54 protein-coding genes (2 of these 54 cut by a window edge) are annotated in these 57,671 nt (G+C 55.4%); 23 read left to right on the top strand and 31 right to left on the bottom strand.

Translation table 11 applies throughout. The features are described 5' to 3' along the window. The 3 genes from AC1MDE_RS19040 to AC1MDE_RS19030 form a co-directional block, all read right to left on the bottom strand. Nucleotides 1-251, bottom strand: the 5' end (the start) of a protein-coding gene (locus tag AC1MDE_RS19040) for an RpoE-regulated lipoprotein (RefSeq protein ID WP_479400644.1). Its footprint begins 370 nt before the window's first position; 251 of the gene's 621 nt are visible here — the first part of the coding sequence; its start codon is at nt 249-251; the stop codon falls past the left edge of the window. A gap of 63 nt (nt 252-314) precedes the next feature. Then, a complete protein-coding gene (locus AC1MDE_RS19035) occupies nt 315-773 on the bottom strand; it encodes a DUF2919 domain-containing protein (RefSeq protein WP_480344981.1) in 459 nt (152 codons plus the stop codon). A gap of 7 nt (nt 774-780) precedes the next feature. Next, on the bottom strand, nt 781-1,206 hold the full coding sequence (locus AC1MDE_RS19030) for a GNAT family acetyltransferase (protein ID WP_034825851.1): 426 nt from the start codon (nt 1,204-1,206) through the stop codon (nt 781-783). A 210-nt stretch (nt 1,207-1,416) separates the two neighbouring features. Between AC1MDE_RS19030 and amiA the strand changes: the two genes are divergently transcribed. Next, nucleotides 1,417-2,274 carry an N-acetylmuramoyl-L-alanine amidase AmiA gene (gene amiA, locus AC1MDE_RS19025; protein WP_034825849.1) on the top strand — a complete coding sequence of 286 codons (858 nt, stop codon included), beginning with the start codon at nt 1,417-1,419 and terminating at the stop codon, nt 2,272-2,274. Nucleotides 2,275-2,321: 47 nt separating this feature from the next. Next, nucleotides 2,322-3,242, top strand: a complete 921-nt coding sequence (gene hemF, locus AC1MDE_RS19020) for an oxygen-dependent coproporphyrinogen oxidase (RefSeq protein ID WP_097118566.1) — start codon at nt 2,322-2,324, stop codon at nt 3,240-3,242. Nucleotides 3,243-3,757: 515 nt separating this feature from the next. Here the strand turns inward: hemF and maeB are convergent. Then, nucleotides 3,758-6,037, bottom strand: coding sequence for an NADP-dependent oxaloacetate-decarboxylating malate dehydrogenase (maeB, locus tag AC1MDE_RS19015; protein WP_479402484.1), 2,280 nt, complete (start codon nt 6,035-6,037; stop codon nt 3,758-3,760). A 319-nt stretch (nt 6,038-6,356) separates the two neighbouring features. On the opposite strand from maeB, the gene tal reads away from it, so the two are divergent. The 3 genes from tal to ampH all read left to right on the top strand — a co-directional run bounded on the left by tal (nt 6,357) and on the right by ampH (nt 10,707). Then, nucleotides 6,357-7,307 (top strand): transaldolase, encoded by a 951-nt coding sequence (tal, locus tag AC1MDE_RS19010; protein ID WP_479399157.1) that lies wholly within the window; start codon nt 6,357-6,359, stop codon nt 7,305-7,307. Nucleotides 7,308-7,376: 69 nt separating this feature from the next. Then, a complete protein-coding gene (tkt, locus tag AC1MDE_RS19005; protein WP_058959083.1) occupies nt 7,377-9,386 on the top strand; it encodes a transketolase in 2,010 nt (669 codons plus the stop codon). Between the two features lie 145 nt (nt 9,387-9,531). Beyond that, on the top strand, nt 9,532-10,707 hold the full coding sequence (ampH, locus tag AC1MDE_RS19000) for a D-alanyl-D-alanine-carboxypeptidase/endopeptidase AmpH (RefSeq protein WP_034825840.1): 1,176 nt from the start codon (nt 9,532-9,534) through the stop codon (nt 10,705-10,707). 103 nt (nt 10,708-10,810) lie between these two features. Here the strand turns inward: ampH and AC1MDE_RS18995 are convergent, their stop codons facing one another. After that, nucleotides 10,811-11,869 (bottom strand): DUF1176 domain-containing protein, encoded by a 1,059-nt coding sequence (locus AC1MDE_RS18995; protein ID WP_058959085.1) that lies wholly within the window; start codon nt 11,867-11,869, stop codon nt 10,811-10,813. Between the two features lie 578 nt (nt 11,870-12,447). Between AC1MDE_RS18995 and AC1MDE_RS18990 the strand changes: the two genes are divergently transcribed. From AC1MDE_RS18990 to AC1MDE_RS18955, 8 genes are read left to right on the top strand one after another with little or no spacing between them, the layout of a single operon-like run. Continuing rightward, nucleotides 12,448-13,278, top strand: a complete 831-nt coding sequence (locus tag AC1MDE_RS18990; protein WP_034825836.1) for a DeoR/GlpR family DNA-binding transcription regulator — start codon at nt 12,448-12,450, stop codon at nt 13,276-13,278. A 12-nt stretch (nt 13,279-13,290) separates the two neighbouring features. Continuing rightward, a complete protein-coding gene (locus tag AC1MDE_RS18985; protein ID WP_480344980.1) occupies nt 13,291-14,274 on the top strand; it encodes a substrate-binding domain-containing protein in 984 nt (327 codons plus the stop codon). A 2-nt stretch (nt 14,275-14,276) separates the two neighbouring features. Beyond that, nucleotides 14,277-15,782, top strand: coding sequence for a sugar ABC transporter ATP-binding protein (locus AC1MDE_RS18980; RefSeq protein WP_480344985.1), 1,506 nt, complete (start codon nt 14,277-14,279; stop codon nt 15,780-15,782). Further along, complete coding sequence (locus AC1MDE_RS18975; RefSeq protein WP_034825832.1) at nt 15,775-16,764, top strand: ABC transporter permease; 990 nt, start codon at nt 15,775-15,777, stop codon at nt 16,762-16,764. The genes AC1MDE_RS18980 and AC1MDE_RS18975 overlap by 8 nt, the downstream gene beginning before the upstream one ends. Before the next feature lie 13 nt (nt 16,765-16,777). Then, nucleotides 16,778-17,827 carry an ABC transporter permease gene (locus AC1MDE_RS18970; RefSeq protein ID WP_058959087.1) on the top strand — a complete coding sequence of 350 codons (1,050 nt, stop codon included), beginning with the start codon at nt 16,778-16,780 and terminating at the stop codon, nt 17,825-17,827. Next, nucleotides 17,827-18,519 (top strand): D-allulose 6-phosphate 3-epimerase, encoded by a 693-nt coding sequence (gene alsE / locus AC1MDE_RS18965; protein ID WP_038645526.1) that lies wholly within the window; start codon nt 17,827-17,829, stop codon nt 18,517-18,519. Before AC1MDE_RS18970 ends, alsE begins: the two co-directional genes overlap by 1 nt. Next, nucleotides 18,516-19,409, top strand: coding sequence for an allose kinase (alsK, locus tag AC1MDE_RS18960; RefSeq protein WP_058959088.1), 894 nt, complete (start codon nt 18,516-18,518; stop codon nt 19,407-19,409). The genes alsE and alsK overlap by 4 nt, the downstream gene beginning before the upstream one ends. Then, nucleotides 19,409-20,371, top strand: coding sequence for a ribokinase (locus tag AC1MDE_RS18955; RefSeq protein WP_480344984.1), 963 nt, complete (start codon nt 19,409-19,411; stop codon nt 20,369-20,371). The genes alsK and AC1MDE_RS18955 overlap by 1 nt, the downstream gene beginning before the upstream one ends. Before the next feature lie 44 nt (nt 20,372-20,415). Here the strand turns inward: AC1MDE_RS18955 and nudK are convergent, their stop codons facing one another. The 7 genes from nudK to AC1MDE_RS18920 form a co-directional block, all read right to left on the bottom strand. Then, on the bottom strand, nt 20,416-20,994 hold the full coding sequence (nudK, locus tag AC1MDE_RS18950; RefSeq protein WP_058959090.1) for a GDP-mannose pyrophosphatase NudK: 579 nt from the start codon (nt 20,992-20,994) through the stop codon (nt 20,416-20,418). A 188-nt stretch (nt 20,995-21,182) separates the two neighbouring features. Further along, the gene (gene napC, locus AC1MDE_RS18945; RefSeq protein WP_034825804.1) at nt 21,183-21,767 is read right to left on the bottom strand and encodes a cytochrome c-type protein NapC; all 585 of its coding nucleotides are present in this window, start codon (nt 21,765-21,767) and stop codon (nt 21,183-21,185) included. Between the two features lie 8 nt (nt 21,768-21,775). After that, nucleotides 21,776-22,207, bottom strand: coding sequence for a nitrate reductase cytochrome c-type subunit (gene napB / locus AC1MDE_RS18940; RefSeq protein WP_045814877.1), 432 nt, complete (start codon nt 22,205-22,207; stop codon nt 21,776-21,778). A gap of 11 nt (nt 22,208-22,218) precedes the next feature. Then, nucleotides 22,219-24,705 carry a nitrate reductase catalytic subunit NapA gene (gene napA, locus AC1MDE_RS18935; RefSeq protein WP_058959091.1) on the bottom strand — a complete coding sequence of 829 codons (2,487 nt, stop codon included), beginning with the start codon at nt 24,703-24,705 and terminating at the stop codon, nt 22,219-22,221. Beyond that, on the bottom strand, nt 24,702-24,992 hold the full coding sequence (locus tag AC1MDE_RS18930) for a chaperone NapD (RefSeq protein WP_058959092.1): 291 nt from the start codon (nt 24,990-24,992) through the stop codon (nt 24,702-24,704). The genes napA and AC1MDE_RS18930 overlap by 4 nt, the downstream gene beginning before the upstream one ends. A gap of 162 nt (nt 24,993-25,154) precedes the next feature. Further along, entirely contained in the window at nt 25,155-26,657 is a 1,503-nt protein-coding gene (gene ansP / locus AC1MDE_RS18925; protein ID WP_097118576.1) for an L-asparagine permease, read from the bottom strand. Between the two features lie 278 nt (nt 26,658-26,935). Beyond that, on the bottom strand, nt 26,936-27,208 hold the full coding sequence (locus AC1MDE_RS18920; RefSeq protein ID WP_058959094.1) for a YdgH/BhsA/McbA-like domain containing protein: 273 nt from the start codon (nt 27,206-27,208) through the stop codon (nt 26,936-26,938). Between the two features lie 241 nt (nt 27,209-27,449). Here AC1MDE_RS18920 and narQ point away from each other — a divergent pair, with 241 nt between their 5' ends. The 3 genes from narQ to acrD all read left to right on the top strand — a co-directional run bounded on the left by narQ (nt 27,450) and on the right by acrD (nt 33,124). After that, on the top strand, nt 27,450-29,138 hold the full coding sequence (gene narQ, locus AC1MDE_RS18915; protein WP_479399165.1) for a nitrate/nitrite two-component system sensor histidine kinase NarQ: 1,689 nt from the start codon (nt 27,450-27,452) through the stop codon (nt 29,136-29,138). Nucleotides 29,139-29,179: 41 nt separating this feature from the next. Next, the gene (locus AC1MDE_RS18910; protein ID WP_058959096.1) at nt 29,180-29,812 is read left to right on the top strand and encodes a response regulator; all 633 of its coding nucleotides are present in this window, start codon (nt 29,180-29,182) and stop codon (nt 29,810-29,812) included. 195 nt (nt 29,813-30,007) lie between these two features. Further along, entirely contained in the window at nt 30,008-33,124 is a 3,117-nt protein-coding gene (acrD, locus tag AC1MDE_RS18905; RefSeq protein WP_480344979.1) for a multidrug efflux RND transporter permease AcrD, read from the top strand. Between the two features lie 103 nt (nt 33,125-33,227). Here acrD and ypfM read toward each other — a convergent pair whose 3' ends face one another. After that, nucleotides 33,228-33,290, bottom strand: a complete 63-nt coding sequence (gene ypfM / locus AC1MDE_RS18900; RefSeq protein ID WP_153012248.1) for a protein YpfM — start codon at nt 33,288-33,290, stop codon at nt 33,228-33,230. Nucleotides 33,291-33,694: 404 nt separating this feature from the next. Here ypfM and AC1MDE_RS18895 point away from each other — a divergent pair, with 404 nt between their 5' ends. The 3 genes from AC1MDE_RS18895 to AC1MDE_RS18885 are packed head-to-tail and all read left to right on the top strand — an operon-like array spanning nt 33,695 to nt 35,406. Further along, nucleotides 33,695-34,063, top strand: a complete 369-nt coding sequence (locus AC1MDE_RS18895) for an ArsC family reductase (RefSeq protein WP_479399170.1) — start codon at nt 33,695-33,697, stop codon at nt 34,061-34,063. Nucleotide 34,064: 1 nt separating this feature from the next. Beyond that, nucleotides 34,065-35,192, top strand: coding sequence for a succinyl-diaminopimelate desuccinylase (gene dapE / locus AC1MDE_RS18890; protein ID WP_034825781.1), 1,128 nt, complete (start codon nt 34,065-34,067; stop codon nt 35,190-35,192). A 25-nt stretch (nt 35,193-35,217) separates the two neighbouring features. Then, nucleotides 35,218-35,406: a YpfN family protein gene (locus AC1MDE_RS18885; RefSeq protein WP_034825779.1), complete on the top strand. Its 189-nt coding sequence runs from the start codon at nt 35,218-35,220 to the stop codon at nt 35,404-35,406. Nucleotides 35,407-35,531: 125 nt separating this feature from the next. On the opposite strand, the gene ypfH is transcribed toward AC1MDE_RS18885, so the two are convergent. From ypfH to dapA, 6 genes are all read right to left on the bottom strand, one after another. Then, entirely contained in the window at nt 35,532-36,227 is a 696-nt protein-coding gene (gene ypfH, locus AC1MDE_RS18880; protein ID WP_166936363.1) for an esterase, read from the bottom strand. A gap of 73 nt (nt 36,228-36,300) precedes the next feature. Continuing rightward, on the bottom strand, nt 36,301-38,406 hold the full coding sequence (locus AC1MDE_RS18875) for a tRNA(Met) cytidine acetyltransferase TmcA (RefSeq protein ID WP_479399173.1): 2,106 nt from the start codon (nt 38,404-38,406) through the stop codon (nt 36,301-36,303). After that, nucleotides 38,406-39,269 carry a KPN_02809 family neutral zinc metallopeptidase gene (ypfJ, locus tag AC1MDE_RS18870; protein ID WP_058959102.1) on the bottom strand — a complete coding sequence of 288 codons (864 nt, stop codon included), beginning with the start codon at nt 39,267-39,269 and terminating at the stop codon, nt 38,406-38,408. The genes AC1MDE_RS18875 and ypfJ overlap by 1 nt, the downstream gene beginning before the upstream one ends. Nucleotides 39,270-39,501: 232 nt before the next feature. Further along, nucleotides 39,502-40,215 carry a phosphoribosylaminoimidazolesuccinocarboxamide synthase gene (purC, locus tag AC1MDE_RS18865; RefSeq protein ID WP_034825771.1) on the bottom strand — a complete coding sequence of 238 codons (714 nt, stop codon included), beginning with the start codon at nt 40,213-40,215 and terminating at the stop codon, nt 39,502-39,504. A gap of 144 nt (nt 40,216-40,359) precedes the next feature. Next, nucleotides 40,360-41,391 carry an outer membrane protein assembly factor BamC gene (bamC, locus tag AC1MDE_RS18860; RefSeq protein ID WP_479399175.1) on the bottom strand — a complete coding sequence of 344 codons (1,032 nt, stop codon included), beginning with the start codon at nt 41,389-41,391 and terminating at the stop codon, nt 40,360-40,362. Between the two features lie 14 nt (nt 41,392-41,405). Further along, nucleotides 41,406-42,284: a 4-hydroxy-tetrahydrodipicolinate synthase gene (dapA, locus tag AC1MDE_RS18855; protein ID WP_034825765.1), complete on the bottom strand. Its 879-nt coding sequence runs from the start codon at nt 42,282-42,284 to the stop codon at nt 41,406-41,408. A 110-nt stretch (nt 42,285-42,394) separates the two neighbouring features. Between dapA and AC1MDE_RS18850 the strand changes: the two genes are divergently transcribed. Beyond that, on the top strand, nt 42,395-42,994 hold the full coding sequence (locus AC1MDE_RS18850; protein WP_370523124.1) for a glycine cleavage system transcriptional repressor: 600 nt from the start codon (nt 42,395-42,397) through the stop codon (nt 42,992-42,994). A 140-nt stretch (nt 42,995-43,134) separates the two neighbouring features. Then, on the top strand, nt 43,135-43,602 hold the full coding sequence (gene bcp / locus AC1MDE_RS18845) for a thioredoxin-dependent thiol peroxidase (protein ID WP_034825761.1): 468 nt from the start codon (nt 43,135-43,137) through the stop codon (nt 43,600-43,602). Nucleotides 43,603-43,636: 34 nt separating this feature from the next. Here bcp and AC1MDE_RS18840 read toward each other — a convergent pair whose 3' ends face one another. The 10 genes from AC1MDE_RS18840 to AC1MDE_RS18795 form a co-directional block, all read right to left on the bottom strand. Continuing rightward, entirely contained in the window at nt 43,637-44,704 is a 1,068-nt protein-coding gene (locus AC1MDE_RS18840; protein ID WP_480344978.1) for an AI-2E family transporter, read from the bottom strand. A 136-nt stretch (nt 44,705-44,840) separates the two neighbouring features. After that, nucleotides 44,841-46,433 (bottom strand): sensor domain-containing diguanylate cyclase, encoded by a 1,593-nt coding sequence (locus tag AC1MDE_RS18835; protein WP_058959105.1) that lies wholly within the window; start codon nt 46,431-46,433, stop codon nt 44,841-44,843. 165 nt (nt 46,434-46,598) lie between these two features. Continuing rightward, nucleotides 46,599-47,429: a phosphodiesterase gene (locus tag AC1MDE_RS18830; RefSeq protein ID WP_058959106.1), complete on the bottom strand. Its 831-nt coding sequence runs from the start codon at nt 47,427-47,429 to the stop codon at nt 46,599-46,601. Between the two features lie 11 nt (nt 47,430-47,440). After that, a complete protein-coding gene (locus tag AC1MDE_RS18825) occupies nt 47,441-48,430 on the bottom strand; it encodes an ABC transporter ATP-binding protein (RefSeq protein WP_479399179.1) in 990 nt (329 codons plus the stop codon). Next, nucleotides 48,427-49,239 carry an ABC transporter permease gene (locus AC1MDE_RS18820; protein ID WP_058959108.1) on the bottom strand — a complete coding sequence of 271 codons (813 nt, stop codon included), beginning with the start codon at nt 49,237-49,239 and terminating at the stop codon, nt 48,427-48,429. Before AC1MDE_RS18820 ends, AC1MDE_RS18825 begins: the two co-directional genes overlap by 4 nt. Further along, nucleotides 49,236-50,093, bottom strand: coding sequence for an ABC transporter permease (locus AC1MDE_RS18815; RefSeq protein ID WP_058959109.1), 858 nt, complete (start codon nt 50,091-50,093; stop codon nt 49,236-49,238). The genes AC1MDE_RS18820 and AC1MDE_RS18815 overlap by 4 nt, the downstream gene beginning before the upstream one ends. A gap of 2 nt (nt 50,094-50,095) precedes the next feature. Beyond that, nucleotides 50,096-51,100, bottom strand: coding sequence for an ABC transporter substrate-binding protein (locus AC1MDE_RS18810; RefSeq protein ID WP_236699712.1), 1,005 nt, complete (start codon nt 51,098-51,100; stop codon nt 50,096-50,098). 39 nt (nt 51,101-51,139) lie between these two features. Further along, a complete protein-coding gene (locus AC1MDE_RS18805) occupies nt 51,140-52,135 on the bottom strand; it encodes a substrate-binding domain-containing protein (RefSeq protein ID WP_058959111.1) in 996 nt (331 codons plus the stop codon). Between the two features lie 126 nt (nt 52,136-52,261). Continuing rightward, nucleotides 52,262-52,870, bottom strand: coding sequence for a DsrE family protein (locus tag AC1MDE_RS18800; protein WP_058959112.1), 609 nt, complete (start codon nt 52,868-52,870; stop codon nt 52,262-52,264). A gap of 34 nt (nt 52,871-52,904) precedes the next feature. Next, the gene (locus tag AC1MDE_RS18795; protein WP_058959113.1) at nt 52,905-53,510 is read right to left on the bottom strand and encodes a DsrE family protein; all 606 of its coding nucleotides are present in this window, start codon (nt 53,508-53,510) and stop codon (nt 52,905-52,907) included. Nucleotides 53,511-54,149: 639 nt separating this feature from the next. On the opposite strand from AC1MDE_RS18795, the gene bepA reads away from it, so the two are divergent. After that, nucleotides 54,150-55,613 (top strand): beta-barrel assembly-enhancing protease, encoded by a 1,464-nt coding sequence (bepA, locus tag AC1MDE_RS18790; protein ID WP_058959114.1) that lies wholly within the window; start codon nt 54,150-54,152, stop codon nt 55,611-55,613. A gap of 5 nt (nt 55,614-55,618) precedes the next feature. Beyond that, nucleotides 55,619-55,966: an arsenate reductase (glutaredoxin) gene (gene arsC / locus AC1MDE_RS18785; RefSeq protein ID WP_058959115.1), complete on the top strand. Its 348-nt coding sequence runs from the start codon at nt 55,619-55,621 to the stop codon at nt 55,964-55,966. Here arsC and hda read toward each other — a convergent pair. Both hda and uraA read right to left on the bottom strand, forming a co-directional pair. Continuing rightward, nucleotides 55,963-56,664 (bottom strand): DnaA inactivator Hda, encoded by a 702-nt coding sequence (gene hda, locus AC1MDE_RS18780; RefSeq protein ID WP_202403671.1) that lies wholly within the window; start codon nt 56,662-56,664, stop codon nt 55,963-55,965. The genes arsC and hda overlap by 4 nt on opposite strands. A 93-nt stretch (nt 56,665-56,757) precedes the next feature. Continuing rightward, on the bottom strand, nt 56,758-57,671 hold the 3' portion of the coding sequence (uraA, locus tag AC1MDE_RS18775; RefSeq protein WP_058959116.1) for a uracil permease. It continues 370 nt past the right edge of the window; the window shows 914 of its 1,284 coding nt (coding positions 371-1,284); the start codon falls outside the window, past its right edge; the stop codon is at nt 56,758-56,760.

The raw sequence follows: 57,671 nt of genomic DNA, 5'->3' as shown, positions 1-57,671 counted from the left end.
TAATCATTGTTTAACGCTTTACCGATCGCCGCTTCTGACATCGGGGTGGTGCTGCTTAAGCCTGCCACACCTTGTTCGGTCACGGTTAACGAGCCGCCAAACCAGTTCATTGGATTGAGTGCCGACCAGTGATAACTCAGCGGATTATACCAATGGCTTTCGCTCGCGCTGGAGGCGGTAGAGGAACCTGAACTGGCGCAACCTGCCAGCATCATGGCGCTAACCAGCAGTGCGGGACGAACAACTTTCATGAATGCTCCTTGATCTCTTGTGCCGATTGGCGTGCCTGTTGGAGTCGCAAACCGGCAAAAAGTTTATTCGGTGTGATGTTCCGGCAGAAAACAGTCGCGCAGGCGCTGATGGGTTTGCAGCCAGACCAGCGCCAGCAAGTCAAACAGGGTTAACAACAGCGGCAGCGGGGAATCAGGAAAAGCGCCTTGCCAAAGACCGTAGCCCTGCGACAGCAGGCTGATCAACAACGACACACTTAGCACATGCCGCCAACTCTGCCACAGTCGCGGCCAGCGTTGACGATAGCCGGTCAACAGTAAGCCCATCGCCGCCGGAATGCCCAGCGCCAATCCAATCCAAAAGCTCTGACGATCGGGATAGAACAGCGCCAGCAGATCGTTACCCTGCTGACGAGATGCGCCCGCCATCACCAGCAATAACCAGGTTCGCGCCTGCAATAACAGAATCAGCCAGAAAAGAAACGGCAGCCGTAGCTGCCCTTTTGCATCGTATTCATCTGGCAAATATTTCAGCCCCATCATCGGCGGCTTAATATTCGCGGTCTTCGATTAAACGTTTACCCAGCAACACCGAATCCACAGGCTCGTAATCGAGTTTCTCGTAGAAGGCGAGAACCTGATCATTCTCTTCGCGCACCATCAGATTAATCTTCGGACAGCCACGCGCGATTAACTTTTTCTCCAGGCGATTCATCAGCGCATTAGCAAATCCGCGCCCCTGATAATCGGGATGCACCGCCAGATAGTAGACCGATCCGCGATGGCCATCGTAACCGCCCATCACCGTGCCGACCACTTCGCCGCCGACTTCCGCCACCAGAAAAAGCTCCGGATCGTGGTTCATTTTACGTTCGATATCCAGTTCCGGATCGTTCCACGGACGTAACAGATCGCAACGCTCCCAGAGCGTGATCACTTCTTCAAAATCTTCCTGGCGGAATGAGCGGATTTCCATCGGCGTTACCCTGCTATTAAGCACAATTCGCTGATTATCACGCATTCTTTGTCAGGCGCAACCCTCCCACCGCGCAACGGTGGAAAAAAACGGCTAAATTGCTGTTAGTAACGTGTAATACAAAGTAATGCGCTGAAATGGTTGTGAAGTCGCCGCAAGGCAGTTGTTACGATATAACACTGGGCAGGATTTTCTGTCAGGGACCCCAATATGAGTAAAATTTCACTGCTGAAGCGGCTGACCAATCGCCGCCAGTTGATTCTCTCTGGCCTGGCGCTGGCGGTGCTGTCACCGCGCGCGGTCATGGCGAAAGAAGAGAGCGCCGATTTGCGCGTCAGCAAAGGTCACACGCCGCCGAAGCCGGCCACTAACGGCAAACGCATCGTGATGATCGATCCGGGCCACGGCGGCATTGATTCGGGCGCGGTGGGCGAAGAAGGCTCGGAAGAGAAGCACATCGTACTGGCAATCGCCAACACCGTGCGTACGCTGTTGCAAAATCACCCTAAAGTGGAAGTGCGACTGACGCGAGAAAGCGATCACTTTATCCCGCTGTATCAACGCGTGGAGATCGCGCATCAGCACGGCGCCAACCTGTTTATGTCGATTCATGCCGATGGTTACACCAGCCCGGATGCCAACGGCGCGTCGGTATTCGCCCTGTCGAATCGCGGCGCCAGTAGTGCCATGGCGCGCTATATGTCACAGCGTGAAAACGATGCCGATAAGGTCGGCGGCGCGGAAGTGCAGGAGAAAGATAACTACCTGAACCAGATTCTGTTCGACCTGGTGCAAACGGACACTATCCGCAATAGTCTGACGCTGGGCAAACACGTCCTGGATCAGATTCGCCCGGTGCATCATCTGCACAGCCAGCACACCGAGCAGGCAGCGTTTGCGGTGTTGAAGTCACCTTCAATCCCGTCGGTGCTGGTCGAAACCTCGTTTATTACCAACCCGCGTGAAGAGCAATTGCTGGGCACCACCGCCTTCCGCCAGAAGATCGCCAGCGCGATTGCCGATGGCATCGTCAATTACTTCAACGAGTACGATCGTCGCCAGGCATAGCTTTTTCCTGTGGTAGAATCGCGGCAAATTTCCGGAACGAGTGACTCATGAGCAATCCCGATATTTCCCGCGTCAAAGCGTTTTTATTGACACTACAGGATGAAATTTGCGCCCAGCTGGCCGCTGCCGATGGTACAGCGACCTTCGCCGAAGATGACTGGCAGCGCCCAGGCGGCGGCGGCGGACGCAGCCGCGTTCTGCGCAACGGCGCGGTGTTTGAGCAGGCAGGCGTGAATTTTTCGCACGTGCACGGCGATCAGATGCCCGCCTCTGCCACCGCACATCGCCCTGAACTGGCCGGCCGCAGTTTTGAAGCGATGGGCGTGTCACTCGTCGTCCACCCGGAAAATCCGTACATCCCCACCAGTCATGCCAACGTGCGTTTCTTTATTGCCGAGAAGCCGGGTGCCGATCCCGTATGGTGGTTCGGCGGCGGTTTCGATCTCACGCCCTATTACGGTTTCGAAGAGGATGCGCTGCACTGGCATCAAACCGCGTTTGACCTGTGCCAGCCGTTTGGTGAAGACGTCTATCCGCGCTACAAAAAATGGTGTGACGACTATTTCCACCTCAAGCATCGTAATGAACAGCGCGGCATCGGCGGGCTGTTTTACGATGACCTGAATACGCCAGACTTTGATCACTGCTTCGATTTTATGCAGGCAGTGGGCAAGGGTTATCTGGATGCCTATTTACCGATTGTCGCGAAGCGCAAGGCGCTGCCATGGGGCGATCGCGAACGTCAGTTCCAGCTCTATCGTCGCGGGCGTTATGTCGAATTCAATCTGGTGTGGGATCGCGGCACGCTGTTCGGCCTGCAAACCGGCGGCCGCACCGAATCGATTTTGATGTCGATGCCGCCATTGGTGCGCTGGGAATATGATTATCAAACCGAAGCTGGCACGCCAGAAGCGGCACTCTACAGCGATTTCTTGCCGGTGAAGGATTGGCTGGGATTGGGTGAATAGTTCTCTTGCATAGCAGATGTTAAGGCTGGCAGGTGGATTTGATGGTATGCCTTCTGGGCTGCGGATAACGCTGTTTGGGATCGCTTGTTGGATCTAAAGTTAGCGCTGTCTGGGGCCGCTTGGGGGCTGGCGGTCCCAGCCTGCTGTTAAACTTCATTACGTGCTGTTGAAAAGAGTACAACCTTTCCGGCATAGAGCCTCCCTTCAACAAAACTAACCGAAGCGCTCACGCATTTTGCCGAAAAGGGCACAAATGTTGATGGCCTTAGCCCCTCTGCTGCTGCAAGGGCTATCCGCAGCGCTGAGGCTTTTACGTTGGGCCAGGAGATCCACGCAGGGATGCGTGGATCAGTTCGGGGCCGACCAGGGATGGTCGATCCCCGAACGGTCCGTCGGCACGACGTGGAAGCCGAGGGCACCGCGTTAGCGGCGCGAGGACTGCCCGGCAGCAGCAGAGGGGCTAAGGCCCGCACCAACACCCTCCCTGGCCTTTAGCCCTTAACCACGTCATCACCTCACAACGGCTCGGTCTGCGCCTCCACTACCGCTAACGCCACCATATTCACAATGCGCCGAACCGATGCAATCCGCGTCAATACATGCACCGGCTTGCTGATCCCCATCAACACCGGCCCCACCGTCACGCCTTCCGAGCACGACACACGCAACAGGTTATAACTAATACGCGCCGCTTCCACGTTCGGCATAATCAGCAAATTAGCCGTGCCTTTCAGCGGACTGTCGGGCATCAGTTCACGGCGGATACTCTCCACCAACGCCGCATCGCCGTGCATCTCACCGTCGATCTCCAGTTCCGGCGCACGGCTTTGAATCAGCGCCAACGCCTCGCGCATTTTACGCGCCCCCGGCGCATTAGACGTGCCAAAGCTGGAGTGCGACAGCAGCGCCACGCGCGGTTCAATACCAAAGCGACGCACCGTTTCGGCCGCCAGCAATGTGATATCCGCCAACTGTTCCGCACTGGGATCTTCATTCACATAGGTATCTGCAATAAAAGTGTTACCGCTTGGCAGCAGCAGCGCGTTCATTGCCCCAGCGACCTTCACGTCGTCGCGGAAACCAAACACCTTCTCCACCACATCGTAATGCTCGCGGTAATCGCCAATGGTGCCGCAAATCAACGCATCGGCTTCGCCACGATGCACCATGATCGCACCGATCAAGGTCGGATTGCCGATCACCGCGCGCTGAGCGGTTTCAGGCGTCACACCGCGCCGTTTCATGATCTGGTAATACTCGTTCCAGTACTCTTTAAAGCGCGGGTCGGACTCGTTATTGACGATCTCAAAATCCTTGCCCGCTTCAATCTTCAATCCTTGCTTCTGGATACGCATCGCAATCACATTTGGGCGACCAATCAGAATCGGCTTCGCCAGCCCCAGCGACACCAGCTCTTGCGTCGCATGCAGCACCCGCACCTCCTCTCCTTCGGCCATCACCACGCGTTTCGGATCTTTGCGTGCCTGCGAGAAAATCGGCTTCATAAACAGGTTGGTTTTATACACAAACTCGGTGAGCTGCTCACGATAGGCATCGAAATCGGCGATCGGCCGCGTCGCCACGCCGGATTCCATCGCCGCTTGCGCCACAGCAGGCGCGATCTGCACAATCAAACGCGGATCGAACGGTTTCGGGATCAGATATTCCGGTCCAAAACTCAAATCCTGATCGTCGTAAGCTGATGCCACCACATCGCTCTGCTCGGCCTGTGCCAGCGCTGCAATCGCATGCACCGCCGCCAGTTTCATCTCTTCGTTAATTGCCGTGGCACCCACATCCAGCGCCCCGCGGAAAATAAACGGGAAACAGAGCACGTTGTTCACCTGATTAGGGAAATCCGAGCGTCCGGTGCAGATAATCGCATCCGGCCGTACCTCTTTGGCCAGCGGCGGCATGATCTCCGGTTCGGGATTGGCGAGCGCCAGAATGAGTGGATTGGGTGCCATTTTCTTCACCATCTCTGGCGTCATCGCTTTCGGACCCGAGCAGCCAAGGAAGATGTCCGCACCGGCAATCACCTCATCCAGCGTACGCGCGCCTTTATCTTCTATGGCGTACTCGGCTTTGGTCGGCGTCATATTGGGTTCACGATCGCGGTAAATCACCCCTTTGGAATCACACACCACAATGTTGTGCTTCTGCATGCCGAGCGCCACCAGCAAATTCAGGCAGGCAATGGCTGATGCGCCCGCCCCAGACACCACCAGCCGCACATCTGAGATGGCCTTTTTCACGATGGTCAAACCGTTTAGCACCGCCGCAGTACAGATAATCGCGGTCCCGTGCTGATCATCGTGAAACACCGGAATCTTCATGCGCTCACGCAATTTCTGCTCAATGTAAAAGCACTCAGGCGCTTTGATATCTTCAAGGTTGATGCCGCCAAAGGTCGGCTCCAGCGCGGCAATCACCTCAATCAACTTATCCGGGTCCAGCTCATCCACTTCGATATCGAACACATCAATGCCGGCGAATTTCTTGAACAATACTCCTTTGCCTTCCATCACCGGCTTACCGGCCAGCGCACCGATATTGCCGAGACCGAGCACTGCCGTACCGTTCGAAATCACCGCCACCAGATTGCCGCGTGCGGTGTATTTGTGCGCCGCCAACGGATCGGCAGCAATCTCGAGGCAAGGTGCCGCCACACCCGGCGAATAGGCCAGCGCTAAATCACGCTGCGTCGCCAGCGGTTTGGTGGGGGAAACCTGAATTTTTCCGGGAGTGGGATATTGGTGGAAATCGAGCGCGCTTTGCTTGAGTTGATCGTCCATTTGGCATCCTTTGGCACGGCTGAAAAACCACCAGTATAGGAATCTGCGGCACAAAAGAGGGTGAAGGCGCTCAAAGAACGAGGGCACAGATTGCCACGGCTTCGCCTGCGGCTTTGGCGCAGCCTGCTATTCTTAATGTTGGCAAAACACGTAGCTGAACCGATCAGGCACCCCCTTCCGTGACAGATGCCCTTCAGCGCCACAATCAGAGAAAACGCATTTTCTTCGTGCAACGTCTGTAGCACTGTGTTGAGCCACGACTCAACAGGAAAGGGCACGACCCGTTTGCCCACATTATTGCTAATCAAGGAGTTAAGCGATGAACCAGCTAGATGCATTGAAACAGTTCACCACCGTGGTGGCGGACAGCGGCGACATCGAATCTATTCGCCATTACCATCCGGAAGACGCAACAACTAACCCCTCTTTAATTCTGAAAGCCTCCGGTCTTGACGCTTACAAACATCTGATTGATGACGCCATCGACTATGCGAAAAAACAGGGCGGCAGCAAAGAGACGCAAATCATCAACGCCAGTGACAAAGTGGCGATTAATCTCGGTATGGAAATTCTGAAAAGCGTACCGGGCCGTGTTTCGACCGAAGTGGATGCGCGCCTCTCCTTCGATCGTGGCATGTGTGTCACCAAAGCGGAGAAACTGGTACGGATGTATGAAGAGAACGGCATTGATCGTTCGCGCATCCTGATCAAACTGGCCTCAACCTGGGAAGGGATCAAAGCCGCTGAAGAACTGGAGAAGAACGGTATCCAGTGTAACCTGACGCTGCTGTTCTCCTTTGCGCAGGCGCGTGCCTGCGCTGAAGCGGGCGTGTTCCTGATCTCCCCGTTTGTCGGCCGTATTTATGACTGGTACAACTCACGCAAACCGCTCGACCCGTACGTGGTGGATGAAGATCCTGGCGTGAAATCCGTGCGTCGTATCTACGATTACTACAAGAAGCATCGTTATAGCACCGTGATCATGGGTGCCAGCTTCCGTAAAGTGGAGCAGATTCAGGCGCTGGCCGGTTGTGACCGCCTGACCATCTCCCCTAACCTGCTGGAAGAGCTGGCGAACAGCGATGCGCCACTGGAGCGCAAACTGGAACCTTCAACCGAAGGTTTCCACCAGCCTGCATCGCTCTCCGAAGCGGAGTTCCGCTGGGAACATAACCAGGATCCAATGGCGGTGGAAAAACTGTCTGACGGCATCCGTCAATTCGCCATTGACCAGCAGAAGCTGGAAGATGTGCTGGCTTCTCGCCTGTAAATCACCACTCTTTTCATGTCGGACGGGCGTCTGCCCGTCCTCATTTGCCCAATCATAAGGGAGAACCCTATGTCTTCACGCAAAGAGTTGGCTAACGCGATTCGTGCTTTAAGTATGGATGCGGTACAAAAAGCAAATTCCGGTCACCCCGGTATGCCAATGGGGATGGCGGATATCGCCGAAGTGCTGTGGCGCGATGTCCTCAAACATAACCCTAACAACCCGGCCTGGGCCGACCGCGACCGCTTTATCCTCTCCAATGGCCACGGTTCGATGCTGCTTTATAGCCTGCTGCACCTCACCGGTTATGACCTGCCGATGGAAGAGTTGAAAAATTTCCGCCAGCTGCATTCGAAAACGCCGGGCCACCCAGAAATTGGCTACACACCAGGCGTGGAAACCACCACCGGTCCACTGGGACAAGGTTTAGCCAATGCGGTGGGCATGGCGATTGCTGAGCGTACGCTTGCGGCACAGTTTAACCGTCCTGGGCACGATATCGTCGATCACCACACTTATGTCTTCATGGGTGATGGCTGTCTGATGGAAGGGATTTCCCATGAGGTCAGCTCGCTGGCGGGAACGCTGGGTCTCGGCAAACTGATTGGTTTCTACGATCACAACGGCATCTCGATTGATGGTGAAACCGAAGGCTGGTTCACCGATGACACCCATAAACGCTTCGAAGCCTATAACTGGCACGTGGTCGGCAGTGCGGAAGGTATTGATGGTCACGATCCTGAAGCGATTGCGGCGGCGATTAAAGAAGCGCAGAGTGTCACCGACAAGCCTTCGCTGATCATCTGCCGTACCGTGATTGGCTTTGGCTCGCCAAACAAAGCCGGTAAAGAAGAGTCACATGGCGCCGCGCTGGGCGAGCAGGAAGTGGCGTTGACCCGCCAAAAACTCGGCTGGCACCATCCGGCGTTTGAAATCCCGAAAGAGATTTATCAGCAGTGGGATGCCAAAGAAGCCGGCAGCCAGCGTGAGAAAGCCTGGGATGAGAAATTTGCGGCCTATAAGTCTGCACATCCGGACCTTGCCGCCGAGTTCAGCCGTCGTCTGGATGGCGGTATGCCCGCACAATGGAGTGAGGCGACTCAGGCGTTTGTTGATGAGTTGCAGGCCAATCCGCAAAAAATCGCCAGCCGTAAAGCGTCGCAAAACACGCTGGAAGTCTACGGCAAGCTGCTGCCCGAATTGCTGGGCGGCTCTGCTGACCTCGCGCCGAGTAACCTCACCATCTGGTCGGGTTCGAAATCGATTAAAGAAGATATCGCCGGTAACTACATCCACTACGGCGTGCGCGAATTTGGTATGACGGCAATTGGCAACGGTATTGCCCATCACGGCGGCTTTATTCCCTATACTGCCACCTTCCTGATGTTTGTTGAGTACGCGCGTAATGCGGTGCGCATGGCGGCGCTGATGAAAGCGCGTCAGGTGCTGGTGTATACCCATGACTCGATTGGTCTGGGCGAAGATGGCCCAACGCACCAGCCGGTGGAACAGCTCGCCAGCCTGCGCGTAACGCCGAATATGAGCGTCTGGCGTCCGTGCGATCAGGTGGAAACCGCTGTAGCGTGGAAAGCCGCTGTTGAGCGCCATCATGGCCCGACCGCGCTGATTCTATCGCGCCAAAATCTGCTGCAGCCCGAACGCAGCAAAGCACAGGTAGCGGATATCGCCAAAGGGGGCTATGTGCTGCAGGATTGCGCGGGCACGCCAGAAGCGATCATCATCGCCACCGGTTCTGAGATTGAAATCGCGCTGGGCGCGGCGGATAAACTCGGTGCCAGCGGCCACAAGGTGCGCGTGGTGTCTCTGCCCTGCACCGACGTGTTCGACAAGCAGGATGCAGCCTACCGCGAATCGGTGCTGCCCTCCGGCGTAAAAGCGCGCGTGGCGGTAGAAGCAGGTATCGCCGATTACTGGTTCAAGTATGTCGGCCTGGATGGCGCGATTGTCGGCATGACCACCTTCGGTGAGTCTGCACCGGCAGGCAAGCTGTTCCCGGAATTTGGCTTTACGGTGGAAAATATCGTGAGCCATACCGAAGCATTACTCAAGCCGCACTAATCGATCCGGCCCTGCGTCTTTTGACGTAAGGGCCGTTTTTTGATCACAGCCTGATACAGAAAAAAATCCTCCCTTCCCTCTTCACGCCTCGCACAAACTGATTACTATAAGCTTTCCTCCGAATCCTGTTGCGGACGCTTTCCCGTTGAAAAAACGTACTCCTTTTTTACTGGCCTTAATGGTTTCAGTGCTTCCATTAAAAAGCATGGCGCAGACGGTAGCCGATCCGCTGCTGGCCTCGCAGATCGTTGATCGTTATGCCGAGCATATCTTCTATGGCAGCGGCGCAACCGGCATGGCGCTGGTGGCGATTGATGGCAATCAGCGCGTATTTGCCAGCTTTGGCGATACCAGCCCTGGCAATAACGTGCGCCCTCAGCTCGATTCCGTGATTCGCATCGCCTCGCTGAGCAAATTGATGACCAGCGAAGTGATGGTCAAAATGGCGGAACGCGGACAGATTCGCCTTGATGACCCGTTGAGCAAGTATGCTCCGGCTGGCGCACGCGTCCCGAATTACAACGGTCAGCCGATTCGCCTGATCAACCTCGCGACTCATACCGGCAGCCTGCCGCGTGAGCAGCCGGGCGGCAAACCGCATCGTCCCGTGTTTGTCTGGCCAACCAAAGCCGATCGCTGGCAGTGGCTGCAGGGTGCGCAATTGAAAGCCACGCCGGGAACACAAGCCTCCTATTCCAACCTCGGCTTTGACCTGCTGAGTGATGCACTGTCGAAAGCGGCAGGCACGCCTTATCCCGCCCTGCTGCAACAGCTGGTGACGCGTCCGCTGGGAATGAAAGACACCACCTTTACGCCATCCCCCGATCAGTGCCAGCGCCTGATGATCCCTGAGAAAGGGGCCAGCCCGTGCAATAACACCCTGGCGGCAATTGGCAGCGGTGGCGTGTATTCAACGCCGGATGATATGGGCCGCTGGATGCAGCAGTTTCTGAACTCGGCGGTAAATCACCGCACGCCACAGGTTGATCGTCTGCAAACGCTGATCTATCGCCGTGACCAGTTGACCAAAGTTGAAGGTATGGATGTGCCCGGCCGTGCCGATGCGTTAGGCATGGGTTGGGTGTATATGGGGCCAAAAGAGGGTCGCCCAGGGATTATCGAGAAAACCGGCGGCGGCGGCGGCTTTATTACTTACATGGCGATGGTGCCACAGAATAACGTCGGAGTATTTGTGGTGGTGACGCGTTCACCGCTGTCACGCTTCACACCGATGAGCGATGGCGTGAATAATCTGTTGGCGGAGTTGGTGGGCAATCAAAATGGCTCACCGATGATGATCAATGCCATACCTTCCCCCTAGATAGTTCGTGATGCAGAAAGGCGGCAATTGAATGAATCCCCAGGAGCTTACATCAGTAAGTGACTGGGGTGAATGAAAACAGCCAACGCATCTGCAGTGCGAATTATGACGGGGGCTGGCTGACCCACAGCGTGGGCCATTTATCACTGCTATGCCATGCGTCACAGGTTTTCTCTTCAGCATACTCTGCCAGCACAAAGTCATTTCCGTCGAACTGCCAACGCGTGGCGACACCACAATCTCCCAGACCGCGGCCTTTACTGAAGGTGTAAAGCAAACCGCTGCTGGCATCGAATTCAGCGTTCACCAACTCCATCTGATTGTCACTGCGTCCGGGTGGCGTGAATGGCAAGGTCAACGTCAGCCCGCGAGCAACGTAAGGCTGGCTACGCGTCACCTCAAAGGCCAAATCAATCACGTTATAGGCACCGGCTTCACAACTGATCAAAAGCAGCGCTTTGGTGTCGGTGAGCGGCGCTACACTCACTTCACGTCTCAGCGGATCGAGCGAACAGTTGTCGGTGTTAACCCGCCAGGTACCGTAATCAATTAACCCGCTGGTTTCTTCCTGAGTTAACGGCGCTGGCTGCGGTAAGCGAGCGGGCAGTTGCGGTACCTGCGGCACTGGGAGAACGTCCGATGGCGCGCGATCGCCCCGCTTCACCCAGGCGCTGGCACCATTTACCCGCCCCTGAACATCATCCATCAACAATAGCGCCGCTTTCATGCCGCTGAGTGGGATAGTGGCTTTCGCCTGATAGGTCAGTTGCAGAGTATGGGCATCCAGCGTTTGCGCCAGAAATTCGTCGATGGCGATGGCATTACTGGTGGCGAGATGGTGTGGCTCCACGCTCCAATGTTTGAGGTCTGGCGTCAGGCGACGTTGATCCAGCAGCAAATTTTCCTTCAGCGGTCCGCCGGGCAGCTCTCCGCTGTACGCGCTGCCGTAATCAATACGCAGCAGCGGGCGATCGTTAACGCCAGCGCCACGTGAAAGGGTCATCACTAATCCGTTGTCCCCCGGAAAGCTGCGTGCCACGCAAAAAGCCGCGTTGTTACAGGTGAGCTGCCAGTCAGAAAATGACTTTTGCAGTGGCTCAGCCTGAACGCACGCGACAAACACAAAGGGCAATAAAAGCAGCGACTTCATCCAATAAGACATCAAAAAAAAGGTCCCCAAATTCCCTGAAAAGAAATCATAGCGTAACGACAACGTGGTCAGCGGGCCGAAACTGTGAGCTGGCCCTAAAAGCGGTACTAACTGCTGAAAAAGCCGTCGCCTGAGGGCGATCTAAGGCTGGAGAAGCAAGAATTCCATCATCCATTTCGACTGATTTCCGCTCAATCGGATTCGTCGGACTGTGGAGTGATGATTATCTGAAAGCGTGCTCATGGCTCAAACATCTGTTTGATCGACGTCATACCCTCAGAGGCGGTTTAGCTAAAAACAATTTAGCTCACATCACAAATCGGTCAAATACACATAAACGGTCATACTCGGTCATGATAAGGTGTTTTCATACGGTAATAATTGTTTGCTACCGATCCCCCGATTTAGCGCTAACACGCGTGTTTATGTGAATCAGATCTCTATTACATGAAAAATAGATATCTCATTTACATAAAAATTTAACCCATATCACTCTAACGTCGCCGGGCATTTTGACCACTGCGGACTCGTGCGCAGTCCACATTTTCCCGCTGCGGTATCCAGTACTTTATAGCCATCGGAGGGAAGTCATGTTGCCGATTGAAAGACAGCAGCGAATTATTGACGAACTAAATTTAAATGGTCGGGTTATTGTCGCTGAATTAGTCACGTTGTGTCAGGTTTCGCAAGAAACCATTCGTCGTGATTTAACTCAGCTGGAGAAACGTGGGCTGTTGCAACGTAGCCACGGCGGTGCAGTACCAGCAAAACGACAAGCCGCTAACATTCAGGGGAATACGAGGGGTGTTAACGAGTATGAATTATCTTTCCGCCAGCGTATGAATGAACATGTAGATGCAAAGATGGCGATAGCCAAACGTGCACTCGATTTCATCAGCCCCGGCGATTGTATATTACTCGACAGTAGCACCACTTGCTGGTATTTGGCGCGACAGCTACCGGATATTGAATTAACGGTATTAACCAACTCTATCAGAATAGTGCAAACCCTTGCGGCGCGCGGCAGTATCCGCACCATCTGTCTGGGGGGAGAATATTCTGACCGTTATGAAGATTTCCACGGTGTTGTCGCTGAACAGCCTTTACGGGAATTTCAGATCAATAAGATCTTTTTTTCCTGTAGCAGTTTAGGCAATGACGGTTATTTACGTGAAGGTAACGAAAACAACGCACATTTAAAACAACAGATGTTACTGGCAGCAGAAAGAAAACATCTGCTGCTGGATGCCAGTAAATTCCTGCGGCCCTCATTCGCGCGTATTTGTCATTATCGCGATGTGGACTTTCTCATCACTGACCAATTAAAAGACAAAGAGCTGGAACAAGAATTAGCCTGGAACGGCGTCAATATTATTGATTGCTCACAGCGCAACAATTCAATGCAGCTTATAAAAAATTAATCCGGAGTCTTTATGAAAAAACATCTTATCGCCTGTTCTCTGCTTGCTCTGTTTGCCGCTAACGGCGCGCACGCTGCTGACAAATTACGCATGGGCATCGTGGTGAAAATTGGCGGTATTCCATGGTTCAACGCCATGGAAGCGGGCATCAAAAGTGAAGCGGCGAAACGCGGCATTGATGCATGGATGGTAGGCCCAACCGCCGCCGACCCTGCCCTGCAGGTGCGTGCGATTGAAGATTTGATTGCGCAGAAAGTCGACATCATCGGCGTAGTGCCGAATGACCCGAAAGTGCTGGAGCCGGTGCTGAAACGTGCACGTGAAGCCGGCATTCAGGTGATCACCCACGAATCACCGGATCAGAAAGGCGCGAACTGGGACTTCGAACTGGTGGATGCCCCGACACACGGCATCAACCATATGAAAGCACTGGCGAAATGCATGCATGAAGAGGGCAAATACGCCATGTACGTCGGCAGCCTGACTGTGCCACTGCATCAACAGTGGACCGATGCCGCGCTGAACTACCAGAAAGAGCACTATCCAAAAATGCAGATGGTGACCGACAAGTTCGGCGTCGGCGAATCGCTGGATGACTCTATCCGTACCACTAACGAACTGATGTCCAAGTACCCGGATCTGAAAGGCATTATGGCGTTCGGTTCACAGGGCCCAATCGGTGCCGGTCGTGCAGTGATGAACCGCAACAAGATTGATCAGGTGTGCGTGATTGGTGCCTTCAGCCCAGGCCAGGGTGCTTCGCTGGTGCAGCGTGGCGCGATCAAAGGCGGCTACATCTGGAACCCGCAAACCGCTGGCGAAGTGTTCGTACGTATCGCCGACATGATGCAGAAGAAAGAGCCGATCACCGACGGTATGACCATCGACGGTCTGGGCAAAGTGAAAGTTGACGAGGCGACCCACACCATCCTCGGTAACAACACCGAAAGCCTGGATAAAGAAAACCTGCCAAAACTGGTGAAAATGGGGCTGTAATGATGAAAGAGGTGATCCCACAGACGTTAATTGCGCTCGACAACCTGTCGAAAACATTTGGTGGCAACCGCGCACTGAGCGATATCTCGCTGAGCTTACTGGCGGGCGAAGTGCACTGCCTGGCTGGCACCAACGGCTGTGGCAAGAGCACCTTAATTAAAGTCATTTCCGGGGTACACGCCCCGGACAGTGGCAGCCGCATTACCCTGGGTGATGGCCCAACCTTCCCGCGTCTGACCACCCGTCAGGCGCGTGATTTCGGTATCCAGGTGATTTATCAGGATCTGTCGTTGTTCCCAAATTTGAGCGTGGCCGAGAACATCGCCTTTGAGCACAACCTCAATGGCCTGCTCGGCTGGCACCGCAAGGCGAAGCTGCGTGAAACGGCAGCGCGTATTATTGAAGAGCTAAAGTTCGATCTCGATCTGGATGAGAAAGTCTCGGCGCTGTCGATTGCTGCACGTCAGCAGGTGGCGATTTGCCGTGCACTGGTCGCCGATGCGCGCCTGGTGATCATGGACGAACCGACGGCTTCTCTGACCCGCACCGAAGTAAACCAACTGCTGCGCACTGTGCGCTACCTGAAAGACAAAAACATCTGCGTGGTGTTCGTCAGCCACCGTCTGGATGAAGTATTAGAGATTTCGGATCGCGTCACCGTGATCCGTGACGGACGCAAGATGGGCTGCTGGCCCGCTAAAGAGATGACGCCACATCATCTGACTGAACTGATGACCGGGCTGAAGCTCGATTATCAACTCAAAGCACCAACGCGCAATGCCGACCGCGCCATTCTCGAAGTCGAGAATCTGACGCGCGCCGGTCAATATCACGACGTCAATTTTAAGCTGTATCAGGGCGAAGTACTCGGTCTGTGCGGCCTGCTCGGCTCCGGTCGTACCGAACTGGCGCTGTCGCTGTTTGGCATGACCAAACCTGACAGCGGCAAAATCTGGCTCGACAGCAAGCCAGTGCGCTTCCGGGGCCATGAAGATGCCATCAAAGCCGGTATCGGTTATGTCTCCGAAGACCGCTTAACCCTCGGTCTGGTGCAGCAGCAATCGGTGGCCGACAACATGGTGCTGCCGATCCTCGACAAACTGCAAAACCGTTTTCACATCATCGACGAATACCGCAAGAACAAGCTGATCCTGCAATGGATTCTACAGCTCGGTGTGCGCGTGGCCGATCCCAATCTGGCGATCTCTACCCTCTCCGGCGGCAACCAGCAAAAGATCGTGCTGGCGAAATGGGTGCTGACCCAGCCGCGCATTTTGATTCTGGACTCGCCGACCGTGGGCGTGGATGTCGGCGCTAAAGCCAGCATCTATCAGTTGATCCACGAGCTGGCGAAAGAGGGTCTGTCGATCATTCTGATTTCCGATGAAGTGCCAGAGGTTTGGTACAACTGCGACCGCATTCTGCACTTCCGTGATGGCACCGTTCATGCCGAATACCAACCCGATACCGTTGAGCAAGAACAGCTGGCGGAGGTGATCAATGCCTGATTTTTCTCGTTTACGCCCGCACTCCAGTCAAGGCTGGCTGGCGTGGGTGCTGCTGGCTTTCATCCTGTTTTTCTCGGTGGCCAGCGACCAGTTCCTCTCCGTGCAAAACCTGCTGGACCTGGCAGAAAGCTACGCGGTGACCGGCATCTTTGCCCTCGGCCTGTTTGTGGTGCTGGTGACCGGCGGCATCGATATCTCCTTCGCCGCGGTGGCGTCGGTGGTGCAATACCTGATCGCTTCGCTGTTTGTGCAGTTCCAGTTTGATAACGCGGCGCTGAGCATCCTGCTGGCGATTGTCTGCGGCACCACCTTTGGCGTGATTAACGCCCTGCTGATTACCTCGCTGCGCGTGGTGTCGATCATCATCACCATCAGTATGCAGTCGCTGCTGTTTGGTCTGCTGATGTGGGTGACCGGCGGTAAGAGCCTTTATTCCCTGCCGGACTGGTGGATCACGCTGCGCAGCGTGCTGCCCTTCACCTGGCAAGGCAACAGTTTCCAGATTGGTTTGCCGCTGATCACCATGCTGGTGATTGCCGGACTGACCGCGCTGCTGCTCAACAAAACCAACCTCGGCCGCCAGCTGTATGCGGTGGGCGGCGATGCGGAATCCGCACGTCGTATCGGGATTCGCGTCGGTCTGATTCACGTTTTCGCTTACGGCTGGCTCGGTGCGATGGCGGCGATTGGCGGCCTGGTGCAGGTGTATCGCATGGGTGAAGTGGTGCCGAATGCGCTGGTCGGCGGCGAGCTGGATGTGCTGGCGGCCACGGTGCTCGGCGGTGCCAGCCTGATGGGCGGCAAAGGCACAGTGAGCGGCACACTGATGGGCGTGTTCCTGATCGCCATCCTGAAGAACGGCCTCAACCTGATTGGCGTCTCCAACTACTTTATGAACATCGTGGTAGGCGGCGTGATCATGGTGGCGATTGCCGTCACTCACTACAAAAAACGTAAAGAAACTGACGTCAGTTTCGTCTGACAGGAGCATTCACATGAAATCACTCTCTGCTCTGCGTCCGGACGGCACCAATATTGGCCTGATGCTGCTGATTGCGCTGGCGCTGGCAATCTTCACCTTCATGCTGCCGGGCCGCTTTATGACCGACTCGACCTTTATGAGTATGGCGTTCCAGCTGCCGGAACTGGGCTTGCTAACGCTGGCAATGTTTATCGCCATCCTCAGCGGCGGCCTGAACCTGGCGATTATCGCTACCGCTAACCTGACCGCACTGTTTATCGCCTGGACGCTGATGAGCGCCCTGCCCGCCGATGCCGGCACCGGTCAGCAACTGCTGTGGCTGTTTATCGCCATCGTCGGCGCAATGCTGATTGCTGCCTTTATCGGTGTCATCACCGGTGTGATGGTGACGCGAATTGGTGCTCACCCGATTCTGGTGACGCTGGCAACCATGATGACGCTGAACGGCATCGGCATCTGGCTAACCAAAGGTGCCGCTGTCAGCGGCATGCCATCGGTGGTGCAGGCACTCGGTTCCAACACGCTGTTGGGTATGCCGCTGCCACTGTGGGTGTTCCTGATTGCCGCTGCGCTGCTGGCGCTGTTCCTGGGTAAAACCCGCGCCGGTAAATGCATCTACATGGGCGGCAGCAACATTAATGCCACCTGGTTCAGCGGCATCAACACGCATCGCATGGTGGTACTGGTGTACGTCATCTCCAGCCTGCTGTGCGTGTTAGCCGGATTGATCATGATGGCGCGCTTTAACTCAGCGCGTATGGGCTACGGCGATGCGTATCTGCTGCTGACCGTGCTGGCAATTATTCTCGGCGGCACCGACCCGAACGGTGGCTTCGGCCGCGTCACGGGGGTGGTACTGGCGCTGATTGCCCTGCAAGTGCTCTCTACCGGTTTCAATCTGATGAACATCAGCCAGCACGTAAGCCTGGCGATGTGGGGCGCAGTGCTGATTGTGGTGTTGGCCTTCAAACAATTCAAAGCCCGTTTTAATGAACATCGTGCCGTCAAGCTGAGCAAGCTCGCTGCGGCCCTTAATCCTCTGACCGAAAAAAAGGAAGTCTAATGCGTATTCAAGTCTCCCCGTCGTTGATGTGTATGAATCTGATGGAGATCAAGCACCAGCTGGAAGTGCTGGACTCCCGCGCAGACTTCCTCCATATCGATATCATGGACGGTCACTACGTTAAGAACATCACGCTGTCGCCGTTCTTTATTGAGCAGATTCGTCCACACACCAAAGTGGCGCTGGATGTGCATTTGATGGTGGAACACCCGACCGACTTCATTGAAGTGATTGCCAAAGCGGGTGCCGACTACATCTGCCCACATGCAGAAACCATCAACCGCGATGCGTTCCGCGTGATCAACCTGATTCGCAGCTTTGGCAAGAAAGTCGGCGTGGTGCTGAACCCGGCCACACCAGTATCGTTTATCCATCACTATATTCATCTGCTGGACAAAATCACCGTGATGACCGTGGATCCTGGCTATGCCGGACAGCCATTCATCCCGGAAATGGTCGCCAAAGTGCAGGAACTGAAAGCCCTGAAGCAGCAGCATGGCCACAAATATCTGATTGAGATCGATGGTTCCTGCAACACTCGCACTTACAACACGCTGGTTGGAGCAGGTGCAGAAGTGCTGATTGTCGGTACCTCGGGCCTGTTTAACATCCATGACGATCTGGCAACGGCCTGGGACATGATGCGTGACAGCATTGATGAAGCTCAGGGCCTGGCGAAGGTATCCGCATGATTCCACGCTGGCTGGGCATCGACATTGGCGGCACCGGCACACGTCTGCAGCTGATGGAAGAGGGACGCATCTGGTCCAGCTTCCGCAAGGTGCCGACGGCCAGCTGGGCGCAGCAGCCCGACGCATTGACGGCACTCGGGCAGTTAATCAGTGAAACACTGGAGCAGCAACCGGTGAGCGGCGTGATGCTGGGATTGCCGGGCATTCTCAGCCGCGATCGTCAGCAGGTGATTTCGCTGCCGTTTATTCAGGCGCTGGATCATCAGCCTGTGGCGGCGATCCTCACCGAGCGTCTTGGCGTGCCAGTGGCGATGGATAAAGATGTTAACCATCTGATGATGTGGGATTTAATGCAGCTGGAACAGTTGCCGGATAACGCGGTAGGTTTGTATCCCGGTACCGGTATGGGCAACAGCTTGTGGATAAATGGTCGCTTTTACCACGGCCAGCACGGCGGCGCGGGTGAATTGGGCCATGTGCCGATTGCCGGTAACGATCTACCCTGCCCGTGCGGCAACCGGGGTTGTGCGGAGACGGTGACTTCGGGCCATTGGTTGAGTCACTGGGCTAAGGCTCACGTGCCGAATACCGATATGTCGGCGCTGTTTACGCAACATGGCGACCATCCGGAGTTGCAGGCATTTGTTTATCGTTTGGCGCAGCTGATTGCCACCGAAATGAACATCCTCGATCCCGAATACCTGATTCTGGGGGGCGGAGTGCTGGCGATGGCGGACTTCCCGCTGGCGCAGTTACGCAGTCAGATTCAGCAGCATCTGCGTCCACCGGCCACGCGTGACAATTTGAAGATCGTGTTTAGTCAATCCACCGATCACACCGGCTGTCGCGGTGCCTGTTTAGCCGCCGAACGCCTGTTCAGGAGTGCATGATGAAAGGAAAAGTGTGTGTGTTTGGCTCGTTCAACCTCGACGTCGTCGCGGTGATGAACCGCTTCCCGTTGCCTGGTGAATCACTGACTGCCCATAACAGCATGATGGGACCGGGCGGCAAAGGCGCAAACCAGGCCACGGCGGCGCTGCGTGCCGGGGCGCGCGTGCACTATATCGGCAAGGTCGGTAATGATGATTTTGGCACTTTCGCCCGTCGTCACCTCGAAAAAACCGGCTTTGATGCGATTACGCTGTTTACCTGTAAAGAGAAGCCTACCGGCAACGCACTGATTTATGTGGCCGGGGATGATGCTGAAAACATGATTTCGGTGTTCCCAGGCGCGAACACCACGGTGACGGCGGCGGAAGTGTCGCGCTGTCAGCCTACGGTAGCCGCAGCGGATATCTTGTTGGTGCAGCTAGAGAACAACCTGAATGCCATTCAGCGCATGATTGATAATGCGCGTGCGGGTGGCACCTTTGTGATTTTAAACCCGGCGCCGTGGCAAAAAGTGAGTGATGCACTGCTGGCGAAGGTGGATTTACTGACGCCCAATAGCACCGAAGCGATGCAGATTACCGGCGTAAAGGTGACGGATTTTGCCAGTGCGCAGAAAGCCGCAGAAGTGATGCACCGCAAAGGCGCGCGTCAGGTGATTATTACCCTGGGGATGGCGGGCGCCCTGTTGTCCAATGCGGAACAGCAGCCGCTGCGCATTCCGCTGTTCCCGGCACAACCGCTGGATACCACCGGCGCGGGCGATGCGTTTAACGGTGCGCTGGCAGCGCGTTTAGCTTCGGGAGATGAACTGCCACAGGCGGCTCTGTTCGCTTCGGCGTTTGCTTCGTTGTGTGTGGAGCGTTCTGGTGCGGCCAACTCTATGCCGTCGTACGCCGAAGCGCTGGCGCGTATGCAGGCCCATCCGGAGTGCGTGCCAGAGCCGTTGGAAGTGATGGCCTGAATGACTGCGGGCGGCCATGAAAGTCGCCCTTAGTGATGCACCGGTTAGGCTTTTAACCAACCCGCAATTTGCGCGTGTTGCAGCAGCATAATCGCTTTACCATCGAGGATGCGACCGTCTTTCACCATCGCCAGCGCTTGCGGGAAAGGCAACTCCAGCACGGTAATCTCTTCATCTTCCACGCCACCACCGGCGTTGGCGCGCATTGCATCGCTATACTCTGCCGCGAAGAAATGGACGATTTCGGTCACGCCACCCGGTGACATGTAGGCTTCAAACAGCTTCTCGACCTTGCCGACTTCATAGCCGGTCTCTTCGATGGCTTCTTTGCGGATACAATCTTCTGGCGAATCGTTATCAAGCAGCCCTGCGCAGGTCTCAATCAATTCACCGCTGGCATTACCGTTAACGTAAGTCGCAATGCGGAACTGACGAATCAGCAGCACGGTGTTCTTGTCGCGGTTATAAAGCAGGATGGTGGCGCCATTGCCGCGGTCATAGACTTCGCGTTTGTGGCGCACGACTTCGCCGTTGCTGCGGGTCAGTTCGTAGGTGAAGTTACGCAGGATAAAGTAATTATCTGACAGTAACTTATCTTTAATGATGTTGATCTTTAACGACATGGCCGCTCCACCGCTTAATGAGGGAGCCTGAGATAATAGGCGCTAGCGGCGGGGAAAACTATCTGAATTCGTGCGGTCAGTGTGCAATGAAGGACGAAAACGGTCGCGCAATACATTGCGCCGCTACGGCAAGGTGCAGAGAGAAGTAGCGGCGCGATTTATCGCGCGAATGGATGGCAATGCAAAAATCAAAAACCGTTCTTCTGCTCGCTCATATCCGGCAGGTGATGCGCAATTCCTTTGTGGCAATCAATACAGGTTTGCCCATCCTCCACCGCTTTGCTGTGCATTTTTGCTGCCACCGTCTTCTGCGCGGTGAAATCCATATACTCGAAGTTGTGGCAGTTTCGGCACTCCTGCGAATTATTGTTCTTCATCCTGCGCCACTCATTCTGTGCCAGCTCGATACGCGTCTCTTCAAACTTCTGCGGTGTGTCGATCAGGCCGAAGATCTTGGCGTACACCTCTTTGCTGGCTTGCAATTTGCGCAGCATTTTCGGACCCCATTCGTGCGGCACATGGCAATCCGGGCAGGTTGCACGCACACCGCTGCGGTTGTTGTAGTGCACCGTCTGCATATACTCCTGATACACGTTGTTGCGCATCTCATGGCAGCCAATGCAGAACTGCTCGCGGTTGGTCATCTCCATTGCGGTATTAAAACCGCCCCAGAAAATAATCCCACCGGCAAAACCCAAAATCAGCAGCGTGCCGAGTGCTAAGCGGCTGGGGCGTCGCCACCAGCGCCAGATGCGTAATAATCTCTGTTTCATTGATAACCTCACTGCCCAAAGCCGTTAGCCGGTTTAAAGGTGTTCTCCACCACCGGTTTGGCATCGGTTTGCGGGACGTGGCACTGCAAACAGAAGTAGCGACGCGGCGATACCGTGCTGCTCACCAGGCCATCACGATCGGTAAAGTGTGTTGGGCTCACGCGCGGTGCGCCGGTGGTCAGATAGCTCTGCGTGCCGTGGCACTGCAGGCAGCGGTTGACGTTTTTCGTCACCTGGTAGCCATCGACGCTGTGCGGGATCACCGGCGGCTGATTCACGTAGTTCAGCGGTTTGCGGCTCTGCTCTTTAGGCTGATGGATCGTGCCCTGCTGCGTGGCCGTGACTTCCGGAGATTGTGTGAGATCCACGCCATGACCCGCGTAAACCACGCCGCCCAGCGTCAGGGCGGCAACGGTGATAAGAGTAAATAAGGGTTTCATTGCATCCTGCCTTAAATTTTGACCAGCTTAACGGCGCATTTTTTGTAATCGGTCTGCTTCGATAGCGGATCGGTGGCATCCAGCGTGACGTTGTTGGCCAGCACGCCAGCATCAAAGAACGGCATAAACACCAGCCCTTTTGGCGGTTGATTACGTCCGCGCGTTTCGACAGTCGCCACGGTTTCACCCCGACGTGATACCACGCGGACCTTCTCGCCACGGCGGAAACCGCGATCTTTGGCGTCCAGCGGATGGATATACAGCAGCGCCTGCGGCACGGCACGATGCAGCTCCGGCACGCGACGCGTCATGGTGCCGGTGTGCCAGTGTTCCAGCACGCGGCCGGTACAGAACCACATATCGTACTCGGCGTCCGGTGCTTCAGCGGGTGGCTCATACGGCAGGGCAAAAATGGTGGCTTTGCCATCTGGCTTGCCATAGAAACGCACGCCCTCGCCCGCTTTGACGTAGCTGTCAAAGCCTTCGCGGTAGCGCCAGCGCGTCTCTTTGCCATTCACCACCGGCCAGCGCAATCCGCGCGCTTCATGATAGGCATCGAATGGCGCCAGATCGTGACCGTGTCCGCGACCAAAGCTGGCATACTCTTCAAACAGGCCTTTTTGGATGTAGAAGCCAAAATCGCGCGCCTCGTCGTTCAGTCGATCGTCGGCCACTTCGCTCAACGGGAATTGATTAACCTGGCCGTTGGCGTACAGCACGTCATACAAGGTTTTATCCCGCAGCTCTGGCTGTTGGGCAATCAACGCTTCCGGCCAGACTTCCGCCACGCGGAAACGCTTAGCGAAATTCACCATCTGCCACAGATCCGATTTGGCTTCACCCGGTGCTTTCACCTGTTGATGCCAGAACTGGGTACGACGCTCGGCGTTGCCGTAAGCGCCCTCTTTCTCCACCCACATTGCCGTCGGCAGGATCAAGTCCGCACACAAAGCACTGACGGTGGGATAAGGATCGGACACCACGATAAAGTTGCGTGCATCACGCCAGCCCGGCATGCGCTCCTGTGTCAGGTTCGGTCCCGCCTGCATGTTGTTGTTACACATCACCCAGTAGGCATTGAGCTTGCCGTCTTTCAGCGCGCGATCCTGAGCGACCGCATGCAGGCCGATTTTGGCGGGAATGGTGCCTTGCGGCAGCTTCCATAGTTTTTCGGCCGTCGCACGGTGCTTATCGTTATTCACCACCATGTCTGCGGGCAGGCGATGCGAGAAGGTACCGACTTCACGTGCGGTTCCGCACGCGGAGGGTTGCCCGGTGAGCGAGAAGGGACCGGTGCCGGGGCGCGAGATTTTTCCGGTCAGCAGATGGATGTTGTAGCACAGGTTATTGGCCCACACGCCGCGCGTATGCTGGTTAAAGCCCATGGTCCAGTAGGAGACCACATTAACATTCGGGTCGGCATACAATTCGGCCAGCGCAATCAGTTGGTCCTGCTCGACGCCGCTCATCTCACTGGCTTTTTCCACCGTGTACTCGGCAACGAATTTGGCGTACTCGTCGAAGCTGATCGGCGTAGATTCGCCGCTATCCGGGTTTTTCGCTGAAGCCTGACGCGGATCGCTTGGGCGCAATCCATAGCCGATATCCGTGACGCCTTTACGCAGCGTCACGTGATTCTGCAGGAAGGTTTTATCGACTTTGTTGTTCTGAATAATGTAGTTGGCAATAAAGTTGAGAATCGCCAAATCGCTCTGCGGCGTAAACACCATGCCGTTATCAGCCAGTTCGAAACTACGATGGCGATAGGTTGAGAGCACCGCGACTTTGACATTGTCATCGCTCAGGCGACGGGCGGTCAGGCGTGACCAGAGAATCGGATGCATCTCGGCCATGTTCGAGCCCCACAGCACAAAGGCATCGGCCACTTCGATGTCATCGTAGCAGCCCATCGGTTCATCCATGCCGAAGGTACGCATAAAGCCCACCACCGCCGAGGCCATGCAGTGGCGCGCGTTAGGATCGAGATTGTTGGTGCGGAAACCGGCTTTCATCAATTTAGAGGCGGCATACCCTTCCCATACCGTCCATTGACCGGAACCGAACATGCCAATGGATTCAGGCCCGTTGGCTTTTAGCGCCGCTTTGAACTTCTGTTCCATGATGTCGAAAGCCTGATCCCAACTCACCGGGGTAAACTCACCTTCTTTGTCGTAGTGGCCATCGGTCATGCGCAGCAACGGCTGCGTCAGGCGGTCTTTCCCGTACATGATCTTGGGCAGGAAATAACCTTTGATGCAGTTCAACCCACGGTTTACTTCCGCCTGCGGATCGCCCTGTGAGGCCACCACGCGTCCCTCTTGCGTGCCCACCAGCACGCCACAACCGGTGCCACAAAAACGACACGGCGCCTTTTCCCAGCGGATCGGGGCGCCCAGTGCGGTCACGGCTTTGGTGACGCTGGGAATCGTAAGTCCTGCGGCCACTGCCGCCGCTGCGGCCGCATTGGCCTTCATAAATTCTCGACGACTGACTTTCATGATGCTTCCTTGTGACGATATTCCGTTTCGTCTTGCTGGTGATACACCAGAGAAACGGCCAATACATGCGGGATATTGCGGGTGGCTTCGATGTTATTCAGCAAGGCGCGACTATCAGCAGCACCCAGGGTCACGGCCAGCGTGCCGCGTGCGCTGTCTTCGGCGGCGATTTCGCAATCAGAAAGCAACAGCAATCCCTGCTTTACCGCCGGGATGGCGTGAGATCGCGCCTGGATGACCAGACCGCATACGTGCCAACTGCTTTCAGGGAGAATGGAGTGCGTCATGCGCTCACCTCGTTTAGCCAGCTTGAGATGAGGCGTAAAATACCCTGAGCTTTTGCAGGGCTATATCACCCGAAAGGTGTATATCCCGATGTGGGATCAAGGGAAGGACAATTGAAATGAAAACGGGGGCCAAAAGGCCCCCGTTGATGAGAATGGCTGCGATTAACGCGAGCTATCTTCCGCCAGCTTAGCTGCCCCATCATCCTGTTCGTCATGATGATGGTCGTGCTCTTTCATGGCTTCCGCATGCACGCGTTTGCGCACACCGAACCAGCCCAGCACCAGTACCACGGCAATCAGCGGGATGGATGCAATAGTGTAGGTACCGTTTGGATAATCAAACGCCATCAACACCAGCACGCTCACCAGGAACAGCAGCGTCAGCCATGAGGTGAACGGTGCCCACGGCAGCTTGAAACTAACGTCTTCCGCTTTACCTTCTTTAATCGCTTTGCGCAGACGCATCTGGCACACCACGATAAAGCCCCAGGAAGAGATGATGCCCAGTGAAGCCACGTTCAGTACGATCTCAAACACCTGCGATGGCACATAGTAGTTGAGCACCACACCGACCACGTACACCGCGATGGTAACGAGGATACCGGCGAACGGCACCTGCTGTTTGCTCATCTTCGACATGAACTGTGGCGCAGAACCGCCCATCGACATGGAGCGCAGAATACGACCGGTGGAGTACAAGCCCGAGTTGAGGCTCGACAACGCTGCGCTCAGCACCACGATGTTCATCACGCTACCAATGTAAGGCACGCCCAGTTTGGAGAAGAAGGTCACAAACGGACTTTGCCCCGCCTGATAGGCGTTCCATGGCAGCAGCAGTACCAGCAGCACCACCGAACCGACGTAGAAGAGACCAATACGCCAGATCACGCTGTTGATGGCTTTAGGCAGCATGGTTTTCGGGTCTTTACACTCCCCGGCCGCGGTGCCCACCAACTCAATCGAGGCGAAGGCAAACACCACACCTTGCACTAACACCAGCGCCGGCAGCAAGCCGTGCGGGAAGAAACCGCCGTTGTCCGTGATCAGATGGAAGCCGGTAGTATTGCCGTCCAGCGGTTTACCGCTGCCCAGGAACACCACACCGACGATCAGGAACACCACGATCGCCAGCACTTTCACCAATGCGAACCAGAACTCCATTTCGGCGAACCACTTCACGCCGATCATGTTCATGGTACCGACAATCGCCAGTGCGCCAAGGGCAAATACCCACTGCGGCACATCACCAAACGCGCCCCAGTAGTGCATATACAACGCAACTGCGGTGATATCCACGATACCGGTCATCGCCCAGTTAACGAAGTACATCCAGCCTGCCACGTATGACGCTTTTTCCCCGAGGAATTCACGTGCATAAGAAACAAAGCTGCCGCTTGATGGGCGGTGTAATACCAGTTCGCCCAACGCACGAAGGATAAAGAAGGAGAAGATACCGCACACCAGATAAACCAGTGCCAGAGCAGGACCAGCCATCTGCAAGCGCGCGCCTGCACCAAGGAACAGGCCGGTACCGATGGCACCGCCAATGGCGATCATTTGTACCTGACGGTTACCCATTGCTTTGTGGTAACCGCTGTCGTGGGAATTGAGCCAGCGTCTTTTCGCAGCGCGTTGTTCGGCTGCGGTTTTTTTAGTTGAATTCATAGCTTTCCTGTTTGTCCTGACCATCAATCATCGCCTGACCAATCGTTTGCGTGCGGCGGTGCGAAATGGGGTAAAACCCGCTACCGATACGGCGGAACGATGTCGCGCGGTGAGCCGGGAATTTACGGCGATGAATCCTACCCGTTCTGCATGAACGAAGCAAAAAATACCGTTTGGTTGCACGAGTTGATTTGTAAGAATCGGTCGCGGTGCACAAAAAAACCGGCCAGTGAATGGCCGGTAAAGGGGTGGCTACAGGGAAATACTACGGGAGGGGATTAACGATAAATCTCTGCGGTGCCGCTCCACAGGCTGGAGTCGCCTGGGTTTTGCACGCCAATTACGCGGTAATGGCTGGCGCCCATATCTTCCGCTTTCTGCGACAGCTGGCGGGTTGCATCATCGATGGAACCGCGAACGCCGCTGATGGAAACGGTACCGCTGCTTTGCAGGTTTTCCGCCTGCTCAGCACTTAAGGGTTGCGCGGCGAAGGCCGTGAAACTTGCGGTGGCAAGCAGTGCAGCAGTCAGAATGGCAATCGGTGTCTTCATCATTTGCTCCTGTTGTCGTCCGTTCATAAAAGTGATTACGCTGCAAATTATCAGCGAAGTAATGAAAAGCAGGCACAGCAGGCCGTAAAGCCGTTCAATAATTCGCCAGCTAACGAGATGCAATCCAGGGAAAGGTAAAGAGAAGTGGATTTCTCTGCTAAAAGTAACCTGATGTGACGATTCCGGCTCGCTGTCTGCCTGACGCTGCCTTATAATCCCACGCTCTTATAAGGGTTTTATTGTGATAGTGAAACGTCCTGTTACCCGCACCATGGCCCGTGCCCTGAGCGCGATTGTGTTGTTATCGCTGCTCACCACCGGCCTGGCGCTGTTAACGCTCTCCAGCAGTTTGCGTGATGCCGAAGCGGTGAATGTCGCCGGCTCACTGCGCATGCAAATGTACCGCCTTGCCTGGGATACCACGCGCGATCCGCAGCAGTTGACGCAGCACATCCAAATCTATCAGCAAACCCTCAGCTCACCGGCTCTGCAGCATCTGGAACGCCCATGGGTGCCGCAAGAAGTGGCCAGTCGCTATCGCTATCTGCGCGACAGCTGGCCGCAGTTACAGCTAACGCTTCAGCCCGAGCGCGCGCAGATCTATCAGCAACGCGTTGCCAGTTACGTGAGTGAGATTGATCGCTTTGTGCTGGCACTGCAACATTACGCCGAATTGAAAATGCATCTGGTGGCGGCCAGCAGCCTGTTTGGCTTTCTGGCGATTGTGGCACTGGCGCTGTGGACCATCCGTTTTATTCGTCGCAACGTGGTGCGCCCGCTGGATTCACTGGTTACTGCCAGCCAATACGTTGAGCAGGCGAATTTCAGCTTTCCCCCGTTATCGGTTTCCCAGCCCACCGAATTGGGCGTGCTGGCACAAGCTTTTACTCACATGGCTGAACGTCTGCACTCGCACTATCGCCTGCTCGAGCTGGCGGTGCGCAATAAAACGGAAGATCTGACGCAAGCCAACCGCACGTTGAAATTACTCTATGAATGCTCACAGGTCCTCACCAGCAGCCCACTGAACCCAGAGTTGTTCCAGGGATTACTGCGACTGGTGCAACGTCGTGAAGCGTTGACCGTATTGAGCATCACCAGCGACGGCATTGATTTTCAGGCCGGCGTGGCAGAGGACGGTCTCGAATGGCATCGTTTGCCGCTGCAACAAGAAGATCAGTCACTCGGCGAACTGTGCTGGCAAACACGGCGAGCGCCTCCTGCCGATGAACTGATGCAAAGCCTGGCCAACATGCTGGCGCGTTCGTTATGGATTTGGCAGACGCAAAAACAGTACCAGCAGATGCTATTAATAGAAGAGCGATCCACCATCGCGCGTGAACTGCATGATTCGCTGGCGCAGTCGCTCTCCTTCCTGCGCATCCAGCTCACGTTGTTGCGCCGCAATGTCGATCACACCCAGCCCCAGGCACAATCGATTATTGCCGAGTTTGATCGCGCCCTGGCCGAGGCCTATCAGCAACTGCGCGAGTTACTGACGACCTTTCGTCTGACTATCGAACAGGCAGATTTAGTGCAGGCGATGCAGGCAATGATCGCCCCGTTGCAGGAACAGTCTCACGCCGCGATCGCCTTCGATTACCAATCGGGCCTGCAAACGCTGGATGCGCAACAGCAGGTGCATGTGCTGCAGATTGCACGTGAAGCCCTGCTGAACGCCATTCGTCACGCACAGGCGCAGCAAATCCATATTTTTTATCAGCGCGATGAAGACGCATTCCATTTGCTGACGATTGAAGATGACGGTTGCGGCATCCGTAGCCTGGAAGAACCTCCAGGCCATTACGGTCTGACGATAATGGCGGAGCGCGCTGCCCGGCTTTCTGGCAGCTTACTGATTACTCCGCAGACGCGTGGCACGCGCGTTACGCTGCGTTTCCCACCGCGACCGGCACACCGGCTGGCTTAACGCGATACACTTATGTTAAATGGACTTTGACTGGAGAATTTATGGCCCCCTCTTCCCTGACTATTATGATCGTTGACGATCATCCGCTGATGCGTCGTGGCATCCGCCAACTGCTTGCACTGGAACCACGTCTGGAAGTGGTGGCCGAAGCCAACAACGGTACAGAAGCGCTGGCTGAAGCACGTCGCCTCTCGCCCGATGTGATATTGCTCGATCTGAACATGAAAGGCATGTCGGGTTTAGATACCCTTAAAGCCCTGCGCCATGAAGGGATCGCTTCGCGCATTTTGGTACTGACCGTTTCCGACGCACGCAATGATATTTACGCCATGGTCGATGCCGGCGCTGATGGCTATTTGCTAAAAGACAGTGAGCCGGAATTATTGCTGGCGCAGGTCATGCGCGGTGCAATGGGTGAGAATGTGTTTAGTGAAGTGGTGGCAGAATATCTGGCAACGCGCCAGCCGAGCGCCAATCCTTTCAAACAACTCACCGAGCGTGAACTGGATGTATTGCAGGAAGTGGCGCGCGGGTTATCTAATAAAGAGATTGCCGCCACCTTGCATATTTCCGAAGAAACGGTAAAAGTGCACATCCGCAATCTGCTGCGTAAACTGGACGTTCGTTCACGCGTCGCCGCCACGGTACTCTGGCTCGAGAGCCGCAATGTGTAGCAGCGCACAGAAAACCAGCACGACATTTACACTTTCTCCATAATTTATCCACGATTCTCTAATTTGCGCCGCGTACAGTAGGCAGCAGCAGGAGTTTTCGGGATAGCACCTTGCACTCCGCCGACGTGAAGCCGACTGCGCTTCACGTTTTACATAATAAAAGTAAAAAATACGCAGCTGAGGAGTGTCGGTTCCATGTCGAATTTTTTTATCGACCGCCCCATTTTTGCCTGGGTTTTGGCTATTTTGCTTTGTCTTTGCGGCACACTAGCGATCATCTCCCTGCCCATTGAGCAGTATCCCGATCTCGCACCGCCTAACGTGCGTATTACTGCCAATTATCCCGGTGCCTCTGCGGAAACGCTGGAGAACACCGTTACCCAGGTTATCGAACAGAACATGACCGGTATCGATAACCTAATGTATATGTCCTCTAACAGCAGTAACACGGGTCAGGCGCAAATCACCCTCACCTTTACCGCTGGCACCAATCCTGATGAAGCCCGCCAGCAGGTACAAAACCAGCTGCAATCCGCACTGCGTAAATTACCCGCCGCCGTTCAATCTCAGGGCGTCACGGTGAATAAAACCGGTGACAGCAATATCCTGATGATTGCGTTTGTCTCTACCGACGGAAGTATGGACAAACAGGATATTTCAGATTATGTCGCCAGTAACATTCAGGATCCGCTGAGCCGCATCGATGGTGTGGGTCAGGTTGATGCCTATGGTTCGCAATACGCGATGCGTATCTGGCTCGATCCTAACAAGCTGATTGCCTATGCGCTGACCACCGATGACGTGGTGACGGCGATTGAATCGCAGAACACCCAGGTGGCGGTCGGCCAGGTTGGCGGCTTGCCATCGGTGGATAAACAAGCGCTCAATGCCACCGTCAATGCTCAGTCGATGTTGCAAACCCCAGAGCAGTTCAAAGCCATCACGCTGAAAACCAACAGTGACGGCTCGGTGGTAACACTGGGCGATGTGGCTGACGTGGCGATGGGGGCGGAAAAATACGACTTCCTCAGCCGCTACAACGGTCAGGCGGCGTCCGGTCTCGGTATTAAGCTGGCGTCCGGTGCCAACGAAATGAACACCGATAAGCTGGTGCGTGCACGTGTGGAAGAGTTGTCGCACTACTTCCCGCACGGGCTGGAAGCCAAAATCGCCTACGAAACTACGCCGTTTGTGAAAGCCTCGATCACCGACGTGGTGAAAACGCTGCTGGAAGCTATTCTGCTGGTGTTCCTGGTGATGTATCTGTTCCTGCAGAACTTTCGCGCCACGCTGATTCCGACCATTGCCGTACCGGTGGTGCTGCTCGGCACCTTCGCGGTGCTGTATGCCTGCGGATTCAGTATCAACACGCTCACCATGTTCGCCATGGTGCTCGCCATCGGCCTGCTGGTGGATGACGCCATCGTGGTGGTGGAGAACGTTGAACGCATCATGAGTGAGGAAGGACTTTCACCGCGCGCCGCCACGCGAAAATCGATGGGACAGATCCAGGGGGCGCTGGTGGGCATTGCGCTGGTGCTGTCGGCGGTATTCGTACCGATGGCCTTCTTCGGCGGCACCGTGGGCGCTATCTATCGCCAGTTTTCGATCACCATCGTGTCGGCGATGGTGTTGTCGGTGTTGGTGGCGATGATTCTGACGCCAGCCCTGTGCTCGACGCTGCTCAAACCCCTTGAACAAGGCCATCATCATGGACGTCGCGGCTTCTTTGGCTGGTTTAACCGCAACTTTAATGCCAGCGCGGAACGCTACGAACGCGGAGTTGCGCGTATCTTGATGAAGGGCGGGCGCTGGCTGGTGCTCTATCTCGGCACCATCGGCGTAATGGCGTTTCTGTTTATCAAGCTGCCGACCTCGTTCCTGCCGCTGGAAGACCGGGGCGTATTCCTGACGCAGGTGCAGCTGCCGCCGGGCGCGACCTTGCAGCAGACCTCCAACGTGGTGGCGAAAGTTGAAAACTATTACATGACCGCCGAGAAAGACAACGTGCTGTCGGTGTTCTCAACCATCGGTGCCGGTCCGGGTGGTAACGGCCAAAACGTGGCGCGCCTGTTTGTACGCCTGAAAAACTGGGAAGAGCGTCCAGGCAGCGATCGTACCTCTTTCGCCATCATCGATCGCGCCACCAAAGCCTTTCACAAGATCAAAGAAGGCCGCGTGATCGCCAGCAGCCCACCGGCGATTACCGGCATGGGCAGCTCATCGGGCTTTGATATGGAGCTGCAGGATCACGGCGGCATTGGTCATACCCAGTTGATGGCGATGCGTGACAAGCTACTGGAGTTGGCCGACAGCAATCCGGCCCTGTCTCGCGTGCGTCACAACGGCCTGGATGACAGCCCGCAGCTGCAAATTGATGTCGATCAGCGCAAAGCCCAGGCGCTGGGCGTTTCGCTCGACACCATCAATGACACGCTGACCACCGCATGGGGCTCAACCTATGTGAATGACTTCCTCGATCGTGGCCGCGTGAAAAAGGTGTATGTGCAGGCCGGTGCGGAGTTCCGCATGCTGCCAGGCGATATCAACAAATGGTACGTTCGCAACAGTAGCGGCACTATGGTGCCCTTCTCCGCCTTCGCCACCAGCCGTTGGGAAACCGGTTCGCCGCGTCTGGAACGTTACAACGGCTACTCTTCACTGGAGATCGTCGGCGAGGCCGCCAATGGCGTCAGTAGCGGCACCGCGATGGATGTGATGGAGAAACTGGTGGGGCAACTGCCGTTAGGCGTTGGCTTCCAGTGGACCGGAGCCTCTTATCAGGAACGTATCTCCGGTTCACAGGCACCTGCGCTGTATGCGATTTCGCTGCTGGTGGTGTTCCTGTGTCTGGCCGCGCTGTATGAGAGTTGGTCGATTCCGTTCTCCGTGATGCTGGTGGTGCCGCTCGGCGTGGTCGGTGCGCTGGTGGCAACCTGGATGCGCGGACTCGAGAACGACGTGTACTTCCAGGTTGGCTTGCTCACCGTGATTGGCTTGTCGGCGAAGAACGCCATCCTGATCGTGGAATTCGCCAATGAGATCAACAGCAAAGGACGCGAGCTGATGGAGGCGACGCTGGAGGCTTCACGTCAGCGTCTGCGCCCGATTCTGATGACGTCGCTGGCCTTTATCTTCGGCGTGCTGCCGATGGCGATCAGCAGCGGGGCGGGTTCCGGCAGCCAGCATGCGGTCGGAACGGGCGTCATGGGCGGCATGATCTCCGCGACGATATTAGCGATTTTCTTTGTACCGCTGTTCTTTGTGCTGGTGCGTCGTCGCTTCCCATTGAAAGATAAGCCACACGATTAAAACCCAAAGATAAAAAAAGCCGCTATGGAGACATAGCGGCTTTATTGCTTTGTGTGGTTAGAATTACAGCAAGTTGGGAATACCCTGCTTTTCTCGTCGCGAATTACTTAGTACGTAACATCGCTTCGATGAATTCTTTCCAGTTTCCCATTTCGGTGTCGACCATCGTACCCTCTCTTATTGTAGGGGTGATTCTACGCCGATTTTTTCTACAGGTGAATACGTTTCCACCACTTGTCACCATCGGTAAAAGCGCACAAAAGCGTCATTTTGCTGAAATTGCGTACTGACGCACATTTCAGCAAACCATTCACTCCACAGGAAAAAATCACCTGCGTTATCAGGTAGCATATTTTTATACTTAGGATAATTCTTAGTTGCCTGATGATGCCGCGAGCGACTATTTGAGACGTGAATGAAAACGTTTACTGGACCTAATTAATAGAATTGATAACGCAGAAATTATCATTAAAAAACAAATAAAACGCAGCACCATATGGCTCAGAGGTCACAGCCAGCAGAGCGCTATGATAAACTCGCGCTTTATTTTTTACAGGATGGGAACAGGCGATGACAGCGCAGTGGGTGATGTACGGAATTAAAAATTGCGACACCATAAAAAAAGCACGCAACTATTTAGCAGAATCCGGCACCGACTATCGTTTTCACGATTATCGCGTGAATGGCATCGATGATGCGCTGCTGCAATCGTTTATCGACCAGCTTGGCTATGAAGTGCTGCTGAATACGCGCGGTACCACCTGGCGCAACCTGCCAGAAGCGGAGCGTGCAGCGGTGACTGATGCGGCCAGCGCGAAAGCGGTGATGCTCGCCCAGCCTGCCATTATCAAACGTCCGGTATTGTCTGCGCCAAATGGCGACTTGCTGGTCGGTTTTAAAGATTCCCTTTATCACGCGTTTATCCAGGAGAAGTCATAACATGTTCTGTCCGGTCATTGAGCTGGCTCAGCAGCTTATTCGTCGCCCGTCACTGAGTCCGGATGATGCCGGTTGTCAGGCGCTGTTAGTGGCGCGTCTGGAAGCGATTGGCTTTACGGTCGAACAGATGCACATCGGCGATACGCTGAACTTCTGGGCCACACGTGGTCAGGGCGAAACCCTGGCGTTTGCCGGTCACACCGACGTGGTGCCGCCGGGTGATGCCAATCGCTGGATCAGCCCGCCGTTTGAGCCTTCGATTCGTGATGGCATGCTGTTTGGTCGTGGTGCCGCGGACATGAAAGGTTCGCTGGCGGCGATGGTAGTGGCCGCAGAACGTTTTGTCGCCGCTAATCCGCAACATAAAGGACGTCTGGCATTTCTGATCACTTCCGATGAAGAAGCCAGCGCGGTTAACGGCACGGTGAAAGTGGTTGAGCGTTTAATGGCGCGCAACGAGCGCATGGATTACTGCCTGGTGGGCGAGCCTTCCAGTACCGAAATCGTTGGCGATGTGGTGAAAAACGGTCGTCGCGGTTCGATGACCGCCAATCTCACCATTCACGGTGTGCAGGGCCATGTCGCCTATCCGCATCTGGCCGATAACCCGGTGCATCGCGCGATGCCAGCCCTGAATGAGCTGGTGGCCACCGAATGGGATCAGGGCAACGAATTCTTCCCACCCACCAGCATGCAGATTGCCAATGTGCAGGCCGGCACCGGTAGCAATAACGTGATCCCCGGTGAATTCTTCGTGCAGTTCAACTTCCGCTTCAGCACCGAACTCACCGATCAGATGATCAAAGAGCGCGTGGCCGCCCTGCTGGATCGCCATCAGCTGCGGTACACGCTGGAGTGGAATGTTTCCGGCCAGCCGTTCCTGACCTCACGCGGCAAACTGGTTGATGCCGTGGTAAATGCTGTCGCGCACTATAATGAAATTAAGCCACAGTTACTGACCACAGGCGGCACCTCAGACGGACGCTTTATCGCGCGGATGGGGGCGCAGGTTGTGGAGCTGGGCCCGGTGAATGCCACCATTCATAAAATCAATGAGTGCGTGAAAGCGTCAGATCTGCAGATGTTGAGTCGAATGTACCAGCGCATCATGGAACAGCTGATCGCCTAAGTAAGCACGCTAAAGGAGCAATGGGATGGAATTCTTTAAAGAGTACTGGTGGATCTTAGTGATCCTGCTGATGGTCGGTATTTTAATGAACGTTTATAAAGACTTAAAACGTATCGATCACAAAAAGTTTATGGATAATAAACCGGATTTACCACCGCATCGCGACTTTAACGATAAATGGGACGATGACGACGACTGGCCGAAGAAAAAATAATTGCGGTTAATCTCCTCCCTGTAAACGTAGCGGCGTGATGCGCCGCGCATCTGATAGCGAAGTCGCTACAGAATTGCGCGATTAATCTCGCCGTTACGTTAAGAGCAACCCTCGCTGTTCAACCATCACATCATCATGATGACATCATCATCGCCCGGTTTAGCCCCGCTGAGCGCCTCGTCGAAGTAGCGACGCGGAATGGTATAACGCAGATGATTCAACGCCAGTTGCATGCTGCGATCATCAATGGCATGCGGCAAATCGTCCACCACATCCAGCGTCACATCCCCACCCAGTGCGGTTAACCGTTGCATTGCGGCTTCGGCATGCTCCAGCGGGATCTGATCATCATAATCACCGTGGATCAGATGAATGGTATTACGAGAGCTGACGCGCTCCGGCAGCGTGCTGTAACGACCGCTAAACACAATCGCGCGTCCTGCCAGATCGGCATGGGCTTTGACGCCTTCCAGTACCATGGTGCCGCCCTGCGAAAAGCCAACCAGCGCGGTAGCTTCCGGCCGGACACCCGATGCCTGCTGCCAGTGACGCACCGATTCCACAAACATCGGCATCACGGCATTCACGCCCTGCTGTTCCGAGCGGTCATGCGCGGGAATATCCGCAAACCATTGGCGACCCTGCGGCTCACTAGCCGGATAGGGCGCCCCCACTGAGACAACGAACGCCTCCGGAAACGCTTTGGCGAACCAGTTGCCGACTTGCGCCATCGAATCAGGATTGTCATTCACGCCGTGATACAGCAAAAATAGCTGCGCAGCGTGTGTCGGTTGCTGAACAATTACATATCGTAGTGCCATAAGATCCTCCTCAAATCACTATACGCCGCTGAGGCGGGAGTGATATTGGGAAAATTTGAACGAGATAATGGATTTATTGCAACGATGCCAACTGCTGCTGCCACTGTTCCGCCCGGCGGGTATTGCACTGAATTAACGCCTCAGCCGTCTCCTGGCGTAAGCGTTGCACCAAAGCTTTACGACCACTGAGCCCCGCTTGCTGCGCTACAGCACTCAGCGCTTGTTTTTGCACAAGTATGGCTTCAAGCAGAGGTTGCGAAGAGGCTCGCACCAGGCGCTGCAAAGCGGCATAGCTCGCTTCATACGGCCGTTGCGCCCAGGCAAATCCTGCCAGCAGCGGCCAGTCATCCTCGCTCAGTGTCTGAGAGTGATCGGTCGTCTTGAAGGGAACATCAATAATGTCACGCAACCACACCGCGTCACGCGCAAATCGCTGTGCCGCCTGCTGCTGCAGTTGTTCTCCGGCGGGCGTTAAGGCAAGTATCGCCATCGCCGCATAGCAACCGCTGCTGGCTTCACGCTGTGAGCCGATGCGCACCAGGGTAAAGCCACAGCGCTGCCAGAACTGCCACAGCGTTTCGGTATAGCCAAAACTCACGGAAAGGAAATCGCAGCCATCTGCCTGCTGTTGTGCCGCGGCAACAAGCGCGCTGCCAATGCCGCGCTGCCGTTGTGCGGCTAACACGGCGATGCGGCTGATGCGCTGCGAGCGTAAGGTGGCGGCTTCTGCAAATCCCGCATGTGCAGCCAGCGACTGAGCGACCAGGTTGCCGCGAGGACGGCGCACCCCCGCCCAGACGGCATCAGCCAGCGATTTGTCTAATCCCCCCTCTTCCACCAGCCACAGAGCGCCGACAATATTTTCTGGTGTTCCTGCCAGCCAGAAACGCATGCCGGGCGCATCCAGCATGCGCCGCAGGTCAATGGGAGAAGTGCGATAATGGGCGCTCGCCAGCAGACGGTAGCCCGCTTCCAGTGCTCCTTGCTCTGGCGTGGCGGGGAAAATCGTTATTTCGCCGTCCAGTTCGCTTTCTATCGCATCCTCAAACAACAGCGCCTGGCTTAGCCACTGCTCCAGCGGATCGTGCGCTGACCAGCGCAGTGGTTCATCAAGCTGGAAATAACGCACCTGTGGCAGGGTGGCGCAGAAGCGCAGCATAAAGCCGCGCCCGGTGCCTTCGTAACCCTGCACGGTGGTGATCATCAGCACACGGGGGAAACGCTGCACTAGCTGCTGCAACAACGGTGCTGGAATCGCGGCCGCTTCATCAACGATCAGCCATTGCACTGACGGCTCAGCATCCATCGCGAGAATGGCATCCGGCGCCATAAAATGAAAATGTTCACCGGCAAACGCTGCCAGCACCTCAGTGGAAACTTTGGCCGGTGCCGTCACCAGGCAGTGCTGATTATGCTTCGCCAGCATCCCGGCCAGCGCCGATTTGCCACGTCCACGTGCAGCCGTGATCACCGCCACGCCGGAGGGCATCTTAAGCAGCTGTTGCAGGATCCGCGCCTGCTGCTGTGGAGCCTGGCAATGCCAATCGGGTAAGTCCAGTAAGGCAGGAGTACGCGCAGGCTGGTGTGGGTGCTGTAATTCGGGTGCGCGCTCAGGTTGATGCTGATGCAGTAATTCAGATGCGCGCTCAGGTTGATGCTGATGCAGTAATCCGGATGCGCGCGCAGGCTGGTGTTGCTGCAGCAATTCAGGTGCGCGCTCATGCTCATGCTGATGCAGCAATATGACCTGCGGATCCTGCTCAATCAGCTGCTGCAGATGGTGAATGAAATGAGGCGTGGCGATCGGTTCGCCGACATCGGCCCAGCGCAGGCTATCGCAATCCGCTTGCGTGGCCCAGTCTCGCCACGGCGGCGTCAGTAGCAACAACCAGCTCCCCGCACGCAACGTGCCAGCCAACGCCGCAAAGGCCTCTGCATGGAAACCGCTGCGCGCATCGAAAATCGCATGCTGGAATTCACGCCCTAATAGCGTGCGCAGTGCAGCGGGTGCGACGCGTTGGGGGAAATCATCGCTGTCGCTGAGCGTCAGCCAGTCGCCGGACAGCGCTGCACGCCACTCAACTGCCTGCTGCAACGCCCAACCGGCTTCACCGGAGACAACACACAGGCGGCGAATGCCCGCTCGCTGCATCGCGGCGGTGATATCAACTAACGACATCAATTGGCGGCGAAGGTGTTGCAGTCGCCGGGATTGCCGCTGTCAAAACCGCGTTTGAACCAGGTATAGCGCTGTTGTGAAGTGCCGTGTGTGAAGCTATCCGGCACCACGCGGCCCTGGCTTTTCTGCTGCAATCGGTCATCACCAATCGCTTCTGCGGTATCCAGCGCTTTCTTGAGGTCGCCCACTTCCAGCATATTTTGCTGCTGCACATAATGGCCCCACACGCCGGCAAAGCAGTCTGCCTGCAACTCCATTTTCACCGACAGCTGATTGGCCTGTGTCTGAGTGGCACCCTGCTGCATCTGACGCACTTTAGGCTCGATGCCCAGCAGCTTCTGGATGTGGTGGCCGACTTCATGGGCAATCACATAGCCCTGCGCAAAGTCACCCCCCGCACCCAGCTTGGTTTTCATATCATCGTAAAACGACAGATCGATATAGACGGTTTGATCCGCCGGACAGTAAAACGGCCCCATCGCCGACTGGCCAGTGCCGCAGCTGGTTGAGGTGTAGTTGCGGTACATCACCAGCTTAGGTGGCACATACTGTTTGCCCATTTTCTGGAACAACGTGCCCCAGGTCTCTTCGGTAGTGGCGAGAATCACCTTAGTGAATTTGGCATCCTCATTATCCTGCGCAGAGTTCACCGGGCGCTGTTGCTGTTGTGTCACCGGCGTGCCGCCTTCCAGCAGCGCGGTGAGGTCGTAACCGTAATAACCCGCCACGGCCACCACAATCAGCAGAATGATGCCGCCCTTGCCGCGTGGAATGCGGATTTGCCGACCGCCGCCGCCCAATCCGGGTGAATCATTGCGACGATCTTCTACATTGTCGCTTTCACGACGACCTTGCCAGCGCATGGCTCGCTCCTGTTAAAAGGTTTTGCATGATTTTAGTTGGCGGCATCACTAATCACCAGCGTTGCGGCGCTAGCGTCGCGAGATTGAGAGAAAGGAGGCGTATTAAATAACGTGCAGGCAGGGTAGAAACAGAAAAGGCCGCCAACGATGACGACCTTTCATTTATGACGACTATGACGACACCCTGTTTACCGTGCGCTGGAATGCGCACCGAAAAGGCATCGCTGAAGACTTAATCCAGTTTCACACCCAGGCGGTGCGCCACTTCTTCATACGCTTCAATCAGGCCACCGAGGCTCTGACGGAAACGGTCTTTGTCCATTTTGTCCATGGTCTCTTTGTCCCACAGACGCGCGCCGTCTGGCGAGAACTCATCGCCCAACGTCACTTCACCATTGAACAGACCGAACTCCAGTTTGAAGTCGACCAGGATCAAACCGGCGTCATCAAACAGTTTGCTTAGTACGTCGTTGGCTTTGAAAGTCAGTTCCTGCATGCGCGCCAGATTGGCTTTGCTGACCCAGCCAAAGGTCTCGCAGTAGGATTCGTTGACCATCGGGTCGTGTTTGGCGTCATCTTTCAGGAAGAGATCAAACAGCGGTGGATTGAGCAACATGCCCTCTTCCACGCCCAGACGTTTTACCAGCGATCCTGCCGCACGGTTGCGCACTACGCACTCCACCGGCACCATCTCCAGCTTTTTGACCAGCGCTTCGTTATCCGACAGCAGCGCTTCCATCTGGGTCGGAATGCCCGCTTCCTGCAATTTGGTCATAATGAAATGGTTGAACTTGTTGTTCACCATTCCTTTGCGATCAAATTGCTCGATTCGTGCACCGTCTCCTGCTGACGTATCGTTGCGGAATTCAAGTACCAGCAGATCCGGATTATCGGTGCTGTATACGGTTTTCGCTTTACCGCGATACAACTCAGCTCGCTTTTGCATCTCATTAACTCCAAACATGAAAGAACCCGTGTTCAGCGGTGTTTCACCGCGCGATGACTGCCTGACGCAATCGTTTACTTCGCCGGGCGCTATTATGCCAAATCCAAAACAAAAAGGCCGGAGAATCTCCGGCCCTTTGGCAATTTATTTGTTCAGTGCGCCCTGGAACACCGCCACCAGCGCGTCATTCTGCGCCTGAGTGAGCACATGGCCCTTAGGATCAATGAACTGCAGACTGCTGCGGTTATCCAGATCGCCAACCTGCAATTTGTAATCGCCGTTTGGCAGCTCAGGATCTTTCGCACCAATCGCGTCGAACGCGCTGCTGCCTGGCTGTTTGTAGGTCACTTTCAGACTACCCTGCGCGCGGTTGTCATCGGTCACTTCCATGCCCACACGCTTCAGCGCCGCTGGCAGACGCTGCCAGGTGACGTTAAACGGTGAACGCAGCACCAGCAGTGGCAGACCGGTATCATCTGCGCCGCTCTGGACATCAATCTGCCCGGTCGCGCGGCCCGCAGCGGCATCAGCACTGGCGGTGTCGATCTTATCCAGACCGGTACTGATGTCGTTCAACATCTGGCCGGTGTAGCGTTGGATCTGTGCCGGAGCCGTCACCGTCTCACCTTTCTGCTGCAATTCCAGCAGACGGACTGTCAACACCTGCTGATAGCTCTGGTTTTGTACGCTGATCTGATAACGACCACGATACTGGTTATCTTCATCCGCACGGTTCCACTGCACCCAATCGGTGGTCAGCTGCTGCCCAGCATCATCACGCTGTGCAATCGGGAACTTGTAGGACTGGATCACATTCACCACCTGTGACCAGATCGAGCCACGGCTGCTCTCAACCGCCAGCACACCGGTATTACCAGTGAACTGTGCACGCGTGCCGTTCAGCAGCGCCAGAGGTTGAGCCGGAGGACGAATATCCAGTTCTTTACCTACTGCACCCTTCGCAACAGTGTGCGGCACATCGTAATCGCCATTCTGCAGAGGCAGAATCATCCCCGCCGGGGCTTTTAAATCATGCAGTTCAGGCGCCTGCAGGTAAGATTCATCACCGCTGACCTGGCGCTTATAACGCTGATCGCTGGAACAAGCTGTTAGCAGCATCAGGGTGGACAGGCCCACCACGGTTGCCAGCGTCGAGCGCTTAACTGAATAACTCATTGATTCTCCCTAATTTATCGCAGACCCGCTTTAATCAGCGCCTGAGCCGTTTTCGCCTGACCAGCTTCGGTCAGTGGCGTCATCGGCAAGCGCAGCGTGTCATCCGCGATTAATCCTAGCTGTTTCGCTGCCCATTTAACCGGGATTGGATTGGGTTCACAGAAAAGCGTCTGGTGCAGGTGCATCAGACGCTGATTCAGGCGACGCGCTTCGGCAAAATTACCCTGTTGCGCCAGCGCACAGAGTTCAACCATTTCACGCGCTGCAATGTTGGCTGTAACCGAGATTACGCCTTTGCCGCCCAGTTGCATGGAGTCCAAAGCTGTCGCGTCATCGCCGCTGACAATAATGAACTCATCATTAACCAGCTCTTGGATCTGAGAAATACGCGATAAGTTCCCGGTGGCCTCTTTGATTCCGATAATATTTTTAATTTCGGCCAGGCGAGCCACGGTTTCTGGCAGCATGTCGCAGCCCGTACGTGATGGTACGTTATACAACATCTGTGGCAGATCGGTGCTTTCGGCAATCGCTTTGAAGTGCTGGAACAGACCTTCCTGAGTTGGACGGTTGTAGTAAGGCGTCACGGTCAGACAACCCACCACACCGGTGCCGGTAAAGCGCTTCGTGAGAGAGATACCTTCAGCAGTGGCATTGGCGCCGGTACCGGCAATCACCGGGATACGGCCATCCGCCAGCTCCAGGGTCTGCATCACCACATCGCCATGTTCTTCATGGCTGAGGGTAGCGGATTCGCCGGTGGTGCCAACAGAAACAATCGCCGCGGTGCCGCTGGCAACATGATAATCAATCAGTTTTTTCAAACTCTCGCGGCAGACATTACCTTTTTCATTCATTGGCGTAATGAGCGCAACAATACTTCCGGTGAACATGGGCTATCCCCTCGACAAACAAGTGCCTCATGTTACGTTTTACCTCGAAAGAAAAGCAAGCGAGCCAAGCCATTCCTACCCTTGTCAGCAGTTTTTTTTATGTTTACCTTATGGTTATTAGCGAACGTACAGGAAATGCCATTTTGTCGCAGTCACAGCCTCACCATCTGGTGATCACCGCATTGGGCGTTGATCGTCCGGGTATCGTCAATACCATCACTCGCCACGTCAGTAGCTGCGGCTGTAATATTGAAGACAGTCGTCTGGCGATGCTGGGCGATGAGTTCACCTTCATCATGTTGCTTTCGGGGAGCTGGAACGCGATAACCTTGATTGAATCCACGCTGCCGATGAAAGGGGCTGAGCTGGAACTGTTGATTGTGATGAAGCGCACTAATGCGCGCGTCACCCCACCGATGCCTGCCACGGTATGGGTGCAGGTGGAAGTGCCGGATTCTCCCCATCTCATTGAGCGCTTCACCGATCTGTTCGATAAACATCAGATGAACATTGCCGAATTGGTGTCGCGTATTACCCCGGCACAGGAAGGTGTCCCACCGACACTGTATATTCAGATGACGGCACACAGCCCGGATAATCAGGCCAGCGCACCGTTTGAACAGGCCTTCAACAATCTGTGTGAAGAACTGCATGCACAAGGCTCAATTCGTCTTTATAGTGTCACCGACGATGCCAACAACACCCTGTAAGCTAACGCCGGATTATTTCTCCACACACTCTGCCCTGCGGCATACCGTGTAGTGAAATAACCCAGAGGGTGGCACCCGCTGGTGCTTTTTGCCGCGAGGGTGTATTACCCACAGCATGAAGAAAAAAATGGAGAGTTGTGATGAATCCACTGAAAGCCGGTGATACCGCACCGAAATTTAGCTTGCCCGATCAGGACGGCGAACAAGTAAATTTGGCCGACTTCCAGGGACAGCGCGTTCTGGTCTATTTCTACCCGAAGGCCATGACGCCGGGTTGCACCGTTCAGGCCTGTGGTCTGCGCGACAACATGGATGCGTTGAAAACCGTGGGCGTGGAAGTGCTGGGCATCAGCACCGATAAGCCTGAAAAACTGTCACGTTTCGCCGAAAAAGAGGTGCTGAACTTCACCCTTTTATCTGATGAAGACCACCAGGTCTGCCAGGAATTCGGTGTCTGGGGTGAGAAAACCTTTATGGGTAAAACCTATGACGGTATCCACCGCATCAGTTTCCTGATCGACGGCAACGGCAAAGTTGAGAAAGTCTTCGATGACTTCAAAACGTCGAACCACCACGACATCGTGCTGGATTATCTGAAGTCGGCATAAAATAAAACGGGTGCACAATGTGCACCCGTTTTATTTACCCCTGCTGATGCTCCAGCGTGGTTTCCGGCCAGGCGCGCACCACGGCCTTGATTAACGTGGCCAGCGGAATGGCAAAGAACACGCCCCAAAAGCCCCACATACCACCAAAAATCACCACCGAAAGAATGATCACCAGCAGATGCAGGTTGACCGCCTCTGAAAACAGAATCGGCACCAGCACATTGCCATCCAGCGCCTGCACCACCAGATAAACGATAAACATCGTCCAGAAATCGGTGCCTAAGCCCCACTGGAACAGACCGACGCCAATCACCGGAATGGTGACCACCATCGCGCCGATGTAGGGAATTAGCACGGAAATCCCGACCAGCACCGCCAGCAGCAACGCATAGTTGAGCCCTAAGACCAGGAAGGCAATCCAGGTGACAAACCCTACCGCGACCATCTCCAGCACTTTGCCACGAATGTAGTTGGTGATTTGCTGATTCATCTCCTGCCACACTACGCCCGCCAACCCGCGATTGCGCGGCAGAACGCGACGCACAGCATTGAGCATCTGCTCTTTATCTTTCAGCAGGAAGAACACCATCAGCGGCACCAGCACCAGATAGATCATCAGCGTCATCAACCCGACTAGCGAGGCCAGTGAGTACTTCACCAATGACTCCCCCAACCCGGTCAGGCGGCTACGCAGATTCTCCACGATGATATCGATGATGCCCGCATCCACCAGCGCCGGAAAACGCTTCGGCAACCCGGCGGCATAGACATAGAGTTTGTTGAGCATATTCGGCAGGTCACGCAGCAAATTGATGCCCTGCTGCCAGGCCACTGGCGCAACAATCAGCACCATCACCAGCAAAATACCGGCAAAAACAATCAGCACCATGCTGGTGGCGCAGGTGCGGCTGCATCCCAGGCGCTGTAATCGAACGGTTGGCCACTCCAGCAGATAAGCCAGCACCAGCGCGACCAGCAACGGTGCTAATAATCCACTGAAGAAAAACAGGATACAGAACGCCATCAACAGGATTACCAGCAGGCCAATTGCCTGCGGATCGCTAAACCGACGTTTGTACCATTGGAAAAGCAGAGCCAGCATTTCACTTCCTTGACGCCAAAAACGGGATGACGATTGTACAGAAATTTGCAGTCGATGCCCGGTTCAGATGAACCTGTGCCGGGCACATGTTTGGTGCGGAATGAGAGAGCCGCCGTTAGCAGCGGCTATGTGAAGATTAGCGGGTAATGCTGCTCACCAGCGCGTCCTGACCGGCAATCATTACGCAGTTACGTCCGGCATTTTTCGCCTGATAGAGTGCGGCATCCGCCTGTTTCAAGCTCACATCTTGCGGCTGGTTATCGGCCTCCCAATGTGCGATGCCCACTGAAAGCGTGATATGCCCAACATGGTCAATCCAGCTCTCGGCGATGCTGGTACGCACGCGCTCGGCAATCACCCGCGCTTCTTCCGTCGAGGTGGCTGGCAACAGCATCAGAAATTCCTCGCCGCCATTACGGCACACCACGTCGGTCTGGCGCGCACTGTTACGCAGGGTACGCGCCACCTGTTTGATCACTTCGTCACCCACATCATGGCCGAAGTTGTCATTCACCCGCTTGAAATGGTCGATATCCAGCGCCAGCACCGCAAAAGGCTGACGCATGGTTTCGAAGTAATCCAGCACCGCACTCAGGCCACGGCGGTTAAGCAAACTGGTCATCGGATCGGTTTGTACTTCCGATTTCAGCCGACCGATTTTGTCCTGTACCAGTCCGATCCCGGTGAGCAAGGCGCGCTTCACCTGTGCGGCTTCGAAGTACCAGGCACGAATACCGCCAATTTCACCCGAGACGCCCTGGGTGTCCATCTGACTGGCTTTACGCGCCAGTTGCCACAGCGGCAAGGCAATCAGACGGGCGAAGATCACCGCCATCAGTAAGGTCAGCAACGCAAACGGCACCGAGTTTTTCAGCACTTTCAGCAGCAAACCCGAGAGCGGTTGCAGGGTGACGTCGGTTGGTTTGAGCGCCACCACCATCCAGCCGGTGGTCGGCACAATGGCGTAACCCGCCAGTTTCGGCGTGTCTTCTTCTTTGACCTGCACCTCGCCATTGGTGCTCTCATTGCGTTGACGCTCGCTGACGATCTCTGGCGCGGTTTTACCAATCAGCTGGCTATTCTGGTGATAAAGCACCTGATTGTTGCGATCCAATACATACACGCGCGTGCCATCCCGGTAGAACTGCTCACCGAGTAAGGCATTGAGGATACTTTTCTTCTTCAGATAGATAGTGCCGCCGACATAGCCAAGATAGCGCCCTTCGTTGCTCCAGATTGGCCAGGAGACAAACACAATCAGATTGTTGGCAGCAGAGATGGTGGGTTTGCTCACCATCGGTTGGCGCTGTGCCAGCGCTTCCCGCGAAGCCTGGCTGGTGAGCTGCATGCCTTTAAGCATCAGTGACTCAGGCGAAATCGCTTTCACTATCCCATTGGTGTCGACCACCGCAACGGAGTTGAAGCTATTGGTTTGCTCACGCAGACGATTCACTTCCTGCTGCGCCAGTTCTGGATTATCAAAATCCTTGCCCAACTGCGTCGCGCTGTAGTGCAGCTGCGACTGTGCCAGCTGGAAAAAGACTTCCGTGGTGGCAGCCAGTTTGGTGGCATAAGCGCGATTGGCTTCGAGCGTGCTCTCGATCAGCACCATACGCTGCACACGCCAGGTGGCGTACAAGGTATTGGCGAGCGTAATGACGATACTGGTGATCGCCAGCAACGCGATCAGCGTACGCAGGTCAGTTTTTGGCCGGATGCGCATCAGCATGACGCAACCGTCCTGGTGTGAAAATTCATCATTCGCGTGCCTGACAATATAGTTATAGTTGGACTAGCTACCCCTGGTGAGGGAACCGCCAATTGTACACCTGCAAACCAGATTGAGCACGAACCATCCTGTCAGACACGCGCAATTATTCAGCAAACGTTGGCGCTAATCGATGAGACCATTCGCATCATAGAACGGCCACGGGCCCGGATAATCGCCGATAGCGCACTGGTGTGTCGTCATACCTTGCTGTGGGTGCCAGCGATGTAGCAGGAAACCCGGCGGCTCCAGCACGAAATTCGCCGGACCATTTTCAGACAAATCAAAGGCCACCTGATGCGACACGCCTGGCGCCACGCAGGCTAACGTACCGGCGAAGCGCGCCTGTACCGAACGATGCAAATGACCGCTCAACACGCGTTCCACCTGCGGATGCTGGCGGATAATCGCCGCCAGCGCATCGGGATTACGCAGGGGTTGCTTATCCATATGGCCGATACCGGAAACCAACGGTGGATGGTGCAACATCACCAGCGTAGGCAATTGTGGCTCACGTGCCAGCTGTTCTTCCAGCCATTCCAACTGCGCTTGATCCACATAGCCCCACGGCTGCTGCGGCACGCTGGAGTCCAGCGCCAGCAGCTGCACCCCTTTCACCCGCGCCTGCCAGTTGAGGGTTTCGCCACCTTGCAGATAGTGGTGATCCGGGAATGCCGCGCGTAGCTGCTGGCGATCGTCGTGATTGCCCGCCATCAGCATGTAAGGCAGTTGCAAACGTCGCAGCGCCGTTCGCAGCGTTTGATACTCTTCTGCGTTGCCGAAATCCACCAGATCGCCGGTGATCACCACCATGTCCGGGCGCGGCGTCAAACGATTCAGGGTGTCGATAACACGCAGCAGCGCCGCCTGGGTATCCACTTTTTTATACGACAGGCGACCGTTCGCCTTGATATGTAAATCACTTATTTGCGCAATCAGCGTCAATGCTTCAGACACGATTTTCTTCCTCAGGATGCAGAAAATTGCAGGGCGGCGTCTTGCGCCAGCGTCCAGCTCACCGGTTGTCCGGCATGCCAGGCTTCACGCGCATGGCGATCGACCTGAATCGGCATGGCAAGGCCGATATCGATCATCAGCCGCTGCGACGCGCCTAAAAAGGTGCTGGCAAGGATAAAGCCCTGGCGTGCGTAGCGATTATCATCGGCGAGTAGCACATCTTCCGGACGACAGAAGCACTGAGGATTGCCGCGCTTATCCACATCGACGCAGTTAATCGCCCCGACAAAATCGGCGACAAACTTCGAAGCGGGATGCTGATAGATATTTTGTGGCGTATCGATCTGCACCAGACGCCCCTGCTCCATCACCGCGATGCGATCGCCGAGCGCCATGGCTTCTTGCTGATCGTGCGTGACGTACACGGCGGTGATCGCCAGCTTCTTCAATAAGGTGCCGATTTCCAGGCGCAGGCGATCGCGCAGACGTGCATCCAGCGCCGCCAGCGGCTCATCAAACAGCAGCACTTTGGGTCTGGCTGCCAGCGCACGCGCCAGTGCAACACGCTGCTTCTGTCCACCGGATAACTTATCAATGCTGCGCTGTGACAGCGCGCTGAGATCCACCAGTTCCAGCATCTCCTGCACGCGCGCTTCACGCTCGGCACGCGCCACGCCCTGCACTTTCAAGCCGTAAGCCACGTTCTCGGCGACGTTAAGATTGGGAAACAGCGCATAGTTCTGGAACACCATGCCAACGTTGCGTTTCTCAATCGGCAACGCGGTAACGTTACGATCGTCGAACCACAACTCGCCGCCCGCATCACAGCGCTCAAGCCCGCTGATGATGCGCAAGGTGGTGGTTTTTCCGCAGCCAGAAGGCCCGAGCAACACCAGGGTTTCCCCGGGATTCACGGTCAGATCGAGCGGATGCAATGCCAGTTGGTGATTGAAGTGACGTGAACAACCGCGCAGCGTCACGGTAACGGCCGCAGGATTCATGCCGCCTCCTTGTTTTGGCGCGATACCGCGCGGTTAAGCCAGTGATTCACCGCATTCAGCATCAGCAGTAGCGGCAAAATCATCAGAATGAAAATCAGCGTATAAGCGGAACCCACTTCCAGTCGCATCGAGGCGTAACTGTCCGCGAGGCCGACCGGCAGGGTTTTGGTCAGCGGCGTATGCAGCATCCAGGTGATGTTGAACTCCCCCACCGACAGGGTGATCACCATAAAGGCGCCCGCCAGAATGCCGTTGCGGCAGTTGGGTACCACCACGGTAAAGAAGCGCTGCCACAGGCTGGCACCGAGGCTGGCGGAAGCTTCTTCCAGACGCGGCATATCGACAGCCTGCATCACCGCCAGCACCGGTCGCATCATAAACGGCAGCGTGAACAGCACGTGACCAATCAGAATAAACACCCAGCTGTCACGCAGGCCGGAAAACTGGCCGTAAAGCAGAATGATGCCGAGCGCAGTGGCTAAGCCGGGCAGCGCCACGGGCAACATCAGGCACTCTTCAATACGTGCTGCCCAGCGGCCGGGCGCTTTCAACAAGCCCCACGCGGCGGGTACGCCAATCACCAGAGTGACCAGCAGGCAGAACAGCGCTATCAGCAACGACAGCCAGAAGGTATCAGCGTACATCTCCCACACTTGCGCCACCCATTTCAGGGTCAACCCGCTGCGCAGGCCGATAAAGTAGTTATTGGTGACACCCGCCAGCATTGACAGCACCACCGGCACAATCATAAACAGCGCGGTGAGCGTGGTGACAAGCAGCTGCAGGCTAAACAATCCGCGACGATTCATGCGGCCCCCTTGTGTGCCAGACGGCGCGCTAACATCAGCGCCAGCCAGGCGACCGCGCCCATCACCACCGACAGCGCCGCCGCCGTAGCAAAGTTAGCGTAGTTAGTGAATTCGCCATAAATGGTCAGCGGTAACACCGCCAAATCGGTGCCGAGCGTAAAAGCGGTGCCAAACGCGCCCATGCTGGTGGCGAAACAGAGTGCGCCGGTAGAGAGCAATGCCGGCTGCAGGCCGGGCACGATCACGTCCCAGGTAATACGCCACTGACTGGCGCCAAGTGATCGCGCTGCCTCTTCCAGCGAGCGGTCAAGCTTTTCACTGGCCGCCACCAACGTGACGATGGCGCGCGGCAGCGAGAAATAGAGATAGCCGATAAACAATCCGGTGAGTGAATAGGCCAGCGTCCAGCGCTCGTGCACCAGGCTCATGCTGATTTGCGCCAGCAAGCCCTGACGGCCAGCGAGCATCACCACCAGAAAACCCACTACCACGCCGGGAAAAGCCAGCGGGAAGGTCAATAAGGCTAATAACGTGCCGCGCCCAGCAAAACGCTGACGCGCCAGAAAACAGCCGACGATGGCAGCAATCACCAGCGTGACCAATGTCACCGCCAGCGACAGCAATACGGTATTCAGCAAACTCAGCAGGTAATTCGGCTGAGTGATTACCGTCCAGTAGCCGCTGTGCTGGGTGGTGCGATCGTTTTGCATCCCGATTTGCAGCAGGCGCGCAAACGGCAGCAACCAAAATGCACTGAAGAACAGCAGCGCTGGCAGCGTCAGCCATAACCATTTGCTGCCCGGCAAACTGCGAGCCTGGCGGCGTGAAGCCGCCAGGGTGTCGGAGATCGACATGATTAGTGAATCTCGCTCAGGTACTTAGCAGAGAACGCTTTCTGCGCATCGGCCATCTGCTGATAGTCGACCGTTTGGGCGCGTGCATAATCGCTATCCGGCAGGAAGAATTTCTTCGCTTCGGGTGACATTGCAGAAGTACGCACCGGGCGCAGGAAGGCATTGGCCCAGATCGCCTGACCTTTGTCCGACAGCACATAGTCGATCACTTTCTTGCCATTAGCTTCGTGTGGCGCGTTCTTCACCAGACTGATGACGTAAGGAACCGTCACCGTGCCCTCTTTCGGGATCACAAACGCAACGTTGGCGTGATCTTTATATTTGGCGCGATAGGCGTTGAAGTCGTAGTCGAGCAGAATCGGGATTTCGCCGGAAATCAGACGCGCATAGGCCGTCTGCTTCGGTACGATTGGCTGGTTGGCCTGCAGTTTCCTGAACCAGTTCAGTGCTGGCGTGAAGTCCTGCATGTTGCCGCCTTTCGCCTGGTTAACGGCCACCGCCGCCACATAGCCGACAAAGGCGCTGGCCGGGTCAAGATAGCCCACCATCCCTTTGTATTCCGACTTCAGCAGATCGTCCCAGGATTGTGGCACTGGCGCGCCGCCGAGCGCATCCACGTTGACCATAAAGCCCATGGTGCCCGAGTGAAGCGCAACCCATTTACCATTCGGATCTTTCATTCCGGCTGGGATGTCGTCCCAGTGCTGCGGTTTATAATCGGTGATGACGCCCGCGCTGTCGGCCTGGATGCCGAAACTGACGCCGTAATACACCACATCTGCCACCGGATTGCCCTTCTCCGCCACCATTTGCGCCAGCGCCTGGCCGGAGTTTTTGTTGTCTTGTGGCACGGTGATGCCGGTGTCTTTGGCAATGGCTTTAAGCTGTGTACCCCAGTCAGCCCATTCGGGCGGACAGTTGTAGCAGATCGCGGTTTCTGCGGCCTGCGTCATCATACTGAACAGCGAACCGGCGGTCAGCGCGATCGCTCCTGCAAGAATTTTCATTTTTCGTTGGAATTTCATGGTGGTTCCCTGGTGTTGGTATCAAAAAGCGGTGGCTGGCGCGGCGATACTCTCACCACTCCGCAACCGGTGGGCCAGTACACGGGTGCCGCGGCTGGCTTGTTGTAACAACATATCGACGGCACAGGCACCGAGCATGTCGGCTGGCTGAGAGACGCTCGCCAGTGACGGCGCAATCTGCTCGCCAATATCGATGCCGTCAAAACCCATCACCGAAAGTTGCTGCGGGATTCGTACACCGGCACGCGCCGCGGCACCAATCAGGCTGATGGCGAGCAAATCATTAGTACAAATCACCGCTGTCAGCGGTGCTGCGCCCTGCAACTGCGGTTGCAGCAGCGCGAAATCAGAATGGGTATGGCTGGTCATTTCAATCACCGGCAGCGCATTCAGCCCTGCGGCCTGCATCGCATCGCAGTAGCCCTGATAACGCAGGCGAGCGCGATCCGATTGCAGCATCGGTCCGGCGACCATGCCGATATGACGATGGCCCAGACTTAGCAAATGTTCGGTGGCTTCCCGTATCGCCTGCTGGTTATCCACGCAAATCGCTGGCCAGTGACTCTGCTGAGGCACGTTGTGCGCCAGAACAAACGGCATGCTGGCTTCATGCAGCGTGGTCAGAACCGCGCTGTTATCCGCATCGGCCACGGTCAGCACCAGGCCCGCCACGCGCTGGCGCAGCATGTGTTCGACGATCGCCGCTTCACGCTCTGGCTGATAATCACTGGTTGCCACCAGCAAACCGTATCCAGCCGCACGCGCCTGACGTTCCATCGCCTGTAACTGGCGTGAGAAGATCGGGTTAAGCAGCGAAGGCAACAGCACACCCAGCGTGGTGGAACTTTGCGTACGCAGCTGACGTGCAATGTGATTGGGGCGAAATCCGAGTTGCTCTGATGCCGCCAACACCTTTTCCAGCGTGTCAGGCCGCAACAGATGGGGATCAGAAAATGCGCGTGCGGCGGTAGCGCGAGATACGCCAGCCAGCTTTGCAACACTGATTAAATCGGACATGTTCGCCTCGTGATTGAGCAATGAGATCGATCTCATTGGCGCTTAAAGTAGCGGCGAACTGTGACAGCAACATCGCGGGGAGATGACGAAAAAATGACAGCAGCGCGAACTGCTGTCAGGCAGGAATTACAACATCAGGAAGGCGTAACCTTCGTTTTGCAGCGAGGCAACCGTGGTGCCACTGGAGAGCGTATGAGTGACGCGCGTATCGATCCAGTCACGCTGTAGCTGATGGAACGCCACCGACTGATCGCAGATCGTGACCTTCACTCCCGCCTGCTTCAACTCATCGATCAATTTCAGGTTCGGGTTATCTGTGCCGTAAGCTTTGCGGAACTGTTCGTTATTCAGCGCGGCAGGCACGGCATCGCTGTTGATTGACACCACGAAATTCAGCTGATTTAGCGGCACTCCGGCAGCGTAATAAAGGTTGGTGACACGCGCCACGCGTTCCAGTCCGAGGTTAGGTTGACGGACATCCCCTTCCGTGCGGTTGATCTGAAAAACGACCTTATTGCTCAGGCCTGGCGTATTCGCGGGATTGTAATCCGGCGTATTCACAAAATGGATTTTGCCGTAGCCCGCGATGGCTGGCGTGCTCCAGAAGTCCGCTGGCTCGCTTTTGTTGTCAGCAAACTTGCTGCTGACCTTATCCACCAGCTCTGGAAGCTGTAACACATTACCGCCCACGAAACCCGCCAGTGCGGCGATAACAATATAGGACGCTGGACGCATTTCACTTCTCCTCGATAGAAGACCCTAAGCCCAATTACATTTGCAGGAAGGCATAACCCTGATTTTCCAGCGTCGACACCGTGGTCGGACTGGACAACGCATGAATAACCGATTGATCGATCCACTCTTTCGGGAAGTGATGGAACGCCACTGACTGATCGCACACCGACACTTTGACGCCTAATTTGTTGAGTTCGCCGATCAGCGCCAGATTGGGGTTGTCAGCTTTATAAAATTGCTGGAAATGCGCGTTATCCAGCATGGCAGGCGTGGCATCACCGGTCACAGAGACCACAAAGTGCAGCTGATCGGCAGGCACGCCTGATGCGATGTAGAGGTTAACTACGCGGGCGACGCGCTCCAGCCCAAGATTAGGCCGCTTCATGTCCCCTTCGCTTTTGGTGATTTGAAACACCACTTTGTTGCTCAGCCCGACTACCGGTTTAAAGGCGGCATCAGATTCGTAATGGATTTTGCCGTAACCATCGACAGCAGGCGTGCTCCAGAAACCTTCAGGATCGGTTGGCTCGGCAGAAAAATGGCTCACCACTCGCTGATAAATATCATCACTTTTGCTGACGGTGGCGCCAACAAACCCACCCACGATCGCAATCAGGGCGTAAGAGACAACAGAACGCATAAAAATTCTCCGGCATGCACTGCGCTAATTCACAGTCCGTTTGAATAAAGTGCCTTATCTATATCACAGCGTGAGCAGGGCAAAAGTCCTGTAGTTTTGGCCTATCCGGGATTTTCATTGCGGAAATAATAATTAGTCAGGCTAATTGAATAATGCTTTCGATTGAGCTGAAGAGATGCCTAAAAAAATAACTGGCTTGAATCGACTGTCAGCTATTTAGTTTTTATCAAGCCAGGGGAGCTGAAAATATGACCATACTTAACTAAAATTTCGGCGACCCTATAAAAAATCACCATTAAAATCACTGATGGATAAAACAGGCCAGTTCACTGTTTTGACGTTTGTTTTTCAGAGTAAACCTGGAAAAGTTCATGCCAGATTCAATTATTTTGAGCAACTTTACGTAACTTTAACTTCTGAACCTGTAAAAGCGCTAACCTGGTCGTGGCGGACTATTCAATTTTTTGCTGCAATCAGCGCCCGGTGTAGCCATTTTTTCATTTTAAGTCTGTGTCGCTTCTTCATTTGCTTGTTACCACGCGCTGGTTAAGATAGAAGCGCTGCGTCAAAGGAAAGTACGCGCAGAACATTTGAACGACTTACCTGTCCAATTGCAGGTGACTTTTACAGGATCAAGGCATGTTTAACCGGTTGAAAAAATCAGTGCTGGCGGCCCTTATTCCTACGCTGCTGCTGACGCCCGCACTCTCCGTGCACGCGGACGTGAGTGATAATCTGCCCGATATGGGAACCACAGCGGGTTCAACGCTATCCATTAATCAGGAATTACAAATTGGCGACTTCTACGTGCGCCAACTGCGCGCCAGTGCGCCGCTGATTAACGATCCGCTATTAAATCAATACATCAATGAGTTAGGGCAGCGCCTGGTGGCGCATGCCAATTCGGTGCGCACGCCGTTTCACTTCTTTCTCATCCAGAATGACGAACTGAACGCTTTCGCCTTTTTCGGCGGCAACGTAGTGCTGCATTCATCATTGTTCCGCTACACCGACAATGAAAGCCAACTGGCGTCGGTGATGGCGCACGAAATTTCTCACGTCACTCAACGCCATCTGGCACGTGCCATGGAAGAGCAGAAGCGTAATGCGCCACTCACCTGGGTGGGCGCGTTGGGGTCGATTCTGCTCGCCATTGCCAGCCCACAAGCCGGGATGGCGGCGTTAACCGGTACGTTGGCGGGTACGCAACAGGGTATGATCAGCTTTACTCAGGCCAACGAGCAGGAAGCCGACCGCATCGGCATTCAGGTGCTGCAACGTGCAGGTTTCGATCCGCAGGCGATGCCAGCTTTCCTGCAGAAGCTCGCCGATCAAAGCCGCTTCTCCTCCAAACCACCGGAAATTTTACTGACGCACCCCTTACCGGATAGCCGTTTGGCCGATGCGCGTAACCGTGCCAACCAGATGCGCCCGGTGGTGGTGCAGTCATCGGAAGGCTTCTACATGGCGAAAGTGCGCTCGTTGGGTATGTACGCTACTGGCCGTAATCAGCTGACCGATGAGCTGTTAAATGAATACGCCAAAGGCAACTCACGTGAGCAAATGGCATCGCAATACGGTAAAGCAGTGCAGTTCCTGCAGGCGAAAAGCTTCGACAGTGCGAAAAAAATCATCACCCCGATGCTGGCGAAACAGCCGGATAACGTCTGGTTGCTGGATATCATGACGGATATCGACATCGGTCTGAACCAGCCGCAGCAGGCGATCAACATGCTAACCAGTGCCAAAGGAAGCAGCACCAATCCGGTGCTGCAGCTCAACCTCGCTAACGCTTATGTCGAGGCGAAACAGCCCGCTAACGCCACGCGCATCCTCAATCGTTATACCTTTGCCCATCCCGATGACGTCAATGCCTGGGATTTACTGGCACAAGCCTCGGCAGCACAAGGATTACGGGATGAGGAGTTGTCGGCACGAGCGGAAGGGTTAGCACTCAATGGCAAGCTCGATCAGGCGATCACCACCCTGAGCAGTGCCAGCGCCCAGGTGCCGCTCGGCAGCCTGAAACAGGCACGTTACGATGCTCGCATCGATCAGTTCCGCGAACTGCAAAAGCGGTTCCGTCAGTATCAGAAAGGATAAAAATAATGGTGAGCATTTATCACAACCCGCGTTGCAGCAAGAGCCGCGAAACCCTGGCGCTGTTGCAGGATAAAGGCATTGAAACTGATGTGGTGCTGTATCTTGAAACACCGCCTGACGTGCAGGCGCTAAAAAAACTGCTGCAACAGTTAGGCATGAGTAGTGCGCGCGATCTGATGCGCCGCAAAGAAGATCTTTATAAAGAGTTAAATCTGGCAGACAGCCAGTTGAGTGAAGATCAACTGCTGCAGGCGATGGTTGAGCATCCGAAACTGATCGAACGCCCCATCGTGATCAACGGTGATCAGGCACGAATTGGCCGTCCACCGGAAGCGGTGCTGGAGATTGTTTAAAGCCCCAGCGCTTCTTTGACAAAAGGAATGGTGAGCTTGCGCTGTGCGCTAATAGAGGCGCGATCTAACCGATCAAGCGTATCAAACAGCGTGCGCATTTCGCGGTCGAGGCGTTTCAGCAGGAAGCGCCCGACATCTTCCGGTAACTCAAAACCACGCAGCCCTGCTCGCATTTGCATCGCCTGGAGTTTGTCTTCATCTGACAATGGCTGCAAACGATAGATTTGTCCCCAGTCGAGACGGGATGCTAAGTCCGGCAGGCCAAGATTGAGCTGACGCGGTGGACGATCGCCGGTGATCAGCAAACGCGTTTTGCCGATTTCCAGAATACGATTATAGAGATCGAAGATCGCCATCTCCCACTCGGCATCACCGGCAATGCATTCGATATTATCAATGCAGACCAGTGCCAGGTTCTCCATGCCGTCCAACACTTCCGGCACAAACCAGGTGCGTTTATCCAGCGGAACATATCCCACCGCTTCACCACGGGCCGACATCTCAGCACAGGCTGCATGCAGTAAGTGACTACGGCCGCCGCCTTCACGTGACCAAAAATAGAGATAGCTGCCGTGTTGCTGAGAGAGTGCGCCTTGCAGCGCCGCCAACAGAGACGGATTTTCCCCCGGCCAGAAACTGGCAAAGGTTTCATCATCGGGTAAATAGAGTGGCAGTGAAAGCTGTGCCGGCGTGTTCAGAAGTACCTCAACGGATGAGCAGGCAGAAAACGGCGCAAGTTTATCACGATCCTTGCAAGAGATGAACCAGGCTTCCCTGCCCGGCAAAGCGCATTAACTTTCGCGCTTTTCTTCGGCATCCATTACCACTTCCTCGGGCCGTAACAGATTGATTACGCGGAAAATCAGTGCCAACGCGACGCCAACGATGGTGGCCAGCGCCATGCCTTTCAGTTCTGCAGCGCCGATATGCACTTTCGCGCCGCTGACGCCGATGATCAGGATCACCGAGGTCAGGATCAGATTCTGCGCTTTGTTGTAATCCACTTTAGATTCAATCAATACGCGAATACCGGAAGCCCCGATCACTCCGTACAACAGCAGAGAAACGCCCCCCATGACCGGCACCGGGATCGCCTGAATTGCGGCCGCCAGTTTACCTACGCAAGAGAGCAGAATCGCGAAGATCGCCGCCCCGCCAATCACCCAGGTGCTGTATACACGGGTAATCGCCATCACGCCGATGTTCTCACCGTAAGTGGTGTTTGGCGTGGAACCGAAGAAACCGGAGATCATGGTGGACAAGCCGTTAGCAAACATCGAGCGATGCAGGCCGGGATCGCGAATCAGATCTTTTTTCACGATATTGGCGGTAACGACTAAGTGGCCAACGTGCTCAGCGATCACCACCAGCGCCGCAGGCAGGATGGTCAACATCGCGGCCCATTCGAAGCGCGGCGTGTAGAAGGTTGGCAGTGCAAACCACGGCGCATCAGCCACCGATTGCCAGTTTACGATGCCCATAAAGGAGGAGAGCGCGTAGCCAGCCAGTACGCCGATCAGAATCGGGATAATGGCGAGGAAACCGCGGAACAGCACCGAACCAAACACCGTGACCGCCAGTGTCACCATCGAAATGATGATGGTTTTGCTGTCTGGCGAGGTGCCATCGGCTGGCAACAGACCGGCCATATTGGCTGCCACGCCCGCCAGTTCCAGACCGATCACCGCAACGATTGCGCCCATCG

The organism is Pantoea folii (assembly GCF_056678875.1).
Note: the sequence above shows the minus strand (reverse complement) of the source record. Positions and strands in the feature narration are given on the sequence as shown.

Coding starts and splice junctions, on each gene's coding strand:
- AC1MDE_RS18995 (WP_058959085.1), bottom strand. CDS start 11,869: ATGTCTTATTGGATGAAGTCGCTGCTTTTATTGCCCTTTGTGTTTGTC.
- AC1MDE_RS18910 (WP_058959096.1), top strand. CDS start 29,180: ATGGCCCCCTCTTCCCTGACTATTATGATCGTTGACGATCATCCGCTG.
- amiA (WP_034825849.1), top strand. CDS start 1,417: ATGAGTAAAATTTCACTGCTGAAGCGGCTGACCAATCGCCGCCAGTTG.
- dapA (WP_034825765.1), bottom strand. CDS start 42,284: ATGTTCACCGGAAGTATTGTTGCGCTCATTACGCCAATGAATGAAAAA.
- AC1MDE_RS18985 (WP_480344980.1), top strand. CDS start 13,291: ATGAAAAAACATCTTATCGCCTGTTCTCTGCTTGCTCTGTTTGCCGCT.
- AC1MDE_RS18800 (WP_058959112.1), bottom strand. CDS start 52,870: ATGCGTCCAGCGTCCTATATTGTTATCGCCGCACTGGCGGGTTTCGTG.
- tal (WP_479399157.1), top strand. CDS start 6,357: ATGAACCAGCTAGATGCATTGAAACAGTTCACCACCGTGGTGGCGGAC.
- alsK (WP_058959088.1), top strand. CDS start 18,516: ATGATTCCACGCTGGCTGGGCATCGACATTGGCGGCACCGGCACACGT.
- AC1MDE_RS18990 (WP_034825836.1), top strand. CDS start 12,448: ATGTTGCCGATTGAAAGACAGCAGCGAATTATTGACGAACTAAATTTA.
- AC1MDE_RS18975 (WP_034825832.1), top strand. CDS start 15,775: ATGCCTGATTTTTCTCGTTTACGCCCGCACTCCAGTCAAGGCTGGCTG.
- dapE (WP_034825781.1), top strand. CDS start 34,065: ATGTTCTGTCCGGTCATTGAGCTGGCTCAGCAGCTTATTCGTCGCCCG.
- acrD (WP_480344979.1), top strand. CDS start 30,008: ATGTCGAATTTTTTTATCGACCGCCCCATTTTTGCCTGGGTTTTGGCT.
- AC1MDE_RS18920 (WP_058959094.1), bottom strand. CDS start 27,208: ATGAAGACACCGATTGCCATTCTGACTGCTGCACTGCTTGCCACCGCA.
- AC1MDE_RS19030 (WP_034825851.1), bottom strand. CDS start 1,206: ATGGAAATCCGCTCATTCCGCCAGGAAGATTTTGAAGAAGTGATCACG.
- tkt (WP_058959083.1), top strand. CDS start 7,377: ATGTCTTCACGCAAAGAGTTGGCTAACGCGATTCGTGCTTTAAGTATG.
- AC1MDE_RS18970 (WP_058959087.1), top strand. CDS start 16,778: ATGAAATCACTCTCTGCTCTGCGTCCGGACGGCACCAATATTGGCCTG.
- AC1MDE_RS18805 (WP_058959111.1), bottom strand. CDS start 52,135: ATGTCCGATTTAATCAGTGTTGCAAAGCTGGCTGGCGTATCTCGCGCT.
- AC1MDE_RS19035 (WP_480344981.1), bottom strand. CDS start 773: ATGATGGGGCTGAAATATTTGCCAGATGAATACGATGCAAAAGGGCAG.
- ypfJ (WP_058959102.1), bottom strand. CDS start 39,269: ATGCGCTGGCAAGGTCGTCGTGAAAGCGACAATGTAGAAGATCGTCGC.
- bepA (WP_058959114.1), top strand. CDS start 54,150: ATGTTTAACCGGTTGAAAAAATCAGTGCTGGCGGCCCTTATTCCTACG.
- AC1MDE_RS18815 (WP_058959109.1), bottom strand. CDS start 50,093: ATGTCGATCTCCGACACCCTGGCGGCTTCACGCCGCCAGGCTCGCAGT.
- AC1MDE_RS18930 (WP_058959092.1), bottom strand. CDS start 24,992: ATGACGCACTCCATTCTCCCTGAAAGCAGTTGGCACGTATGCGGTCTG.
- AC1MDE_RS18850 (WP_370523124.1), top strand. CDS start 42,395: ATGGTTATTAGCGAACGTACAGGAAATGCCATTTTGTCGCAGTCACAG.
- arsC (WP_058959115.1), top strand. CDS start 55,619: ATGGTGAGCATTTATCACAACCCGCGTTGCAGCAAGAGCCGCGAAACC.
- bamC (WP_479399175.1), bottom strand. CDS start 41,391: ATGAGTTATTCAGTTAAGCGCTCGACGCTGGCAACCGTGGTGGGCCTG.
- AC1MDE_RS18875 (WP_479399173.1), bottom strand. CDS start 38,406: ATGTCGTTAGTTGATATCACCGCCGCGATGCAGCGAGCGGGCATTCGC.
- ypfH (WP_166936363.1), bottom strand. CDS start 36,227: ATGGCACTACGATATGTAATTGTTCAGCAACCGACACACGCTGCGCAG.
- AC1MDE_RS18980 (WP_480344985.1), top strand. CDS start 14,277: ATGAAAGAGGTGATCCCACAGACGTTAATTGCGCTCGACAACCTGTCG.
- bcp (WP_034825761.1), top strand. CDS start 43,135: ATGAATCCACTGAAAGCCGGTGATACCGCACCGAAATTTAGCTTGCCC.
- AC1MDE_RS18895 (WP_479399170.1), top strand. CDS start 33,695: ATGACAGCGCAGTGGGTGATGTACGGAATTAAAAATTGCGACACCATA.
- AC1MDE_RS18955 (WP_480344984.1), top strand. CDS start 19,409: ATGAAAGGAAAAGTGTGTGTGTTTGGCTCGTTCAACCTCGACGTCGTC.
- AC1MDE_RS18825 (WP_479399179.1), bottom strand. CDS start 48,430: ATGAATCCTGCGGCCGTTACCGTGACGCTGCGCGGTTGTTCACGTCAC.
- hemF (WP_097118566.1), top strand. CDS start 2,322: ATGAGCAATCCCGATATTTCCCGCGTCAAAGCGTTTTTATTGACACTA.
- napB (WP_045814877.1), bottom strand. CDS start 22,207: ATGAAACCCTTATTTACTCTTATCACCGTTGCCGCCCTGACGCTGGGC.
- ansP (WP_097118576.1), bottom strand. CDS start 26,657: ATGAATTCAACTAAAAAAACCGCAGCCGAACAACGCGCTGCGAAAAGA.
- AC1MDE_RS18885 (WP_034825779.1), top strand. CDS start 35,218: ATGGAATTCTTTAAAGAGTACTGGTGGATCTTAGTGATCCTGCTGATG.
- AC1MDE_RS18840 (WP_480344978.1), bottom strand. CDS start 44,704: ATGCTGGCTCTGCTTTTCCAATGGTACAAACGTCGGTTTAGCGATCCG.
- nudK (WP_058959090.1), bottom strand. CDS start 20,994: ATGTCGTTAAAGATCAACATCATTAAAGATAAGTTACTGTCAGATAAT.
- AC1MDE_RS18795 (WP_058959113.1), bottom strand. CDS start 53,510: ATGCGTTCTGTTGTCTCTTACGCCCTGATTGCGATCGTGGGTGGGTTT.
- AC1MDE_RS18810 (WP_236699712.1), bottom strand. CDS start 51,100: ATGAAAATTCTTGCAGGAGCGATCGCGCTGACCGCCGGTTCGCTGTTC.
- napC (WP_034825804.1), bottom strand. CDS start 21,767: ATGAAACAGAGATTATTACGCATCTGGCGCTGGTGGCGACGCCCCAGC.
- alsE (WP_038645526.1), top strand. CDS start 17,827: ATGCGTATTCAAGTCTCCCCGTCGTTGATGTGTATGAATCTGATGGAG.
- napA (WP_058959091.1), bottom strand. CDS start 24,705: ATGAAAGTCAGTCGTCGAGAATTTATGAAGGCCAATGCGGCCGCAGCG.
- purC (WP_034825771.1), bottom strand. CDS start 40,215: ATGCAAAAGCGAGCTGAGTTGTATCGCGGTAAAGCGAAAACCGTATAC.
- AC1MDE_RS18820 (WP_058959108.1), bottom strand. CDS start 49,239: ATGAATCGTCGCGGATTGTTTAGCCTGCAGCTGCTTGTCACCACGCTC.
- AC1MDE_RS18835 (WP_058959105.1), bottom strand. CDS start 46,433: ATGCTGATGCGCATCCGGCCAAAAACTGACCTGCGTACGCTGATCGCG.
- maeB (WP_479402484.1), bottom strand. CDS start 6,037: ATGGACGATCAACTCAAGCAAAGCGCGCTCGATTTCCACCAATATCCC.